The organism is Pseudoalteromonas sp. SA25, assembly GCF_011378705.1.
In the GTDB taxonomy this organism is placed as follows: domain Bacteria; phylum Pseudomonadota; class Gammaproteobacteria; order Enterobacterales; family Alteromonadaceae; genus Pseudoalteromonas; species Pseudoalteromonas arctica.
The window spans coordinates 57672-106648 of sequence record NZ_WTKV01000018.1 but is presented as its reverse complement, the minus strand read 5'-3'; the positions used below and the strand labels follow the sequence as shown (position 1 = coordinate 106648).

General features: G+C 39.3%; 42 protein-coding genes (1 of these 42 only partly in view). 24 read left to right on the top strand and 18 right to left on the bottom strand.

All coding sequences use genetic code 11. The annotated features are described in order from the left end of the window. Positions 1-94 precede the first annotated feature (94 nt). On the top strand, positions 95-1420 hold the full coding sequence (locus GQR45_RS15065; protein ID WP_165725782.1) for an IS4 family transposase: 1326 nt from the start codon (positions 95-97) through the stop codon (positions 1418-1420). 60 nt (positions 1421-1480) lie between these two features. Here the strand turns inward: GQR45_RS15065 and GQR45_RS15060 are convergent, their stop codons facing one another. Both GQR45_RS15060 and GQR45_RS15055 read right to left on the bottom strand, forming a co-directional pair. After that, positions 1481-4063, bottom strand: coding sequence for a TonB-dependent receptor (locus GQR45_RS15060; RefSeq protein WP_165726371.1), 2583 nt, complete (start codon positions 4061-4063; stop codon positions 1481-1483). A 669-nt stretch (positions 4064-4732) separates the two neighbouring features. Further along, positions 4733-5047 carry a DUF962 domain-containing protein gene (locus GQR45_RS15055; RefSeq protein ID WP_002959779.1) on the bottom strand — a complete coding sequence of 105 codons (315 nt, stop codon included), beginning with the start codon at positions 5045-5047 and terminating at the stop codon, positions 4733-4735. A gap of 164 nt (positions 5048-5211) precedes the next feature. Here GQR45_RS15055 and GQR45_RS15050 point away from each other — a divergent pair, with 164 nt between their 5' ends. Then, entirely contained in the window at positions 5212-7368 is a 2157-nt protein-coding gene (locus GQR45_RS15050; protein WP_165726370.1) for a prolyl oligopeptidase family serine peptidase, read from the top strand. Positions 7369-7468: 100 nt separating this feature from the next. Here the strand turns inward: GQR45_RS15050 and GQR45_RS15045 are convergent, their stop codons facing one another. Beyond that, positions 7469-8761 (bottom strand): anti-phage deoxyguanosine triphosphatase, encoded by a 1293-nt coding sequence (locus GQR45_RS15045; RefSeq protein ID WP_165726369.1) that lies wholly within the window; start codon positions 8759-8761, stop codon positions 7469-7471. A 247-nt stretch (positions 8762-9008) separates the two neighbouring features. Here GQR45_RS15045 and GQR45_RS15040 point away from each other — a divergent pair, with 247 nt between their 5' ends. Both GQR45_RS15040 and GQR45_RS15035 read left to right on the top strand, forming a co-directional pair. After that, positions 9009-9815, top strand: coding sequence for a glucosaminidase domain-containing protein (locus tag GQR45_RS15040; RefSeq protein WP_024593475.1), 807 nt, complete (start codon positions 9009-9011; stop codon positions 9813-9815). Continuing rightward, positions 9808-10476: a DUF2987 domain-containing protein gene (locus GQR45_RS15035; protein WP_007585308.1), complete on the top strand. Its 669-nt coding sequence runs from the start codon at positions 9808-9810 to the stop codon at positions 10474-10476. Before GQR45_RS15040 ends, GQR45_RS15035 begins: the two co-directional genes overlap by 8 nt. Positions 10477-10548: 72 nt before the next feature. Here GQR45_RS15035 and GQR45_RS15030 read toward each other — a convergent pair whose 3' ends face one another. The 3 genes from GQR45_RS15030 to GQR45_RS15020 all read right to left on the bottom strand — a co-directional run bounded on the left by GQR45_RS15030 (position 10549) and on the right by GQR45_RS15020 (position 14313). Beyond that, positions 10549-11553, bottom strand: coding sequence for a LacI family DNA-binding transcriptional regulator (locus GQR45_RS15030; protein WP_165726368.1), 1005 nt, complete (start codon positions 11551-11553; stop codon positions 10549-10551). A gap of 62 nt (positions 11554-11615) precedes the next feature. Continuing rightward, the gene (locus GQR45_RS15025; RefSeq protein WP_165726367.1) at positions 11616-12938 is read right to left on the bottom strand and encodes an MFS transporter; all 1323 of its coding nucleotides are present in this window, start codon (positions 12936-12938) and stop codon (positions 11616-11618) included. Between the two features lie 46 nt (positions 12939-12984). Beyond that, positions 12985-14313, bottom strand: a complete 1329-nt coding sequence (locus GQR45_RS15020) for a GH1 family beta-glucosidase (RefSeq protein ID WP_165726366.1) — start codon at positions 14311-14313, stop codon at positions 12985-12987. Positions 14314-14571: 258 nt separating this feature from the next. Between GQR45_RS15020 and GQR45_RS15015 the strand changes: the two genes are divergently transcribed. Both GQR45_RS15015 and GQR45_RS15010 read left to right on the top strand, forming a co-directional pair. Then, a complete protein-coding gene (locus GQR45_RS15015) occupies positions 14572-15846 on the top strand; it encodes a sugar MFS transporter (protein WP_010552530.1) in 1275 nt (424 codons plus the stop codon). Further along, the gene (locus GQR45_RS15010; RefSeq protein ID WP_165726365.1) at positions 15846-18398 is read left to right on the top strand and encodes a glycoside hydrolase family 3 N-terminal domain-containing protein; all 2553 of its coding nucleotides are present in this window, start codon (positions 15846-15848) and stop codon (positions 18396-18398) included. The genes GQR45_RS15015 and GQR45_RS15010 overlap by 1 nt, the downstream gene beginning before the upstream one ends. Positions 18399-18587: 189 nt before the next feature. Here GQR45_RS15010 and GQR45_RS15005 read toward each other — a convergent pair whose 3' ends face one another. Beyond that, positions 18588-19541, bottom strand: a complete 954-nt coding sequence (locus GQR45_RS15005) for a GGDEF domain-containing protein (protein WP_206008664.1) — start codon at positions 19539-19541, stop codon at positions 18588-18590. Positions 19542-19895: 354 nt separating this feature from the next. Continuing rightward, a complete protein-coding gene (locus GQR45_RS15000; RefSeq protein WP_165726363.1) occupies positions 19896-20786 on the bottom strand; it encodes a TIGR01777 family oxidoreductase in 891 nt (296 codons plus the stop codon). A 170-nt stretch (positions 20787-20956) separates the two neighbouring features. Between GQR45_RS15000 and GQR45_RS14995 the strand changes: the two genes are divergently transcribed. Beyond that, positions 20957-21994 (top strand): AI-2E family transporter, encoded by a 1038-nt coding sequence (locus GQR45_RS14995; protein ID WP_007585280.1) that lies wholly within the window; start codon positions 20957-20959, stop codon positions 21992-21994. A 69-nt stretch (positions 21995-22063) separates the two neighbouring features. Here GQR45_RS14995 and GQR45_RS14990 read toward each other — a convergent pair whose 3' ends face one another. From GQR45_RS14990 to GQR45_RS14965, 6 genes are all read right to left on the bottom strand, one after another. Continuing rightward, a complete protein-coding gene (locus GQR45_RS14990) occupies positions 22064-23143 on the bottom strand; it encodes an FAD-dependent oxidoreductase (RefSeq protein ID WP_165726362.1) in 1080 nt (359 codons plus the stop codon). A gap of 286 nt (positions 23144-23429) precedes the next feature. Then, the gene (locus GQR45_RS14985; protein ID WP_007585278.1) at positions 23430-23840 is read right to left on the bottom strand and encodes a hypothetical protein; all 411 of its coding nucleotides are present in this window, start codon (positions 23838-23840) and stop codon (positions 23430-23432) included. Continuing rightward, the gene (locus tag GQR45_RS14980; RefSeq protein ID WP_007585276.1) at positions 23827-25164 is read right to left on the bottom strand and encodes an ATP-binding protein; all 1338 of its coding nucleotides are present in this window, start codon (positions 25162-25164) and stop codon (positions 23827-23829) included. Before GQR45_RS14980 ends, GQR45_RS14985 begins: the two co-directional genes overlap by 14 nt. Further along, entirely contained in the window at positions 25158-25832 is a 675-nt protein-coding gene (locus tag GQR45_RS14975; protein ID WP_007375447.1) for a response regulator transcription factor, read from the bottom strand. Before GQR45_RS14975 ends, GQR45_RS14980 begins: the two co-directional genes overlap by 7 nt. 3 nt (positions 25833-25835) lie before the next feature. After that, complete coding sequence (locus GQR45_RS14970; protein WP_002959808.1) at positions 25836-26093, bottom strand: PepSY domain-containing protein; 258 nt, start codon at positions 26091-26093, stop codon at positions 25836-25838. Between the two features lie 162 nt (positions 26094-26255). Further along, positions 26256-26558, bottom strand: coding sequence for a YciI family protein (locus GQR45_RS14965; protein WP_010552536.1), 303 nt, complete (start codon positions 26556-26558; stop codon positions 26256-26258). Between the two features lie 189 nt (positions 26559-26747). Here GQR45_RS14965 and GQR45_RS14960 point away from each other — a divergent pair, with 189 nt between their 5' ends. Further along, entirely contained in the window at positions 26748-28172 is a 1425-nt protein-coding gene (locus tag GQR45_RS14960) for a sodium-dependent transporter (RefSeq protein WP_010552537.1), read from the top strand. A gap of 97 nt (positions 28173-28269) precedes the next feature. Further along, a complete protein-coding gene (locus tag GQR45_RS14955; RefSeq protein ID WP_165726361.1) occupies positions 28270-28722 on the top strand; it encodes a DUF1311 domain-containing protein in 453 nt (150 codons plus the stop codon). Between the two features lie 54 nt (positions 28723-28776). On the opposite strand, the gene glp is transcribed toward GQR45_RS14955, so the two are convergent. Continuing rightward, a complete protein-coding gene (gene glp, locus GQR45_RS14950; RefSeq protein WP_165726360.1) occupies positions 28777-29994 on the bottom strand; it encodes a gephyrin-like molybdotransferase Glp in 1218 nt (405 codons plus the stop codon). Between the two features lie 45 nt (positions 29995-30039). Here glp and modA point away from each other — a divergent pair, with 45 nt between their 5' ends. The 3 genes from modA to GQR45_RS14935 are packed head-to-tail and all read left to right on the top strand — an operon-like array spanning position 30040 to position 32486. Further along, positions 30040-30792: a molybdate ABC transporter substrate-binding protein gene (gene modA, locus GQR45_RS14945; protein ID WP_206008662.1), complete on the top strand. Its 753-nt coding sequence runs from the start codon at positions 30040-30042 to the stop codon at positions 30790-30792. Beyond that, entirely contained in the window at positions 30779-31456 is a 678-nt protein-coding gene (modB, locus tag GQR45_RS14940) for a molybdate ABC transporter permease subunit (protein ID WP_002959821.1), read from the top strand. The genes modA and modB overlap by 14 nt, the downstream gene beginning before the upstream one ends. A gap of 1 nt (position 31457) precedes the next feature. Continuing rightward, positions 31458-32486, top strand: a complete 1029-nt coding sequence (locus GQR45_RS14935; RefSeq protein ID WP_165726359.1) for an ATP-binding cassette domain-containing protein — start codon at positions 31458-31460, stop codon at positions 32484-32486. On the opposite strand, the gene moeB is transcribed toward GQR45_RS14935, so the two are convergent. Further along, entirely contained in the window at positions 32487-33245 is a 759-nt protein-coding gene (gene moeB / locus GQR45_RS14930) for a molybdopterin-synthase adenylyltransferase MoeB (RefSeq protein ID WP_165726358.1), read from the bottom strand. It abuts the gene before it with no gap. A gap of 289 nt (positions 33246-33534) precedes the next feature. Here moeB and GQR45_RS14925 point away from each other — a divergent pair, with 289 nt between their 5' ends. From GQR45_RS14925 to GQR45_RS14870, 12 genes are all read left to right on the top strand, one after another. Further along, positions 33535-35004, top strand: coding sequence for a NarK family nitrate/nitrite MFS transporter (locus GQR45_RS14925; protein WP_007585259.1), 1470 nt, complete (start codon positions 33535-33537; stop codon positions 35002-35004). A 13-nt stretch (positions 35005-35017) separates the two neighbouring features. After that, positions 35018-36760: a bifunctional protein-serine/threonine kinase/phosphatase gene (locus GQR45_RS14920; protein WP_165726357.1), complete on the top strand. Its 1743-nt coding sequence runs from the start codon at positions 35018-35020 to the stop codon at positions 36758-36760. A 9-nt stretch (positions 36761-36769) separates the two neighbouring features. After that, positions 36770-37963, top strand: a complete 1194-nt coding sequence (locus GQR45_RS14915) for an alginate export family protein (RefSeq protein ID WP_165726356.1) — start codon at positions 36770-36772, stop codon at positions 37961-37963. A gap of 227 nt (positions 37964-38190) precedes the next feature. Beyond that, the gene (locus GQR45_RS14910) at positions 38191-39714 is read left to right on the top strand and encodes an FAD-dependent oxidoreductase (protein WP_165726355.1); all 1524 of its coding nucleotides are present in this window, start codon (positions 38191-38193) and stop codon (positions 39712-39714) included. 26 nt (positions 39715-39740) lie between these two features. Continuing rightward, positions 39741-42437, top strand: coding sequence for a nitrate reductase (locus tag GQR45_RS14905; protein ID WP_165726354.1), 2697 nt, complete (start codon positions 39741-39743; stop codon positions 42435-42437). A gap of 16 nt (positions 42438-42453) precedes the next feature. Continuing rightward, entirely contained in the window at positions 42454-43425 is a 972-nt protein-coding gene (gene moaA / locus GQR45_RS14900; RefSeq protein ID WP_024590923.1) for a GTP 3',8-cyclase MoaA, read from the top strand. Position 43426: 1 nt separating this feature from the next. Further along, the gene (locus GQR45_RS14895) at positions 43427-44107 is read left to right on the top strand and encodes a molybdenum cofactor guanylyltransferase (RefSeq protein WP_165726353.1); all 681 of its coding nucleotides are present in this window, start codon (positions 43427-43429) and stop codon (positions 44105-44107) included. Next, positions 44104-44643 (top strand): molybdenum cofactor biosynthesis protein B, encoded by a 540-nt coding sequence (gene moaB / locus GQR45_RS14890; RefSeq protein WP_007585240.1) that lies wholly within the window; start codon positions 44104-44106, stop codon positions 44641-44643. Before GQR45_RS14895 ends, moaB begins: the two co-directional genes overlap by 4 nt. Position 44644: 1 nt before the next feature. Beyond that, a complete protein-coding gene (gene moaC / locus GQR45_RS14885; protein WP_024590925.1) occupies positions 44645-45115 on the top strand; it encodes a cyclic pyranopterin monophosphate synthase MoaC in 471 nt (156 codons plus the stop codon). Then, positions 45093-45392 (top strand): MoaD/ThiS family protein, encoded by a 300-nt coding sequence (locus GQR45_RS14880; protein ID WP_165726352.1) that lies wholly within the window; start codon positions 45093-45095, stop codon positions 45390-45392. Before moaC ends, GQR45_RS14880 begins: the two co-directional genes overlap by 23 nt. Beyond that, on the top strand, positions 45392-45850 hold the full coding sequence (gene moaE, locus GQR45_RS14875) for a molybdopterin synthase catalytic subunit MoaE (RefSeq protein ID WP_165726351.1): 459 nt from the start codon (positions 45392-45394) through the stop codon (positions 45848-45850). Before GQR45_RS14880 ends, moaE begins: the two co-directional genes overlap by 1 nt. Positions 45851-45988: 138 nt before the next feature. Continuing rightward, the gene (locus tag GQR45_RS14870; protein WP_165726350.1) at positions 45989-47308 is read left to right on the top strand and encodes a hypothetical protein; all 1320 of its coding nucleotides are present in this window, start codon (positions 45989-45991) and stop codon (positions 47306-47308) included. A gap of 143 nt (positions 47309-47451) precedes the next feature. Here the strand turns inward: GQR45_RS14870 and GQR45_RS14865 are convergent, their stop codons facing one another. Then, positions 47452-48621 (bottom strand): putative zinc-binding metallopeptidase, encoded by a 1170-nt coding sequence (locus tag GQR45_RS14865; protein ID WP_165726349.1) that lies wholly within the window; start codon positions 48619-48621, stop codon positions 47452-47454. Positions 48622-48690: 69 nt separating this feature from the next. After that, positions 48691-48977: the 3' end of an SHOCT domain-containing protein gene (locus GQR45_RS14860; RefSeq protein ID WP_165726348.1), read on the bottom strand. It continues 487 nt past the right edge of the window; the window shows 287 of its 774 coding nt (coding positions 488-774); its start codon lies beyond the right edge, outside the window; its stop codon occupies positions 48691-48693.

Genomic DNA, 48977 nt, shown 5'->3' with positions numbered 1-48977 from the left:
TAACACCGATCAGTTAAGGTATTTTTGATCGGTTGACCGATCTTTTGGTTGCTTCACAATACCCTTATCATCTTTTGATTATGAGGGTATTTTTATGCTTAGTCATTGGTTACTTGATACGGATATATTCGCCACTCCTGACTCTTTATCTACATTTCAGAAACATATCCCTCTTGAGTGGATTTCTAATGTGCTCGAACAGACCGATAAAGCAAGTATTCGCAAACGTAAGTTACCTGCTGAGCTTGTCGTCTGGCTTATCATTGCAATGGGTCTTTTTCGCGACCGCTCTATTAGTGACGTTGTTGAGAAGTTAGATTTAACACTCACTGATACCCTGGGCGATACGGTTGCTCCAAGTGCTATTCCTCAAGCGAGACAGCGCCTGAGTAGCGACCCCCTCCAAGCCTTATTTCACCTATGTGCAGCCCATTGGACACAAGAAGAAGATGCTGATGATACGTGGTATGGACTCCGGTTATTTTCTGTCGATGGAACGCAATTTCGTGCACCCGATACACCAGCTCTTGCTGAGCACTTTCACTATATTAAGCACAGTAAAAACCGTCATACAGAATATCCTATTGTACGCCTATGCGCCTTAAGCTCCTTGCGTAGCCGGTTGATACACCACGTTGCCTTCGGGCCCAGTTATCAAGGTGAGGTGAACTACGCAAAGCAGTTATTTGGTCATGTAAGTGATAACAGTCTAACTATTTTTGACCGATGTTATCTCAGCGCTGAGCTACTGATTAATTGGCGTAAGCAACACCCACAGTCGCACTGGATGGTCCCGATTAAAAGCAACACGCAATACACCGTCATTGAATCTTACTCTGAGCATGACTTCAAAGTAGAGATGAGTGTATCTGCGCATGCCAGAAAACAAGACCCTTCGCTTCCTGAGTGCTGGCAGGCCAGACTGGTTCTTTATCCTGAGCCAATGGGGCCTGGAAAAATAAAAGGTCTGCTGTGCTCTTTGGATGATAAACAGGCTTTTGGTGCACAGGCCATTCTTGATGTCTATTTCGAGCGCTGGGAAATTGAAAATAGCTATGGAGAAATAAAACACCAGATGCTTGAGGATAGTATTCTTTTGCGTAGTCAGACTGTGGATGGAGTCAATCAAGAGCTATGGGGTATATTGCTAGCCTACAATTTAATTCGAGTAGAGATAAGTCGAATAGCCAAAGAGGCTAAAGTCTCCCCGCTGAGAATTAGTTTTGTCATGGCTTTGCGGGATATACAGGATGAAATACTCTGGTGTGCCATCGCTTCGCCAGGTTCAATTCCAAAGAAATTAAGGGCAATGCGAGAACGAGTGAAACGTTATATTCTTCCAGAAAAAAGAAAACGGCCCAAAAGTAGGACCGTTCGAATTTCAAAAACTCGGTACACCATTAAGTCAAAGCATGCTTAACTGAATGGTGTTAACCTAATCGGTGGCTTTTGTGTGTTTGGTTACTCTAAGCTGTGCTTATTAGAACTTCATTTCTATTTTACCGTACACGTAGCGTCCGTTAAATCCATACGGTGAGAAGCTAGAGTAAGCAAATAAACGTGAGAAGGTTGTTACATCGTCAACATTTTCACGGGTTGCATCTGGGTAAACATCAAAAATGTTATTAGCCCCTAAGCTCAGCGATACGTTTTCGCTAAGCGAGTAGGCTACATCTAAGTCGGTTATCCATTTAGGCTTTAGCACTTCGTTACGTTCTGGGATATCTGAAGGGTCTTGAGTTTCTCCGTATCGTGTTGTTCTAAGCGTGGTACGAATATCATCGTTAGTCCATGTTGCGCTTAAGTTGTACTTATTACGCGGTGTGCTTACTTCAAAGCGACGTAGTTCAGTGCCTGAGAACAAGTTGTCTTGATCGAACCCAGCACCTTGCAGAGCTGCTGGTGGGTCGATAATATCTGTTACTTCATTTTTACCGTAGTTGTAACCTAGGTTAAAGGCTAAATCGCCGTAACCATCAGTTGCTACATTATATGAGGCAACCACATCAACACCACGGGTTTTGCTGTCAATTGCATTTAAGAAGAAACGACCTTGGTTAGCGCCTGTGCCTTGAAGTAAATCGGCAATAGCATCGCCCGATAAGTTGTTTGATAGCACAATGCGGTCATCAATTAATATTTGGTAGTAATCAACCGATAAGCTGAAATTAAAGTCGGTAGACCATGTAAAACCAACGCCGTAGTTTGTTGCTTCTTCAGCATCAAGACCTGGTGAGCCCAGTGCTTTTGCTACATCGCTGCTTGGTGCGAACGTACCTGTTTCGGTTGGTTCGCCATCAACAAATACAGTGGCCACTGAGGTAAAGTATTGCTGCTGCAAAGAAGGTGCTCTAAAACCAGTAGATACAGAGGCGCGTAATGCTAGGTCTTCAGTTAATGAATAACGAGTTGCAATTTTACCGTTAAGTGTATCGCCAAAGTCTGAGTAATCTTCATAACGGGCGGCAACCGCTAAATTCCAATCGTCGGTTAGGTAGGTTTCAAGGTCTATATATAAGCTCACGTTGTGGCGGCTGTTATCGCCCTCTGATTCGGGTGTAAACCCCGGGAATACTTGTGCCCCCGCTGCGCCAAATGGGCCATCAACTGGGTCGGTTACTGCGCCTCCTGGGCCAAATGTGCCTTGTGCATACGATGCTTCTTCGCCTGCATCTATTTGGTATCCTTCGCGGCGATACTCAGCACCTACAGCTACGTTTATAGAGCTTTCTAAAAAGCTGACGTCTACCTCGCGGCTAAAATCAACGTTTAAAGTAAGTTGATCGTAGGTAAGTGTTCCTGCATCAAAGCTTGTTTGGCTAGTAGGGCCATATGAGGTATTTAAGCTATTTATAACACCAAACTCAAATGCATCTTGACCATATACGGCCGATACATCGTAATTCCATTCACTTACAAAACCTTTAGCGCCAAGTGCCAGTGAAAAGTCATCTATATCTGAGGTAATAACAGGTAAAAAGCCATCAGGGTAAACTTCTTCTATATTACGGCTATCGCTTGCACGGCGATAAAACCCGCCGCCTTCGCCTTCACGTTTGCTGTAAGAGCCAAACGAATATAAATCAACTTCGTTTGTTAACTGGTAACCTGCGTTATAAAACATTGAAAAATCTTCAACATCGCCATTACCAAAGTTATGGTTATATCGATTTACGGTAAGTTCACGTGGGTCTAGCGCACCGTCTACTGAACCGTCATCTATGCGTGCGTAGTTTTCACGGTTATCGTAGTCTGAGCGGTTAGTTGAATGGCGGTCGCGGTATTCTGTTGAGATGTTTAAAAAGCCATTATCGCCAAGCTCAAAACCCATATTACCTTGCAGCGTTAGTGTTTGGCCGTCTGTTAAAGAGCGATCGCCCCCTTCGGTAAAGGCTAAATTACCATCACTGCCTTCAGAAACTGATTTTAGCTGTGGTACACCGTCCATTTCGGTTACGTTAGCACCATATATAGCCGCAACTGAACCACCGCTGCTGGCACTTTTAAGTACAATATTAATAACACCAGCTATAGCATCAGAGCCATATTGCGCTGCTGCACCATCGCGTAATACTTCAATACGGGCAATAGCATTTGCAGGTATCGCATTTAAGTCAACCGATGATGAGCCACGACCCGTTGAGCCATTTAAGTTAAGTAATGCGTTGCTGTGGCGGCGCTTACCATTAACAAGTACTAATGTGTGATCGGGTGCCAAGCCACGAAGCTGAGCGGGGCGTACATGGTCGCTGCCATCAGTAAGTGATGCTTGTGGGAAGTTAAAGCTGGGTAATAAACTGCTAAGTAGGGCATTCGTTTCAGTAAAGCCTGAGTTTTTAAGTGCATCTGCACCAATTATATCGATGGGTACTGCGCTGTCTTCTACTGTACGGCCTAATCGGCGAGAGCCAATTACGCTTATTTGTTCGATGTTTTCTTCTGCTTTAGTGTCTTGCTCTGCAGCATTTACTGAGAGCGAACCAAGTAGTGCAGCAGACGCGCTCATTGCGAGTAATATTTGTGGTACCGATTGCTGTAATTTAAATAACGGTTTTCTATTCATGCTGTATTTCCCCATACCCATTGAATTATTTTAGTTTTGTACAAAAAGATTAATACCAACCCGCAATAATACTTAATCATTTTTAGGGGCTAAACGTGCCGTTACCTGCGTTAAAAAATTCTCATTTAGAGCAACTAAATAGCGAATTTTTTGCCTAGCTATCAACACGTTTTTCCATCCTCAAAATAGATCACTTAATTAAGCGGATTGGTATAAACTTTTTTGTTACCTTGAACATATACTTAATTAACAAAGTCAGTCAATTGAATAACATTCAATTAATTTAAGGGTTTTTATAATTACATTTGGTTGTTTTTTATAATGATCATTGTTTTAGTTATATAGCGAAGGTAATTGCTAAGTAATTGATGGATAATGAATTATATTTAAAAGTTAAATTTAACGTTTAATTAACTGGTAAGATGAGATGGATGGTTTAAATTAATTATGGGTAGGGAACCATTTTTATTGGGCTGGCAATAAATAGCTGTTGATCTATAAATATTTTTAAAAATGTAAAATAAAAGTACACCCATTAAATGTTAACTAAATTAACATTTAATGGGTGTACCATAAATTATGTACTACTTATTAGAACCTATACTTTAAAGCATGAAGCAATTTTGTTTTTATAAGTAATTGGTATAAAAAATAGTGCTAAAAATAGTGTTAAAATTTAATTTTTCCAACAAGCATATCTTTAAACATTACCCAATCTCCCCATAAACTGTAAAAAGGGTGTTTAAAAGTAGCAGGGCGGTTTTTTTCAAAAAAGAAATGTCCGACCCACGCAAATCCATATCCAATAACAGGTAATAGCCATAATAAACTGTAGTGTTGTTTTAATAATGCTATTGCGATTACAGCAAGAACAAGGGTGCTTCCTATAAAATGTAAGCGGCGGCAAGTAACATTGCGATGCTCTTTTAAATAATAAGGGTAGAAGGCTTTAAAGCTTTTAAACGTGGGGTTTGTACTTTGCATAGTGTGCTCTTTTATTGTTTTTTATTTTAATGAGGGTCGTGCTATTAAAGCGTAAGTTTACATTTGTTTACAGCGATAAATGGCGCTTAACGCATCTAAATAGACAAAAGGGCTAAAAGTTAATAACTTAGGCGCACTATTAATAAATAAGAATGGAACTCAGGATGTTTAAACACACTCTAGCATGTGCTGTAATTGTAGCGCTTAGCGGCTGTTCAGAGCCAACTAATACGGTAACTCAAGAAGAAGTAAAAGCACCAATGAAGCAAATTAACGCAGTTATATACCCAGAAACAAAAAAAGGCGATATCGTAGACACCTACTTTGAAGAAGCCGTTAGCGACCCATATCGTTGGCTTGAAGATGATATGAGCGACGAGACTGCCGATTGGGTTAAAACGCAAAACAATTTAACGTTTTCTTATTTAGAACAAATCCCTTATCGCGATAAGTTAAAGCAGCGCCTTGAAAAACTAATGAATTACGAAAAAATAGGCGCTCCTTTTACTGAAGGCGATTACACCTATTTTTATAAAAACGATGGCCTGCAAAATCAATATGTTTTGTACCGCAGTAAAGATGGCGGCGACGTTGAAGTATTTTTAGATCCAAACAAGTTTAGTGAAGATGGTACGACGTCTATGTCGGGTTTATCGTTTTCAAAAGATGGGTCATTGCTCGCATATCAAATATCTGAAGGTGGCAGCGATTGGCGTAAAATTATAGTTATTGATGCACATACTAAAGAGCAAGTTGAAGAAGCGCTTGTTGACGTTAAATTTAGTGGCATTGATTGGTTAGGCAACGAAGGTTTTTATTATTCAAGTTACGAAAAACCTAAAGGGAGTGAACTTTCGGCTAAAACAGATCAGCATAAAGCGTATTACCATAAGCTAGGTACTGCACAGTCTGCTGATAGTGTTGTATTTGGTGAAACTGATGAGCAAAAACATCGCTATGTAGGCGCTGATGTAACCCATGACGGCCATTACTTACTTATTTCGGCAAGTACGTCTACTTCGGGCAATAAGCTGTTTATAAAAGATCTAACAAAAGAAAACAGTGAGTTTGTAACGGTTGTTGGAAATACTGATTCAGATACATCAGTCATTGATAACGAAGGCAGCAAGCTGTTTTTAGTTACTAATTTAAATGCGCCAAACAAAAAAGTAGTGACGGTTGATGCAAGTAATCCAAGCCCAGAAAATTGGGTTGATTTAATTCCAGAAACCAAAAACGTACTAAACCTTACAAAAGGTGGCGATACCTTTTTTGCTAACTACATGGTTGATGCGATTTCGCAGGTAAAACAGTACAACAAAAAAGGCGAGCTAATTCGCGAAATTACATTACCAGGCGTGGGTACTGCACGTGGTTTTGGCGGTAAAAAAGATCAAACAACGCTTTATTATTCGTTCACTAACTACAAAACACCAGGTACTACTTATACGTTTGATGTAACTACGGGTGAATCGGGTGTTTATCGTAAGTCGGCTATTGATTTTAATAGTGATGATTACACGTCTGAGCAAGTGTTTTACACCTCAAAAGACGGTACTAAAATACCGATGGTAATTACCTATAAAACAGGCATTAAGCTTGATGGTTCAAACCCTACTATTTTATACGGTTACGGTGGTTTTAATATTAGTTTAACGCCAAGCTTTAGCCCCGTTAATGCAGTATGGCTTGAGCAAGGTGGTGTATACGCCGTTGCTAATATTCGCGGTGGTGGTGAGTACGGTAAAGACTGGCACAATGCCGGCACTAAATTGCAAAAGCAAAATGTGTTTGACGACTTTATTGCGGCTGCTGAGTATTTAAAAGATAAAAAGTACACGTCTAAAAAGCGTTTAGCACTTCGCGGTGGATCTAATGGTGGTTTGTTAGTTGGCGCAGTAATGACTCAGCGCCCAGACTTATTTCAAGTTGCTCTACCTGCTGTAGGTGTACTTGATATGCTGCGCTACCATACATTTACTGCGGGCGCTGGTTGGGCATACGACTACGGTACCAGTGAGCAAAGCAAAGAAATGTTTGAATACATAAAAGGGTATTCACCACTTCATAATGTAAAAGCAGGTGTTGAGTATCCAGCCACTATGATTACAACTGGCGATCATGATGACCGCGTTGTCCCTTCGCATTCGTTTAAGTTTGCTGCTGAGCTTCAAGCAAAGCAAACAGGTAATAACCCAACGCTTATCCGCATAGAAACAAATGCGGGGCATGGTGCAGGTACACCAACCAGTAAAACAATTGAGCAGTATGCTGATATATTTGGTTTTACGCTATATAACATGGGCGTAGAGTCGTTATAAAAGCGCTTTAACAAAATAGCTAACTTTAATAGCTGAGCAAAAGGCCGAGTAAATTTAATTTACTCGGCCTTTTTAATGTTTGTTAGTAGTTAGCAGTTAGCTATTGCATAGGTGAAAACAATCGTTGATACGTTTTATAAGCGTACTCGTCGGTCATTCCGCTTAAGTAATCGCAAATTATACGCATACCTTGGTTTTGTTTTTCGGCTTCTATGTATTGTGCTTGTGTTGTTTCGGGTAATAAACGCAGCGGATCGCTAGCAAACGCGGTAAATAACTCTATTAGTAAGTTTTGACCTTTAAACTCTATTTGCTGCATTTCGGGGTCGCGTATTAAACGTTGAAACACAAAATGCTTAAGTATTTGCAATACACTGTCGTATTGGGCATCTAATTTAGCGGTGTACTTTAAAATAGGGCATTCAAAGTCATCGTTTTGAATATCTAAATGTATATGAATAATAAAGGTATTAACCAGCTCACCTATGGCATCTTTTCGCTCATAATCATTTTTTGAAAACAAGCGCTGGGTCAGCGATTCAAGCATGGCGTTTAGCCAGTCAAAGTTTAGTGCTTTTAAATGAGGTAGGGCATGAGTTTGCCAATCGTCTAACGTAAGTACATGGGTTGCAATGGCATCTTCTAAGTCGTGTACGGCGTATGCTATATCGTCGGCATGTTCCATTATGGCGCTATCGAGCGATTTATACGTTGTTTTAGCGCGGTACTTATCAATAGCGCCATGGTTACCCAGCAACGTTTTATCGTTTTGACTCAGTGGCTCTACTATCCAATTGAATATGGCTGCATCGTCGTTGTACAACCCTTTGGCAGGTCGCCAATCATCTGCTTTTATAAATGCACGACCGGTTGTATCGTCGGGAATGGTATGCCAAAGCGTATTAATAAACGCGGGGTATTTTATAAAACCTAATAAAGTACGACGAGTTAGGTTCATACCGTGCCCATTACTGTAGGGCTCAAGTTTTGCAACTATGCGCAGTGTTTGTGCGTTACCTTCAAAACCACCGTGATCGCGCATCATGTAATTTAGCGCTATTTCACCACCATGACCAAAAGGCGGATGGCCAATATCGTGCGCCAAACACAGTGTTTCTAGCAGTCCGGTTGATGGAAAGTGCGTAAAGTCGCTATGTTGCGCTTTTAAGTGGCGCAATATGCCAGTACCAATTTGCGATACTTCTAAAGAGTGGGTAAGGCGAGTGCGGTAAAAGTCGTTTAGGCCAATGCCCATAATTTGGGTTTTAGCTTGCAAACGCCTAAATGCAGCTGCATGAATAATACGCGAACGATCGACCTGCCACGGCGAGCGATTATCGTTAGGACGATGTTTATATTGCTCTATTATTCGGCTTTGCCATTGTTTATTCATACTGCTTACTCACACATAGTTAATATTATTAAACTTTGCTCAGTATACCCATGGACTTATAAATTGCGAATGAACAAATGCACTACATAGGCTCTGTTTTATCTAAAATTCAAATACACTGCTGAAAATTCAATCGTAAAAGGTCATCAAACCCCAGTTATTCGCGTTTATAAAGTGGCTTAGGTATAATGCGCCTTCGTATGCTTGTGTATTAACCATGCATAACTAAGTTTGATAGAGAGAATACATGTTAAAAACGATTTTTAAGCTTTTACTAACCGTGTTTTTTGTATGGGCGCTTGCATATCCGTTTATACAAAATGATGATGTTGATTTAGACGAGCAAACGTCAGAACAACCAAAAAAAGTGAAGAAAAAAGAAAAACCATTACATAATGTAAAACTGCCAAAGTTTTCAGAATTTAGTGATGTTAAAGAAAAAAAACATGCATTTTTTAGCTTTATTCGTCCGCATGTTGAAGCCGAAAATAAAAAAATATTACAGCAACGCGCTAAGCTCGAAATAGCACGCATGATGTTACAAAACGAATTACCTTTAGAAAAAAAGCAAAACAAAGATATTGCTAAAATTTTAAAGTCGTATGACTTACCAACCACGGTTGATACGCTAATACTTACGCAAGCATTGCGCCGTGTTGATATAATTCCTAAAGAATTAGCGCTTATGCAAGCTGCAAACGAATCTGCATGGGGCACATCACGTTTTGCACGTATTGGCCTTAACTTTTTTGGTCAGTGGTGTTACACAAAAGGTTGTGGCATGGTGCCAAAACGCCGTAATACAGGGGCTGCGCACGAAGTTGCTGCGTTTAAATCAGTAAGAGCTGCTATAAACTCTTATTTTAAAAACATAAATACGCATCCTGCTTATAAAGATTTGCGCGCAATACGTGAAAACTTACGTCTTGAGCAAAAACCAATTTTAGCGACTGAACTTACACAAGGTTTAATGTCTTACTCTGAGCGCGGTGAAGCGTATATAGAAGAGTTAAACACGATGATTAGCCAAAATAGAGCCTACTTTGATGAATAAATACATTTTTAATTGTACCAACGCTATTGTGTTAGTACTGCTGAGCATTAGTGCGTTTAATGTAAATGCGAGAGAATTTGTGATGTCGTATGACGGTTTTTACGACCGCTTAAAAATTGTTAACAAAGGCGATTTTCAATATGCGCGAGTTAACTTTTACATTAGTGATATTGGTACTAATGAAACATGTGCGATTAAAAGCGGTACTATTTTAACCGAAAGAAACGAGTATCCACTTAACTTTACCGATAAAGCACAATTACTATTGCCGTTCGATAAGCAGCTTGATACCGATAAAGCGGTCATTGTAGTAGAGCCGCTCAATCCTGTACACGATTGCCAATTAAAGCTACAAATAGAAGCAAACGAACTTGAAGGTTTAGCGTTTTCAAAGCAGTCGTTATATACCATTAACGAAGAACTTGATGAGCTATTAACTGATTTGTCGGGCTTTTTTGTAAGTAAATTAATGTGGTTTTTATTACCAGAACAAAAGGGCGTAGCAGTTACATTTAAAAGCCCAATGCAATTTGATGATGAAAATATAACGTGTGAAAAGTCAGTGTGTTATTTTGCAGTTGAAGATAGCTGGGAAGATGATAGCGCAGTGCTTGGCGATATATCGAACGTTATTAAAGTAACGCCTTGGATTGTTAAGTAGCTCACATACAAAAAGCGGTATTTAGCCGCTTTTTTTGTACCAAAATCAGTACTCGTTTTTAGTCTTTTGTTTTTATTTAATAAGTGGCGCTGATGAATCGCGCTGCATTAAAGTAGGTTCAAAAAAACGATTTATAACGAGGTTTTTATTTTGATATACGTCTTTAAGCACTAATTTAGCTGCCATTTCGCCCATTTTCCCGACCGGATTATCTATGGTCGTGAGTGTAGGGTATAGGTAGTTTGCAAAAATAACGTTATCAAATCCAACAATCGATAAATCAATTGGTAAGTTATAACCGTGCTCTCGTGCATACTTCATGGCACCGGAGGCCATTTCGTCATTGGCGCATACCAGTGCAGTAAAGCTAAGTTTTTCATCAATAAAATGTTTTAAGCCTTTACTACCGCCAGTTTCGTTAAAGTCGCCAATATAAAAAAGCGTAGGATCAAATTTAACACCAGCCTCTGTAAGCGCTTGTTTGTGACCTTCTAAGCGGTTAAAAGCATCGGCTTTAAACTGCGGGCCTGCAATATACGCTATTTGTGTATGGCCTTGATTTAATATCGATTTAGTAGCTAGGTAACCACCTAATTGATTATCTAGACTGATACAGTTGTCTTTTAGTTGCTCTACGTAACGGCTCATTAAATAAACGGGTGTAGAGCCTTGGCTTAGTTTTATTAGGTAGTCGTCTGAGACGGCTTCTACGTGCAAAATAATGGCATCGCAGCGTCTGCTAATTAAAAACTCAATGCCTTCTTGTTCTTTGTCTTCTTCACTGTGTCCGGTGGTAATAATAACGTGTTTACCCGCAGCACGAAGCTCTGACTCAATACCTGCCATCATTTGGGCAAAGAAAGGACCATGTAACTCAGACACTAAAATACCGACACTGTTAGTACAGTTAGAGGCTAAAGATTGCGCTATTGAATTAGGCTTGTAGCCAAGCTGCGCCATAGCATCAAGCACTTTTTGTTTAGTTTTATCGCTTACACGGGTATTTTTGTTCATCACGCGAGAAACGGTGGCTAACGATACGCCCGCAAGCTCTGAGACTTGATAAATTGTTGCCATGTTATTTGTTCACTCGCTTATCCTTAACTACTTCGGCTAAATAATACCTTAGAGTATATATCTTAACTAGCTGTTAGTTTAGATTGAATATTTTCAACAACCTGATTAGTCAGTGTATATTTTTTCATTATGTAGGCAACAAATAATGAGCCAAAAGCAGGTAGTACAGTAAATGACAGTAAAATACCGTGTTGGGTATCAAGAGTTTGTACTGCATCGGCCTGATAACTGTAAAAAGATAACAACCAGCCTGCAATTGCGCCGCCTACAGCCACGCCCATTTTAATAAAAAATATAACGCCTGAATAAACCAAACCCGTAATGCGTACACCTGTTTTTTCATGCCCGTAATCTATGGTGTCGGCCATTTTTGCCCACAACAACGGGGTTGCCATATCTAAAAAGAATTTCCATAAAATAAAGGCAGTAAATGCGAGTACTAATTGATCTTTACTAATAAAGTAACTAAAACCACAAATAGCGGCGGCAATAACTTGTAAGCTTATGTAGGCCTTTATTTTACAAAAGCGCTTTGCAAGTGGTTGAGCTAAAGCACAACCTACCATGCTGGCTGCAACACCTAGCGTCATAAATAAAGTGATTAAATCGTCTCGACCTAAATAGTATTTTACGTAGTAAACAGCAAGCGTAAGCCTTAATACTTGCCCGGTAAGTAAAAAGAATGCAGCTAAGCAAAGTGTTCGCCATTGATCGTTTTTAATTAATGCTTTAACACTTTGGACAAAAGGAATATTTTGCTCTTTAGGTTGTTGTATACGCTCTTTTGTACCTAAAAAACAAAGTAAAAACAGTACAAGGCCTAAAATACTCATTGCTGTCATTGTGTATTGATAGCCCTTGGCAGCATCGCCTTGGCCAAAGTACTCAACCATTGGCATAGTACAACCCGCTACTATTACGCCGCCTAGCATACCAAATACAAACCGGTAAGACTGAATAGTCACGCGCTCTTTTGCGTCGCTTGTAAGTACGCCACCTAAAGCACAATACGGAATATTAATAGCGGTGTAGACAACCATAAGCAGAGTGTAAGTAGTAAAGGCATAAATTATTTTATCGGTGCCTTCTAAATCGGGCGTAGTGAACGCTAAAATACTAATAATGGCAAAAGGGAGGGCAAGCCAAAGTAAGTAGGGGCGAAAGTGCCCCCAGCGCGTATGTGTTTTGTCAGCAAGGTTGCCCATTAATGGGTCGGTTACGGCATCAAAAATACGCACTGCTAAAAACATAGTACCTACAACAGCAGGCGATAAACCCACTACGTCTGTGTAGTACAGCATTAAAAACATCATAACTGTTTGAAAAATAATATTACTGGCGGTGTCGCCTAAGCCATACGCTATTTTTTCTTTTACACTGACCATGATTGTTTATCCCGCTTTATACTTGTTTTTAGTTGTGGGTATACTCTTATCTTTTAGAGATGAGTTCTTTATAAGCTAAGCCACTATTTTTAATGGTGCGTTGCTGCGTCTTATAATCTACATACACAATACCAAAACGTTTTAAATAACCTTCTGCCCACTCAAAGTTATCCATTAAGCTCCAAGCAAAGTAGCCATCTATAACAACGCCTTGTTCAATCGCATTATGAACCGCATTTAAGTGATCATTATAGTAATTTAAACGATCTAAGTCGTTAACTTCACCATTATTATATGTATCGGGCATGGCTGCGCCATTTTCGGTTATATAAATAGGCGGTAGGGTGTATGTTTTATTAAGCGATACGAGCAAATCGGTGAACGATTGCGGATAAATTTCCCATCCCATATCAGTCAACGGACCTGTAGGTGCAATGGGTTCATAAATGTCAGTAGGATGCGCTTTATAAATTTGGCGGGTATAAAAGTTAATGCCTAAGTAATCAATTGGCTGAGAAATTAATTCCATATCACCAGGGTGTATGTCTGGTAAATGATCGCTTGGTAATTGGTTTATTATATCGGGGTATTTACCATCCATTATTGGTTTCATGTACCACTGATTTAAGTAGTCATCAGCGTATTTGGCACTGTCTATGTCTTGTTGATTATCGGTAAGTGGATATGTGGGTGTAAAGTTAAGCACAATGCCGTTTTGAGTATTAGGCGATGTTTTATTTAGCACGTTCATGGCCAGACCATGAGCGAGTAATAAGTGATGAGCTGCTTTTTTACCATACTGCTTGCCGACTAGGCCTGGGGCATGTATGCCAATTTCGTAACCCAAAAACGCGCTGCAAAAGGGTTCGTTTAATGTAGCGTACGAATACACTCTAGTTCCAAATGCGTTAGTAATTAGTTCTACGTATTGCTCAAATGCATAAGCTGTTTTTCTGTTGAGCCAGCCGCCTTCATCTTCAAGGTGTTGCGGTAAATCCCAGTGGTACAAAGTAACAAAGGCTTTTATATTTTTTCGTTTTAGCTCATCTAAAATATCAGTATAAAACTTAACGCCTACGGGATTTAACTTTCCGTCTTGAGTCATCACGCGAGGCCATGAAATAGAAAGCCTGTATGCATCAACACCTAGAGACTCTATTAAATCTATGTCTTGTTGCCAATTGTTGTAATGATCGCAGGCAATATGACCATGTGAATTGTCAGCAATTTTACCTGCAGTACTACAAAAGGTATCCCAAATACACGGTAAGCGATGCTCATATCCGCCCTCTATCTGAAATGATGCTGTAGCTACACCATAAATAAAGTCTTTTGTTAATAGAGGTGAATTAAATGGTAATGATATTTTTGTCATTGGTTACAAACCTTTTTGAGAACTCAATTGCACGCTTAGCGCTTATTTTTACTGACTTTCAGCGGGTACAAAACATTATTAAAAATAAAAGTTGTTGAAATATGTAACATGTTCGTATTTAATTAGCCGTGAAAGCGCTTACATTTTTAGATTAATGTTAATTAATCTTCAGGTCAACTCTTAAATACTGCGCCTTAGCGGGGGTTGTATTAATTACTTACTGAAGATCAATTTATAATAATAAATTGCGGAGAGTACATGGCTAGTTCAGCACCACTGACATCACACACACAGTCGCAAAACCACCAAGATAAAAACTATGGTTTTGCACTTACATCTTTAACTTCACTGTTTTTTATGTGGGGTTTTATTACCTGCTTAAATGATATTTTGATTCCGCATTTAAAAGCGGTTTTCGATTTAACGTATGTACAAGCAATGCTTGTGCAGTTTTGCTTTTTTGGCGCTTACTTTTTAATGTCACTCCCTAGTGGACACATTGTTAAAAAGCTTGGTTATAAAAAAGGAATCGTGGTTGGGCTTTTAATTGCGGCAGTAGGGTGTGTCTTATTTTACCCAGCAGCGTCTTTACATAGTTATCCTGTATTTTTATTCGCTTTATTTGTACTTGCCAGTGGCATAACGTTATTACAAGTATCTGCAAATCCTTATGTAAGTTTGTTGGGTTCAGCAAAAACAGCGTCGTCTCGTTTAACGCTTACTCAAGCTTTTAACGCGTTAGGTACTACGGTTGCACCATCATTTGGTGCTCTGTTAATTCTGGACTCAGCGTCAGATGCCTTTTTAACACCGGCACAAAATGCAGAATCAGTACAGCTTCCTTACCTCCTTTTAGCTGCAATGCTTATTTTACTAGCCGGTATTTTTGCTTGGCTTAAATTACCAGACATTATGAGCGAGCAAAAAGAAGCGGCTAAAAACTCAGAAAAAATTGAAGGCAGTGCATGGCAATACCGTCACCTAACATTAGGTGCTGTGGGTATATTTATGTATGTTGGCGCAGAAGTGGCAATTGGTAGCTTTTTAGTAAGCTTTTTAGCGCAAGAACATATTGCAGGACTAAAAGAGCATGCTGCAGCTCATTACATCACTTATTATTTTGGTGGTGCTATGGTTGGGCGTTTTATTGGTGCTGCTGTAATGCAAAAATTACCCGCTGGTAAAGTACTTGGCTTTAACGCGACCATGGCTATTATCTTAGTCGTTATTGCCATGAGCACGTCAGGTCAATTAGCAATGTGGTCAATACTATTGGTTGGTTTATTCAATTCTATTATGTTCCCCACTATTTTTAGTTTAGCGTTAAATGGACTTGGTAAGCATACCGCTCAAGGCTCTGGTATTTTGTGTTTGGCGATTGTAGGTGGTGCAATAGTGCCACTTTTACAAGGTGCACTTGCTGATAGTGTGGGTGTTCAACTTTCGTATGTTTTACCTATTTTATGTTACATATTTATCGTGTTCTATGGTTTAAGCGGTAGCAAACCAGTTCAAGCGCAGGAGACTCTATAATGAAAACCTCTTTTACACTTAATAAAATAGCCTTAGCAACATTAATTGCATCAGTAGGTACTTTATCGGCTTGTTCAAACGACGCAGTGACATCGGTTGAAAGTAATGAAACGTTATCTAAAACAGCGCAAATTTGGCCAAAACTTAATATTGCTGTTAAAAAAGATGCCGATATTGAAGCTAAAATAGTTAACTATTTAAAAGCCATGACACTTGAGCAAAAGGTTGCTCAAATGATTCAGCCAGAAATTCGTGATATTACCGTTGAGGACATGCGTAAATATGGCTTTGGTTCATATCTTAATGGCGGTGGTGCATTCCCTAATGGCGACAAACACGCAACACCAATGGACTGGGTAGCCTTAGCAGAGAGCTTTTATCAAGCTTCTGTCGATGACTCAGTTGATGGCAGTAGTATCCCAACTATGTGGGGCACCGATGCAGTACATGGCCATAATAATGTAATTGGTGCCACGTTATTTCCGCACAACATTGGTTTAGGCGCGGCGAATAATCCTGATTTAATCGAGCAAATAGCATCGATTACTGCAGTAGAAGTAATGGCTACGGGTATTGATTGGGTATTTGCACCCACAGTTGCCGTAGTGCGCGACGATCGCTGGGGAAGAACCTACGAAGGTTACTCAGAAGATCCAAAAATTGTTCACGATTACTCAGCAGCGATTGTAAATGGATTGCAAGGTAAAGCCGATGGCGACTTTTTGAGTGATAAGCGTGTTATTAGCACGGTTAAGCACTTTATCGGCGATGGCGGCACCGTTGATGGGGATGATCAGGGAAATAATATAGATAGCGAACAGTCGCTATTTGATATTCATGCCCAAGGTTATGTAGGTGGTTTGTCTGCGGGTAGCCAATCGGTTATGGCGTCTTTTAATAGCTGGAATGGCGTTAAAAATCACGGCAATAAATACTTACTTACAGATGTATTAAAAACACGTATGGGTTTTGATGGCTTTGTAGTGGGTGATTGGAATGGTCATGGGCAAATTAAAGGCTGTACTAACGAAAGCTGTGCACAAGCCGTTAATGCAGGCCTTGATATATTTATGGTGCCAACAGGTGCCTGGAAGCCACTTTATAACAATACAATTGCGCAAGTTAAGTCAGGCGAAATTAGTATGTCGCGTATTGATGATGCAGTGAGCAGAATATTACGCGTAAAACTTCGCGCTGGTTTATTTGATAAACCAAGTCCGGCTAAGCGTCTTTACTCGGGTAAAACAGAACTTATTGGCGCGCAAGAGCATCGCGAAGTCGCACGTCAAGCTGTGCGCGAATCGCTTGTATTACTTAAAAATAAAAATAACCTATTACCTATCGAAGCTAATCAACGCGTACTTGTTGCAGGTGATGGTGCTGATAATATAGGTAAACAGTCGGGTGGTTGGAGTATTACGTGGCAGGGGACTAATAATAAAAATGCTGATTTCCCTGGAGCAACGTCAATTTACAAAGGGCTTGAAGAACAAATATCTGCAGCAGGTGGAAGTGTTACTTTAAGTGCTGATGGTACGTTTGATCAACGTCCTGATGTTGCCATTGTTGTATTTGGTGAAGAACCTTACGCAGAAGGGCACGGCGATAAAGATAACCTTGAGTTTGAGCGCGGAAATAAAAAGTCATTAGCACTTTTAAGCTCGCTAAAAGAGCAAGGTATCCCTGTTGTATCGGTGTTTATATCAGGTCGACCTATGTGGGTTAACAGCGAACTTAACGCATCTGACGCGTTTGTAGCTGCATGGTTGCCAGGTACAGAAGGCGCAGGTATTGCTGATGTTTTATTAAAAGCGGCAGACGGCACCATTCAAAATAACTTTAAAGGTAAATTATCGTTTTCTTGGCCTAAATCAGCGGTACAAACTGCAGTTAATAAAGGCGATGAAAATTACGACCCATTACTCCCTTATGGTTTTGGTTTAACGTACGGCGATAAAAACGTATTAGCTGACGACCTTGATGAAGACTCTAAACTTGATAACTCAGGGCTTACGAGTATGGATATACTTGTTGGTGCACCTGTAGCACCATGGCGCTTATTGTTAAAATCGGGCAATGAGCTTTTAGATGTATCGAGTAGTACTCATGAATTTGGTGCAATTAAATACCGAACTGAGGACAAAATAGTACAAGAAGACGCGCGCCAATTTAACTTTAGCGGTGCAGAAAAAGCCAGTGCTGAAATAGTAACAAGCTTTGCAGAAGATACCATTGCTTACGTTGAAGCCGATAGTGTGATTAGCTTTGATATTAAATTAAACGAAGCACTAACGAGCGATATAGCACTTGCTATGACTTGCTCGGGTGAATGTGGTGCAAGCATTGATTTAGCAAACGTAGTGGATAAAACCATTGAGAATAAATGGCAGTCAGTATCAATCGATTTAGGTTGTTTTGCTGATAAGGGTGTTAATTTTGCAAACCTAACAAGCCCATTTAGCTTACGCAGCAATGGTAAAGCGTCAATTTCTGTGGCTAATATTCAGTTTGTGCCAAATAAGGCAGGCGAAGCTACACTGTCTTGTAAGTAGTTTATTAACTCTATTGTGTGTATACCAAAGCCCTTCGAATGAAGGGCTTTTTTTATGTAGAGGATTAATACTAACCTGCATAAATACTTGAGCTAATTGATATAACTAAATAGGAGCAAGTCGCTATAAATACAAAGAGTTACCACGTTTTTATAGGAGGAACCTTTTTTATAATAGCTTGTAAAATAATTAGCACTGCATTAAGAGGTTTTTTTCGTCAAAGCTAACTACTTTATCTCTGCCGGTTTCTTTAGCAAGATAAAGGCGTTTATCAGCCAATGACAGTAAGTCTTTTACACTCATTTTACCATTTACAGAGTGACTCACTCCCGCGCTCACAGATAGTTTTATATGCGCGTTTTGATAATAAAACGGATGCTTAGAAATATTTTCACGTAAGTGCTCTGCATATTCTTTAGCTGCTCGTAGGGAATAGTCTGGTAGTAATATTGCAAATTCTTCACCGCCTATTCTGGCGCAAATACCTTCATCAATAAATTGCTCTTTTATGTGCTGAGCAATCCATTTAATTGCTTGATCGCCCGTGTCGTGGCCGTACTTATCGTTTACATGCTTAAAAAAGTCGATATCTAGAATAATTATAGATACATTTATATCATTGTTATTAGGTTGTTTAAGGACTGCTTTGGCGTTATTAAAGAAACCTCTGCGATTAAATAACTGTGTAAGAGAGTCGGTATTGGCAAGGTTCGATAGCGTGTATTCACTATTGGAAAATAACAAAAATGGCAGTATAAGAGCACTCAGTGTGGCTAATAGTAAATGACTAATAAGCACAATTTGCAAAGGGGTTGCTACATCTTGAATACTCGAACTAAGTACCGGTATTGATAGAAATATAGCATTTAAAAACATAACTCCACTGTGCACTAAAAAGCAGGTAATTAACGCCTTTTTCTGGGCTTTAGCAACAAAGCTCATGCTTTTGATTAAATACGCTGTGTAAACAAATAATCCGGCAATTACTAAACTCGTTAGCATTTTTGCTGCACCGAAAGGATAAATTGCCAATAACAATAAGCTAGAAAAACCAAATATGCAGTAAAGAGGCATTAAGCTAATATTTTGTACGTTTTTGTATTTATATAGTCCAACAATAATTAAAAGTGGGCTAGTAATCATTGAAACACTAGCTAAATAGTGGGTTATTAAAGGAAGATCTATGAATAAGCGCAAACATGCCAGTATTTCGGCTAATGCAAATGTGGCACAGGCTAAACCAAATAATAAAAAAGATGTTTGTTTTTTATATTTATAAATTGAGAGAAAAAATAAGCTTATGAACAAGTTAAGGATAAAAGAGAAGAAGATCACAGTAGGCAAATGAAACATGATTTATTCTCTTTATTATAAAATGATGAAATATATATTTAACTAACTGTTGTAATTATTATGTATTAATAAGAAAAGGTCAATTCAGTTAAAAGGATTGCTTTTTCAATTTTTATATTTTACCTCAAGAATTATTAACGCCCGCTAAACCAAACTCTCTAAAGCTGATTTAATATCAGGATGATGAAAGCGATAATTATGAACGAGTGCCTTTTTAGGGACTACAAATTGTCCCGTTGTTAGTAAGTCTGACATTTCACCCATTAATAGTTTAAGTACTGCAGTGGGCATAGTGATAAATGCAGGTCGCGATAACGCCTCGCCTAAGCTTTTACCAAATTGAGCATTGTTTACAGGATTTGGCGCAGTTGCGTTAACAGGGCCAGATATTTCTGGATGCTTAATAATAAAAAGTATTAGCTGAATCATATCGTCGATGTGTATCCACGACATTCCTTGCTCGCCATTACCAATTGGGCCGCCTAAACACAATTTAAAAGCGGGTAGCATTTTACTTAATGCTCCACCTTTTTTAGCTAAAACAATACCCGTGCGCAAAAGGCACACTCTGGTGTGTTCTGATTGCGCGAGTAGCGCTGCGTTTTCCCAGTCTTTACAAAGCTGGTGGCTAAATTCATCATGTGGGTTTTCAAAAGTTTCATCAATAGGGTTACTATTTTGTCGACCATAAAATCCAACGGCGCTTCCAGATATATAAGTATGCGGGGCAGTGCTACAAGCTTTAATAGCTTCACTAATTTGTTGTGTAACACCAATACGGCTGTCGCGTATTATTTGCTTTTGTTTGTCGCTCCAGCGTTTATTTACAATAGGTTCGCCAGCTAGATTAATAACAATATCAACAGTGTTAAAATCTACTGCATTGACATTGCTTACGGCTTTAACTTTATGGCCCAATAATACGTTTGCTTTAGTTGGATTTCGGCTAAGCACAGTAACAGTATTATGATGAAGTAAAAAAGGGCATAAGTGCTTACCAATTAATCCCGTCGCGCCAGTAACAAATATATGCATTATTAATCCTTACAATAAAATAGTAGCAAGTGATTAAAAAACATACTCGCTAGCAAACAGCTTTGCAAATTTATACGTAAAACAGGCTTTTATGATCACTTCGTAATTATTTCATTTAATTACCTTTTGCCTTACACTAAAGCCATATCATTAATAAAAGGATTAATAAATTGGCAAGTTTAACTGGAGTAAATAAAAGCTTAATAGTTTTTGCTTCCTTAGTGGTCGTACTCGCGGGGATAAAAGCGGCAAGTGTAATTATTATTCCGTTTATTTTGGCGGCGTTTATTGCCATTATTTGTAATCCGCTTATCAAGTTTTTTGCGCGCTACCGAATTCCTAAAGGCATTGCTGTTATGTTGGTAGTGCTTATTATAGTTGGCTTAGGTGTAAGCCTTGGCGGGCTTGTAGGGCAATCAATAAACGATTTTTCGCAGCAACTTCCTGAGTATAAAACACAACTCAAAGAAGAATTTGTATGGCTTGTAGATTTAGCATCTCAATACAACATACTGATTAATAAAGAACAGTTAATCAATATGTTCGACCCAGGTAAAATGGTTGATGTAGCCACTAATATGCTCACCGGTTTAGGTGGCGTAATGGCAAACATGTTTTTAATTATTTTAACCGTTGTTTTTATGTTGTTTGAAGGGCCAATGCTGAGCAAAAAAATACACATGGCACTTGAAGATCCCGATAGCAAAATGAAGCAAATTGACCGCTTTTTAGAGTCTATTAATTCATATCTGGCAATTAAAACGCTAGTAAGTTTAGGTACGGGTATTATTGCTGCGTTTTACTTATGGATTTTAGACGTTGACTACTTTGTGTTGTGGGGGGTATTGGCATTTATGTTCAATTACATTCCTAATATTGGGTCAATTATTGCGGCTGTACCGGCTGTATTACTTGCGCTTATTACTCAAGGTCCGTTAATTGCGGGATTGGTTGCTGCAGGTTATTTAACAATAAATACGGTAATGGGCAATATTGTAGAGCCTAAGTTTTTGGGCAAAGGGCTGGGTCTTTCAACGCTAGTGGTATTTTTATCATTAATATTTTGGGGCTGGTTATTAGGTACTGTGGGTATGCTTTTATCTGTGCCATTAACTATGATTGTAAAAATAGGCTTAGAAGCCAGTGCTGAAGGTAAGTGGGTTGCCACTCTACTAGGCAGTGGCGAAGACGTTGCTAAAAATAACTAACATTTATAACCATCAAGGGCTGTAAAATTAAAGCCCTTGATGGTTAAGTTATCAGTAAATACAGGGCTATTAATTAACAAACAATTTAATAGCGTCATCCACCGCGTTTATTGCGCCTTCTAAATATCCAGCTTCTTGTTTTGCAAACTCACTCGCTACAAAATGAATGTTCAAGTTATTTAATTGCTCATCTAAGCATGAAAAATCAAATTCTGGGTGCTGCGAAGGCTGAGTTTGATCGTCTCTATTAGCTACAAACTTATCGTCTGCCCAGTCTTTAATAAAATACCCCGTTGCCTTTTCAGCATCTTTACCATAAAAGTAGCTAAGCTGCTGGGCACAGGCTTGAATTAATTGCTCTTTAGTTACTTGGTTTCTTGATAAGTAGGGCACACCTATAAAGCCAAATAATGCGGCGTAATTGCCATCTTCAGCACTGGCATCGTGAATTTCGACCATTGGGCCTACGCGACTAAAGCATTGTCCTGATAAGTTTTTATCACGCCAAAATGCATGTTCAAAAGTAGCTATAAATTTGGCTTGTCCTGCCATCCATGTAGGTACACTACTAAGGCGGTTTATGAGCGTTGGAGTAGCCCATAGTTCAGGTGTTAAGTGTGTTGTAACCATACGAGCAGGAATTGCTGAAATTAGTTTTTCAGTAGTAAGGTGCTTTATGTTACCTAAGTGATTAACCGTAATTTGCCAGTTATTATCACCTTTTTTAAGCTCAGTGACATTGTGTTCTAATAACACTGAATCAGGATTAAGTTGCTCGTATAAGGCTGTTATTAAAGTATTCATGCCGTGCTTAAGCCTAAATAACTGCATATCTCCAGCACCTGCAATTTGTTGAGGCTGCTTGGAGTTAGGTGCTTGATATAACACATCACCTTTGTTGTATTGCTCAAATATACTTAAGTGGAGTGACTTTACTAAAGCTTGGATTTTTGGTTGGTGGGGAAATATCCACGTAGGACCCAAATCAAAATTAACATCGTTATTTATTGGTGATTGCGCAGCAAAAATTCGGCCGCCTAATTGCGATTTAGCTTCCAGTAATAAGTACTCAATATTAAGCAGTTGTAATTTATACGCACTGTATAAGCCGGCCAGTCCGCCACCTATAATTATTACTGGTTTAGTCATTTATTTACCCATTAGCCATTTAGCAATCTACTAGTAGGTAGTTTGTTTTGATATGAATAAATTGTCAAGTAGGCTAAAGGGAACGAGTAGTGAAACGTAATACCAATCTGCTTATATACGAGGTCTATTTAACGTTAAGAAAATTACGCTAGAACTAGGCAAAAATTTTTGTATCTAGTTGTTCTAAATAAAAAATTTTTAAAGACGTTATAGTGCAATTTAATTCGTTAAATTGATCAAAGATTTATGCAGGTTGGTATAACTAGTTTAGTGTGCTTAAGTTACGTTAAAATGGGTGTTTTAGTGATTCTGTAAATTGATTTATAAGCTCTATTTCACAGAGTTTATAGCTAATGGCTGCTGTTGTCGCATTAGGAAGTTTTATTAAGTAACGCCATTGGCAGGCGCTCTCAAGGTACTTTTCGTTATTTTTAATGCTGCGCATAAATAACGGCAGTACTTGCGTATTACCTGTGCTTTCTTGTGATTTAGTTAGCTCATATTTGCGCTTTTGTATCCAACTGCCTTGTGCTTGCTTTGCTTTATCAATCTGGCTATCTAGGCATTGAATATACCGCTTAGCTTCATCGGTTGTTGCTTTAGCGGCTAAAGTACATGCCTCATCTGCAAAGCTGTACTGGCTTGTAGTTAATAGCACAATGGCAGTTAGTTTTAATAAATAGTTACTTTTTGTCATTGTAATTAAACTCTAAGATAAATTGAGCGCCGGCTAAGTTATCAGCATCGGTAATGGTAAGCGTCCCGTTATACGACTTAACTAAATCAGATACAATCGCCATGCCTACGCCGTGTCCGCTTTCGTATGTATCGAGGCGAGTACCACGTGTAAGTAAAGATTCACGTTTATCCTCTGGCACACCAGGGCCATCATCGCTAATTCCAATACACAGAGTTTTACTTTGGATTACTTGTATTTCTACTTGCGAGCGACACGCTTTACAGGCGTTATCAATCAAGTTACCGAGTAATTCCATTAAATCTGTTTGGTCACCTAAAAAGTAATCTTTTTCGGTTACGGTGCAGGTAAAAATAATATCTTTATCACGGTATACTTTTGCCATAGCACTGAGTATTGAATCGAGTACTGGCTTAATAGGTGTTTGCTTTTTCCACGTGTCTGATGCACCGGTTGCAGCACGCTTTAATTGGTGCTCGATCATCACATTAATTCGGTCGAGTTGTTCTTGTGCATCGGCATCGTTTGCCAATGGACTTGATTTAAGTACTGCAAGCGGTGTTTTAAGAGCATGAGCAAGGTCGCTTAATGAGGCTCTGTAGCGCTCTTTTTGGCGCTGTTGCGACTCAAGTAGCAAGTTTAGGTCTGCTTTTATTGTTTGCAGCTCTACAGGGTAGAGGCCTTTAATTTCTTGAATATCACCCGATTCAATCGCTTTTATTTCTTTATCGAGTCGTTGGAGTGGGCGAGCGCTCCAAATGAAACCAATCGCCATTAGGCCTGCAATTGCAATCCCCATGATAAACATCCAATCTACAAGGGTTTGCTTAAAGCCATCCATTATACGAAGTAGAGCGTCGTTACGTTTGACTAATATAAAGCGAGCTTGTTCTGATTGATCTATGTTGTTTAAAATTACAGTCAGGCTAAGTTGCCAGTACGCGGTATTATTATACTCCACGCGCCTGAAGTCGGCGGCACCGGCTTTGGTCTCTATTTGCTCTGGTACATAGTTTAAATTTACAGCCGATTCTGAGTTCCAAACAGGGTCATCATCGCGGTAAATCATTGCGTAGGTATCTGAATTTAATCTGTTTAACTCAGGCGCTAAAATAGTGCTGGGCATAATAATACCATGCTCAGTAAAGTCGACTTCAGATATTAGCGAGTAGAGCTGTGCCTCGAGGGTTTTTTCTGTCGCATCAACCAGTGAAGCATAATACGCTTTGCCAATTGAATAAAATAAGATAGGGAGTGCGACTAATAAAACAAAGACAAGGATAAATCCTTGCCTTATTTTTAACGATATTTGCGGTATTACCACTGGCTTTTAAGCCTGTAACCACGCCCACGTAGTGTTTCTACTGGGTTTAGTACGCCTTCTGGATCAAGCTTTTTACGCAAACGTAGTACAAATACTTCAATTACATTTGAATCAAGGTCGAAATCTTGGTCGTAAATATGCTCAGTAAGTTCTGATTTAGAAATTACTTTTTGCGGATTTACCATTAAGTATTCAAGTACTTTATATTCGTAAGCTGTAAGGCTAAGTTCTTTATCATCAACCCATACTTGTTGTGAACGTGTATGAATTTTAATTGGACCCGCAGTCATTTCTGGATTTGCTTTACCAGCACTGCGACGAATTAATGCATTACAACGTGCAATAAGTTCTTCAACATGAAATGGTTTTGTAAGGTAGTCATCAGCACCTGCATCTAAACCTTCTACTTTATCCTGCCAGCGATCGCGCGCTGTTAAGATTAAAATAGGGATAGTAATGCCTTGTGCTCGTGCTTTATTGATTAGCTCAATACCGTCTATTTTAGGTAAACCTAAATCAACTACGGCCATATCAAGCGGGTATTCTGTAATGTGGAAAAGACCTGCTTCACCATCGTGACATAAATCCACGCTGTAACGTTCTTTTTCTAAAGCATTACGTAGGTTATCTGCTAAATGTAAATCGTCTTCAATAACTAAAATTCGCATTTGTTAATCCTTTTTCACTTCGCCGGTTTTTTTATTTATATGTAAATCAACGACGTGGCCGTCAGATTTGAGTATTCGTACGGTATAAAAATCTGTTTTTTCGGTAATTTTTAAGGTCTTACCGCCTATTGTTTTCTTTGCAAGTATTACGGCTTTCTTTTTGTCCACCTCAGCATGAGATGCTTGGGTGGCCGTCGCTGCTTGAGCAAAGTTAGCTAAGCTAACACAAGCAATAAAACCGAGGCTTAATAATACGCGCATAATGGAAAACTCCTAGACCAGACCCACTTAGTTTAATTAACTAAGTTACTAAAATTCAAGTAAAAACGCTAAATTCGCTTTTATCCCAGTAATTTTAATTAAAATCTTGTGAACAAACCCTGAATTACAGTGCAACACACGCTCTTAGGGTTTAATACACTTTTAAGCAGGGAACACTTTTTTGAAAGGTTTAACAATTGTATTTTCATAGATGCCAGCGGCAACGTAAGGGTCAGCTGCTGCCCACTCTCGAGCTGCTTCTATTGATTCAAACTCAGCAACAACTAATGAACCGGTAAAACCTGCTTCTTGAGGATCTTCACTATCGACTGCCGGAAACGGACCCGCAGTTAATAAACGGTTTTGTGAATCAAGCTCACTAAGGCGTGCTAAATGTGCCGGGCGTGCTGCTTTTCTAAGCTCTAAGCTGTTTTCAACGTCTGTTGAGTGAATCATGTACAACATAAGGAATCTCATAAAAATTGTTAAATTTGATTAACGCAATACTACCACAGCGTTGAAAATTGGTGAATTAAAAGCGTATTTACACAGGTTTACACTTCGATTTTATTTTTAAGCTGTAATTGCTTGAAAATATCTGTGTAACACTGGTAGAGTCGCTGAAATATACAAAATAATAAAAAGGTTTTATGCATGAGCGAAAATAGAGAACGATTTAGTTCCCGTCTCGGATTCATAATGGCAGCGGCAGGTTCGGCTGTTGGTATTGGTAATTTAGTTGGTTTTCCGGTTTCTGCTACCAAAAATGGTGGTGGCGCATTCTTATTAATTTACGCTTTATTTGTCGTGTTCATTTGTTTACCAGTCATGATGGCTGAAATGGCAATGGGTCGTAACGCTCAAAAAGATCCACTTGGTTCGTACAAACTATTATCTAATAACGATAAAAAATGGAAGCTAGCAGGTTTTTTAGCGGTGCTTACACCATTTATGATAGCTGTGTTTTATATGGTAATTACAGTTTGGATTTTTGGTTACTTAACGCAAACAGGCCTCGGTAATTTAGATTTACTTGCAGATCCTGGCCACTTTGGTGTTTTTATTAATAGTTACACTGTGTTTGGCTATATGGCCGTTGTGGTTATTATTGTTAACTTAATTTTGTTAGGTGGTGTTAAACAAGGCATAGAAAAAGCCGCTAAATTTTTAATGCCAGCCTTACTTTTCATGCTACTTGCTTTAGTTACTTATGTATTAACGCTTGATAACGCAATGGCCGGTGTTAAATACTACATTATTCCTGATTTTTCTAAGATGAGTGCAAGTGTACTTAATGGCGCATTAAGCCAAGCGTTTTTCTCGCTATCGCTGGGTATGGGTATATTAATGACTTACGCGTCGTATATTTCTAAAAAGGATGACATTGTAAGTAGCGCGAAAATGGTCGCTATTACAGACTCACTCGTTGCGTTTGTAGCGGGCCTAATGGTGTTGCCCGCTATATTTAGCTTTGATCCAAACACAGACCCATCAGCACTTTCTGACTCGTCTGTATCAATGATTTTTGTATACCTACCTAAAATATTATTAGCACTGCAAAATGATATTGGTTATGTAGGTGCGTCTATTGTTGCGTTCTCATTCTTTTTATTAGTATTTTTTGCAGCGATTACTTCACTTGTTTCAATAGTAGAAGTACCGACAGCAACACTAAGTGACCGTAAAGGTATTAGCCGTAAAAAAGCATTGGGCATCCTTACACTTTCAACCGGTGTACTTACTATTTTATGTACAATGTCGTTTGGTATGATTGACAGCCTTACTTCGTTCACCAGTTATGGCGGCGTTAATAAGAGCTTTTTTGATATTATTGTTGATGTATTTTACGACACAATTTTACCGCTTAATGGCTTAATGGTGTGTTTGTTTGTAATGTACCGCTGGAAAAAAGCACGCTTAACACAAGAGCTAAGCTTAGGTTCGCCTAATTATGCGGGAAGCTTGATGGAAAAGTACGTTAACTTTTCACTTTCAACGTTTATTCCTGTCATTCTAGCTGTGATATTTATAAATACAGTGGCGACTAAGTTTTTTGATTTAAAAATATTTGGTTTTTAAATAGACCTCTTTAAAAGCTTATTGAATAATAAAATGCCGCTCAGCTAAGCTTAGCGGCATTTTTTATAGGCGTTTTTAATTATTAAAGAGATTTAAAATGAATAAAATTATTATTGGGTTTGCTTTTGCTATTTCATCATTTGGCGCATTTGCACAAAGCGCTGATGGTTGGCCAGAAGGCGGTGCAATGCACACGGGCAATACTTATAATTTAGAGGGCAATAGATACAAAACTAAAATCAGTAAAATGATGGATGAAATCTACCCACAACTAAATGACGATTACCAAGTAGATGCAGTTAAAGCACAAATAAAAGCATGGGAGCAGTATATAGATGCTACATGTAACGTTGTTGGCATAGCAACGGGTGCTGGTGGTTCTTGGCCCTCAACGTATAGTGTTAAATGCGAAAGAAGCCTAAGTTATGATAGATACTTTGCGACTAAAAATGCGCTAAAGTGTGTTAATAGATTAAGCAAAGAAGAGTTTGTAGGACATAGCGAAAAGTTAAATTGTTTAATTCAAACATTAAATATAAAAATATTTTAAGGTTTGCAGCAGCGCTACAGCTAAATTATACAGTTAGCTGTAGCATTTTAGGCTTTATAGCAACTCAATACTTACTGTTGCGCCTTTTTCGATATTGCCGCTTTGTGCTGGCACTACAATTAAGCAGTTAGCTTTACTAAGCGACGAAAGTACACCCGAGCCCTGTTTATTAAACGGGGCAACCACCAAGTCACCTTGCTCGTTAGTTGTTGCAGTACCTCGCTGAAAGTCAGCTCTGCCAGGGCGCTTTTTAATAACGGATGTAGTAACAGCGTTAAAACGCATTTTAGGGTTTACTTCACCAAGACCCGACAGCTTTTGCAGTGCCGGCTCTACTAACTGATTAAACGTAACAGCAGCCGACACAGGGTTACCTGGCAAGCCAAAAAAGTAACTGTTACTTAGTTTACCAAAGGCAAAAGGTTTGCCTGGTTTCATGGCTATTTTCCAAAAGTGAATTTCGCCAATTTCGTTGAGCACTTCTTTAGTAAAGTCGGCTTCACCAACCGATACACCGCCTGAGCTTATTACGGCATCGGCAAGTTCGTTCGCTTTTAAAAATGCATTAGTGATGAGTTCTTTGTCATCAGGAATAATTCCTAAATCAATCACGTCTATATTTTTTTGTTGCAGCGCACTAATAATAACAGCGCGGTTGCTTTCAAAAATAGCGCCTTGCTTAAGCGGCTGACCAGGTTCTATTAGCTCATCGCCTGTAGAAAGTACGGCTATTTTTAAGTTTCTTACTACGTCTATATTGGCAATTCCCAAAGATGCAAGTAGCCCCACATCAACGGCTTTTAATTTATCGCCTGCTTTTAAAATAACATCGTCGATTGCAATATCTTCGCCAGCAAAACGCACGTTTTCATTTAGCTCAGGTTGCGCAGTAAATGTAATTTTGTCGCCATCAACCGAGGCGTTTTCTTGCATTACAACGCCATTAGCGCCAGGTGCAATGGCGGCGCCGGTCATTATTCTTACGCATTGCCCTGGGGTAAGCGTTTCTTCAAAAACTTGCCCTGCAAACACGCTACCTACTTGTGTATAGGTTAAGCTTTTATCTGAAATACATAGCGCATAGCCATCCATTGCAGAGTTGTTATGAGCTGGTACGTTTATAGTTGATTTAACATCGCTTGCTAAAACGCGATCAACGCTTTGCATTATAGTGATGGTTTCAACGTCTTTAACTGGCGTTATTGAGCCAAGTATATTTTGTATTGCAGTTTCAATTGGCAATAAACCGGGTGCATTGCAAACATCGTTCATATATATTGCTTACTTAAATCATTTTATTTTGAAACAATACTTATAATGTCAAAGCTTTACAATACATGGTTGGGTTATTTTTTGCTTATCGCATGCATGCTTTCGTGCAGCGTAAACGCAAAAGAAACGCTGCAAGTAGCCGTAGCGAGTAATTTTAAAACTGTATTGCAAACCCTACTAAAAAAATCCCCATTACCTAATGTTGACGTGAAAATATCAGCAGCTTCTAGCGGTGTTTTATATTCGCAAATAGTGCATGGCGCGCCATTTGATGTGTTTTTATCGGCTGACGATTTTCGACCGCAATCACTTATTAAAGAAGGTTATGCCGAGCAAAGTAGCTTAATCACTTACGCGTTAGGCGAACTTGCTTTGTGGCAACCCAAAGCTGAAAAAGTAAATGATAAAGTAGCCATTGCTAATCCGCGTTTTTCACCATACGGGCGTGCCTCAGAGCACTACGCTAATAACCATTTTGAAAAGCCAGTAAATTATGTGTACGGTAATAACATTACGCATGCTTTTCAGTTTGTTGAAAGTGGTAATGTAGGAGTAGGGCTGGTGGCTGTTTCATCGCTAAAGGCGGCTTACAGTAACACGCAAGATCAAAAATATTTAGATTACACTGTGCTGCCTACCAATCAATATCCCGATATAATTCAACAAGGCGTTATTATTAGCTCGACTAAAAAGCGTGCTAGCGCTAAGCAACTCATGCAATTTTTAATGACGCAGGCTACGCAGCAGCAGTTAATTGAATTAGGTTACAGAATAAAGGACAACAATGCTTCAAAGTGATTTAACCGCGCTGTGGTTAACTATAAAACTTGCCTTTATAACCGCAGTGCTCCTTCTTGTTTTTTGCATTCCACTGGCTTACAAGCTCGCTGGCTATAACGGTAAATTTAAACCATTTTTAGAGGCATTAATTGCAATGCCTTTAGTGCTGCCGCCTACGTTATTAGGGTTTTACTTACTTGTTTTGTTTTCGCCTGATCACGCTTTTGGGCAGTTTTGGTTTTGGCTAACGGGTACTCAGCTTGCGTTTAGTTTTCAGGGCGTGGTTATTGGCTCGCTTTTTTATTCGCTGCCTTTTGTAATGCAGCCTCTTGTGGCTGGGTTTAAGCATATTAATCAAACCTATAACGAAGCTGCCATTGCGCTTGGGTTAAGCCCGTTTAAACGCTTTGTGCATTTAATTATTCCGCTTTTAAAACCCAGTATTGGTAGCGCATTTGCTTTAGGCTTTGCGCATACATTGGGTGAGTTTGGTTTGGTATTAATGATTGGCGGTAATATTCAGGGGCAAACACAGGTGGTGTCTATTGCGCTTTATGACCATGTTGAATCGTTAAATTATACGGCGGCGCATCAGCTTTCACTTATTTTACTGGCTATTTCGTTTGCCTGTTTAGTGCTGTTATTTAAGTTTAATAAAAGCATTGTAGGGGTTAAGCAATAACATGATTAAGTTAAGCCTTTTTAAAGCACTCAATAATTTTGATTTAGATATAAACCTTGAACTTGAGTCGTTTAATGTACTCGGTGTTTACGGGCCTTCTGGCTCGGGTAAGTCAACATTGCTGCGTTGTATTAGCGGTTTAGAGCCGGCAAAAAATGTTTATGTAAACAATCAGCCAGTGCATGAGCTGCCAAGCGATAAACGCGGTATAACGCTTCAGTTGCAATCGTGCCCGTTGTTTCCTCATTTAGATGTGGCAGGTAATTTAGCGTTTACACAAAAACACTGCGGGAATAAACAAACCAGCTTAACGCTAGAATACGTTGTTAAAGCGCTTAAATTACAAGACTTACTAAACCGTGACGTACAAAGCTTATCGGGCGGCGAACGCCAACGTGTAGTATTTGCGCGCACTTTGCTTGCCGGTCAAAAATTTATAATGCTTGATGAGCCTTTTAGTGCGCTTGATTGGTCATTGCGTTTTAAAACGCTCACTAAACTTAGCGAGTTTGCAGTTAAGTTTAATATTAAATTTATAATAGTAAGTCACTCATTAAAAGAGCTGCTATTTTGCTGCGATACCCTTATTCAGCTTGATAAAGGTAAGGTGATAAACCAAGGTGCAAGTGCACACGTTGCAAAAGCTATTTATGCAAACGATAGACAAACACCGCTGAGCTTAATTAATTACAATGTGGTTAAATTTGATGAAGACTACGGGCTATATCAACTGCAATTACAGCAAAGTGAGCAGCCGCTTTTTGTGCTTCCTGCACTTGTAGATAGCAGTAATAAGCTAATTATAGAAAGTGAGCAAATGTCGTTTAGTGCGTTAAAGCCTGAGCAAACAACGCACAGTAATGTTTTAAAGTCGGTATTAACTCAGGCTGAGCTTATTAATAATAAGTGGCAGCTAACGCTTAATGTAGATGGGCAAACATTGTATTGCTTGGCATCAAGACGAGTGTGGGACAAAAACGACTTTAAAGTGGGCGATGTGCTTTATACAACAATCAGTAATCTAGAATAACTAAATGCTGCACACCGCACATTGACTGTTTTTAGCTATTTTAAAACGATTAAACTCCATGCTTAAACCATCCACCAGCAATAAGTGCTCGCTTAAACCACTTGGCAAACCAGCAAGCATTTTTAGCGCTTCAGTAGCCTGAATGCTGCCTATTAACCCCACAATAGGAGAAAGCACACCAGATTCAGAGCAACTTTGTGTTTGTTCACTAAAAAATTGCGATAAACAACCATAACAGTGGCTGTTTTCATCCATAGTAAAACACGCGACTTGTCCTTCCATACGTATTGCAGAGCCTGACACTAGCGGAACTTTAGCGTTAAAACAGGCGCTATTAAGTGCATTACGCGTTGCTAGGTTATCTGAGCAATCAATCACTATATCAATGTTATTAAATAATTGGTCTGTGGAGGTACTTGCATCAAAAAATGCCTCAATGGTGTTTATGTCTATTTCACTATTAAGCGCGTTAAGCTGTTTTTTAGCAGCACTGCATTTTGAGCTACCAATATCACTTTCTTTATACAGTATTTGCCTTTGCAGGTTGGTCACGTCTATTTCATCGTTATCGACTAAAGTAAGCGTCCCAACGCCAGATGCCGCTAAGTATTGACCTACCGCACACCCAAGCCCACCCACACCAATAATTAAAGCATGCGATTGCCATAGCTGCTCTTGTCCGTCTATATCAAGCTGCGGCAGCATAATGTGCCGAGAATAGCGCAGTTGCTGCTGGTAAGTTAGCGGTGTTTTTTGCATTTTCAAACTTCTCAACCTTTTTTTGAACAATACCAAGTTGTTAAATCCAAGAGCAAGTAGTAACGCTTTTTATTTGCACTCTAACAACCCAGAGCCCTTCACTCATATAGTGCAACTATAACGTATAAAAACAACTGTTGCATGTAACCACATGAAATTTATGGCTTTTAATTAGTGGCTCAGTAATTGCTATATCGGGTTAACTTAAATTTAACAAACATTGGGCTGCTACTCATATAAAAGGGTGGGGCATTAATAAAACAATAATACGTTTACGAGGAAAATAAACATGCAACCGAGTTCTGGGTTTAACCTAATATCGTTTAGCGGAAAAATGAAAGTATTGCATCTGAGTTGGATGGTCTTTTTTGTGTCATTTTTTGTATGGTTTAACCATGCTCCTTTATTAGGTGCCATAGCGGGTTCACTTGGGATCACCATGGCACAAGTTAAAACATTACTAATTTTAAATGTAGCGTTAACTATTCCAGCGCGTGTTGTGGTGGGTATGCTAACCGATAAATTTGGTCCCCGTATTGTTTATGCGGCACTACTTATTAGCTGTAGTATCCCATGTTTTATGTTTGCTATGGCAACCACATTTGAGCAAGCCGCAATAGCGCGTTTTGCTTTAGGCTTTATTGGTGCTGGCTTTGTTGTGGGCATTCGAATGGTGAGTGAATGGTTTCCTGCTAATGAGTTGGGTATAGCGGAAGGTATTTATGGCGGTTGGGGTAACTTTGGTTCAGCAGCAGCGGCTATGTTATTGCCAATTATTGCACTAATGTTTGGCGGCGAAGATGGCTGGCGTTATGCAGTAGGTTTAACCGGTGTATTAAGCGTTATATTTGGTGTTATTTGGTACTTAAATGTAACCGATACGCCAAAAGGCGGTACATACTTTAAACCTAAAAAAGTAGGCGCAATGGAAGTTACCAGTAAAGGCGACTTTGTATTACTGCTTATTATGAAAATTCCTATGTACGGCGCATTAGCATTACTTACTTGGAAGCTTTCGCCAACCGGTGCTAACCTAATTTCGGCTAATTTTGTACTTGCTGTGTATGCTTTTTTAGTCCTACTTTATATTTACGAAGTGTATAAAACCTTTGACGTAAATGGTCATATTTTTAAAGAGCCTGTACCCGAGTCGCATCGTTATGAGTTTAAGCAAGTAGCTGTTTTAAATATTTTATATTTTACAACTTTTGGTTCTGAGCTTGCGGTTGTCTCTATGTTACCGCTGTTTTTTATGGATGTGTTTGCGCTTGATATGGTGTACGCGGGTATTTTAGCCTCTGCTTACGCATTTATGAACTTAGCATCTCGCCCTGGTGGCGGTTGGATTTCAGATAAATTAGGTCGTCGTATAACACTTATTGTACTTACGATGGGTCTTGCTGTTGGTTATTTTGTAATGGGCTTGGTTGATGCATCGTGGCCTTTATGGCTTGCTGTAGTAGCTGCTATGGCATGTTCGTTTTTTGTGCAAGCCGGTGAAGGTGCTGTATTTGCTGCAGTACCACTAATTAAGCGTCGTTTAACTGGGCAAATAGCTGGAATGACAGGTGCTTACGGTAATGTTGGTGCAGTTGTGTACTTAACGGCATTGTCACTTGTTGATTATCAAACCTTCTTTTTCATTATTGCGGGTAGTGCATTACTTGGCTTAGGCGCACTGTTTTTTATGAAAGAACCAGACGGACACATTACCGAAGTAAATGAAGACGGCACCGTTGAACTTATTTCAGTGACTTAAGGCATTATTGACCATGTTTGATGAAACACTCCACGCTAAAGCGCTAAAAAATGAACTCAATGTTTCATTTGGTGGGCACAGCGCTAAAGGGTTAAAAGCAGAAAACCAAGATGCGTTTGCAGCTCTTAATACCAAAGCGCAAGAAAAAGAGTCTAAAGGCGTTATTGCCTGCTTAGCCGATGGGTGTTCATCAGCAAAAAATGCTAAACAAGCGTCTCAACTTTCGGTTACTCATTTTATAAATGAGTATTTAAATACCCCCGAAAGTTGGGCGGTTAAAAAGTCAGTGTCGAAGGTGTTAGCAAGTTTAAATCAGTGGCTTTATTCGCAATCAGTTAATTACAATCACTTAGGTCAGCGCCAAGCCGATTGGATGACGACTTTTACAGCACTTATTTTAAAGTCGGCAACGGGTTATATATTTCACTTAGGTGATACGCGTATTACTCGCTTGCGAGGAAATAAAATAGAGGCAATAACACGGGATCACAAAGTAAACGATACCCTAACGCGTGCACTTGGCGCACAACTTCATCAAGAAATAGATGTATACGAAGTTGACCTAAAAGCAGACGATATTTATATATTAACCTGCGATGGCGTACACGATGTGCTCCCAAGTAGTGATATAGCTAAATTAATTAACGAGCACACTAATTTAGAAAATGCAGCTAAAGCAATTACCGAACTTGCATTAGCGCGAGGCAGTGACGACAACGTAAGTTGCTTACTGGTAAAAGTAGAAAATATTGCCGAGCAAAAGTTAGATGAACTTTATCATTCGCTAACACGACGAAAAATTCCACCTGCGCTTAATGTTGGACAAAAAATTGATGACTACACGGTTATCCGTAAATTGCATGCCAGTAGTCGCTCGCATATTTATTTAGTGCAACAAGCGCCCGATATACCGCCAGTGGTTTTAAAAGCACCTTCGGTTAATTTTGAAGACGATGTGCACTACCTTCAAGGCTTTATAAGAGAAGGCTGGGTAGGGCAACGCATAAACCATTTAAATGTGATGAAAGTACTGAGTACGCAATCGCAAAGTCGTTTTTTGTATCATATTTGTGAGTACATGGACGGACAAACACTCAGTGATTGGAAGCACGACGTGCCGCACCCAGAAATAACCCAAGTGCGCAGTATTATTGAACAAATAGTACATGCACTAAGGGCGTTTCAACGACTCGATATGGTACATCGCGATTTAAAACTCGATAATGTAATGATAGATGCGCACGGAAAAGTAACGCTAATAGATTACGGCACAGTAAGTGTTGCGGCTATGGACGAGTCGGTTAAGCAAATTGCGGATGATTGCCCGCAAGGCACTGCCGACTACACCGCACCCGAAACACTTATTACTATGCACGCCGATTTTAAAAGTGATTTGTTTTCACTTGGCGTTATTGCATACGAGTTATTGTGCTCAAAATTGCCTTATAAACCATTGCCACTTAACCACGTAGCGCCAAAAGATTACAGCCATTGGCACTACACAAGTATTCGTAAATACAGAGCCGATATTCCGTTTTGGTTAGATCAAGCCCTTATGAAGGCGCTTGCCCCTAAACCAGAGCTCAGATACCAAGCTTTTTCTGAGTTTATAAACGATATCAACAAACCTAATCCTTATTTAGAAAGTACCGCTAATAAAAGTTCAATAATGAAACGCGATCCAGTTATGGTGTGGAAATGTATTTCGCTGTGTTTATTTATTGCTTTGGTATGTGTATTAATAATTAAAACTTAGAGAACCAAAATGCTTAACTATAAGAACAACTTACCTATTATTTTTATACTGGGTTGCTTCACTGCGCCTTCAATAAGCCAAGCTTCGCAAACTGATCTTGATTTTAGACTGCGTTTTGAAAGCGTTGATCAAGAAAATGCTCTAAAAGATGCAAGCGGCTTAACACTTAGAACCCGCTTAACGCATCAAACAGATGAGGTTAATGGTTTTTCAGCCCTTATTGAAGTAGAAGATACTCGCAGCCTATTGGGCGTAGATGATTACAACAATACGGTGGGGGAAAATACTAATTACTCTGTTATTGCAGACCCAGAAAGCACTGAGATAGACCAAGGTTTTGTTAAATATGCCCGCGATGGTCTATCGCTAAAAGTAGGGCGCCAAGTAATAGCCCTTGATGGGCAGCGTTTTGTTGGGCACGTAGGTTGGCGCCAAGACAGGCAAACCTTTGATGCAGCAACCATTAATTACGCATTTAATAACATAGATTTACAGTACAGTTATTTAAATAAGCGTAACCGCATATTTGCTGACGATAAAGACATTAAATCGTCCGATCATCTAATTAATGCAAGCTTTAAAACAGACTTCGGCAAAGTGGTTTTATACAGTTACTTATTAAGTGACGATGCACTACAAGACGACAGTTTAGACACTTATGGCGTTTCTTTTAACGGTAATAAAACCCTAAACGACATAAAGTTTTATTACAAAGCGGAGTATGCAACGCAGTCTGCCTCAACAAGCGTGAGTGATTTTGATGCCGATTACTATGCACTTGAAGGCGCTGTTGATTTAAATGGTTTGGGCAATAAGACAGTAACATTAAAAGTCGGCATAGAGTCACTTGGCTCTGACAATGGCGATTACGGGTTTGCAACACCACTTGCCACGTTACATAAATTTAATGGTTGGGCAGATACGTTTTTAAATACACCCGCACAAGGCTTGGACGACACTTACATAAGTTTAAATGGTAAAGCGTTTGACGGAAAATGGCTGGTGGCTTATCACAGTTTTGATGCTAATGAGCAATCAAATGGGGTTGACGATTTGGGTACTGAACTAAACGTACAATACGTTAAACCTATTAATAAACAATACGCAGTGGGTGTTAAATATGCTGATTACTCAGCGGGCGATACTGCAGCTAATAAAGTCGATACTCAAAAATTGTGGGTATGGATGAGCGCTAAATTTTAATCCTCTTTATCTTCTAATATCCTCTTGTAATTTATAGCGACACAAGATGGTGCAGTTGCACCATCTTGTGGGGCTTTATACTTTTCACCCCTGCACCAATATAGGCAACTTGCTGATTTTAAATGCTTATATATTTGGCTTACATATTGCTATAACAATCCTATAACAAATCATTCGATTTCAATTTTAGTCAATTACTAAAGTAGATATCATTTTAAGGTGAGTAAATGCTAAGCAAGCAGCGTGTTGTAGTGGTAGGAAACGGAATGGTGGGGCACCATTTTGTGCAGCAGCTGGTTTCTCAAAATCAAGCTGATGAGCAATTTGAAATTACCGTATTGAGCGGTGAAGACCGTTTAGCGTATGACCGCGTGCAACTATCCTCTTTTTTTAAAGGCAAAACCGCAGACGACCTCGCACTTACATGCAATAAAACCTATGACGATTGGCAAGTACGCTTTCATACTCATTCTAAAGTGGTTGACATAAATCGTGATGCGCAAACTGTAACGACCGCTAAAGGGGAGTTGTTTGAATACGACAAGCTTGTGCTTGCTACAGGTTCATTTCCATTTGTACCGCCTATACCGGGTAAAGATCGTGAGCATTGCCTTGTTTATCGAACCATTAACGATTTACACGCAATAAAAAACTCAGCCCACGGTAGTAAAGTAGGCGTGGTAATTGGTGGCGGTTTACTGGGTCTTGAGGCTGCAAACGCATTAAAGCAATTGGGTTTACAGACTCACGTAATAGAATTTGCACCGCAACTTATGGGTGTACAAGTTGATGCGGGGGGCGGTCGGTTACTAAAAAACAAAATTACAGATTTGGGCGTTACTGTGCATACATCGGTAGCAACCGAGGAAATAGTAGAAGGTGAAAGTTGCCGTTACAAAATGTGTTTTAAAGGTGGTAAAACCCTTGAAACCGACATGATTGTATTTTCGGCGGGTATTCGTCCTTATGATAATTTAGCCCGCGAGTTTAATTTAGAGTTAGGTGAGCGCGGCGGTATTGTAATTAATAACCACTGTCAAACGAGCGATAAAAACATATACGCAATTGGTGAATGTGCACTGTGGAATAATTTTATTTTTGGCTTAGTGGCACCCGGTTACGCTATGGCTAAAATAGCAGTTGGGCATATTTTACAACAGACCCAGCAAGGTACTTTGCAAAGTAATGGCTTAGACAATAAAGCCGATGAATTTAGCGGTGCCGATATGAGCACTAAGCTTAAATTAATGGGTGTTGAAGTGGGCTCTATTGGCGATGCGCTTGCACGCAGCGAAGGCGCAATAAGCTATTATTTTGAGGATCAACCCAATGGCATTTATAAAAAAGTAGTTACTAATTCACAAAGTAATAAGCTGATTGGCGCAGTACTTGTTGGCGATACCAGCGATTACGATAATTTACTGCAATATCATTTAAACGACATTGAACTTACCACTGCGCCCGAAGCGCTCATTCTGCCCCTTGCTGGCGACATAGCAGAGCTAAGCGCCGACGACTTGCCTGATGACGCCATTATTTGCGCTTGTCATAAAGTAACTAAACACACCATTGAACAAACAGTCGCTAAAGGCTTTATAGACCTAGCAAGTGTGCAGCAAAGCACCAAAGCCAGTACCGGCTGTGGAGGTTGTGAAAAGCTCGTTCAAAACGTAATAAACAGCGCACTCGCTAAAGCAAGTAACACTATTAACGTAGTTACTCTTAATGAGCCTGTTAAACAGCCCGCATAAATTAAAGCACACTAAAAGAGAGCAGTATGGCAACCGTAAACACGTCACCAACTATAAATAAAACGAGTTTAAAACAAACAACATGTGCTTACTGTGGTGTAGGGTGTGGTGTTGATATTTCACTTTTTAATAATGTGCCAACCAAGCTTGAAGGCATGCGAGAGCATCCCGCAAACTTTGGTCGTTTATGTGTAAAAGGCACGCATTTGCTCGACACAACAGGCAGTGATAATCGCTTAACGTCGCCGCTTATTAATAATCAAGCTGTTACGTGGGATGAAGCCACCGACCACGTTGCCAATAAATTTAACGACATAATACAAAAGCACGGACCCGATGCTGTGGCATTTTATGTATCGGGGCAGTTACTCACTGAAGATTACTACATCGCGAATAAATTAATGAAAGGCTACATAGGCTCAGGCAATATTGATACAAATTCGCGCCTGTGTATGTCGTCTGCTGTGGCAGGTTACAAACGCGCTTTTGGTGAAGACGTAGTGCCGTGTACCTACGAGGATTTAGAGCAAACTGAGCTGCTTATTTTAATTGGTTCTAATGCCGCATGGACTCATCCGGTTTTGTATCAGCGAATGGAGCGTGCAAAGCAACTTAACCCAAATATGAAAGTGGTGGTTATTGACCCACGAAAAACCGACACCGCTGAGCTTGCCGACACATTTTTAAATATAAAACCAGGCAGTGACGCTGCGCTTTATAACGGTTTGCTTAATTATTTAAATGAGCATAACCACCTCGATACGCAATTTATTGCTCAGCACACAAACGGCTTTGAAAGCGCACTGCAAGAGGCAACAAAATGGAGCTGTGAGGCAGTTAGCGACTTTTGCGATATGGCAATTGAGCAAGTAACTGAGTTTTACGCGCTATTTGCTAACAGCCCAAGTGCGATTAGCTTTTATTCAATGGGCATAAATCAGTCAAGCTCGGGTGTAGATAAATGCAACGCCATTATTAATGCGCATTTAGCCTCAGGTAAATTACTTAAACCAGGTAGCGGTCCGTTTTCTATTACTGGGCAACCCAATGCGATGGGTGGGCGCGAAGTAGGTGGTTTGGCTAATCAGTTAGCGGCACATTTAGATATTGAAAACGCAGCGCATCAATCACTTGTACAACGTTTTTGGCTCTCGCCAACTATTGCTAAAAAAGCAGGCAGCAATGCTATCGATATGTTTGATGAAATAGCCGCAGGCAAAATAAAGGCAGTGTGGATAATGGCAACAAACCCAATGGTAAGTTTGCCTAATAACGCCGCTATTAAAAAGGCATTAGAGACCTGCGAGCTGGTGGTTGTATCTGACTGTATTGCAAAAAGTGATACGTTAAAATTTGCCGATGTTGTTTTTCCATCAACCGGATGGGGCGAAAAAAACGGCACAGTAACTAACTCAGAGCGAAGAATATCAAGGCAGCGCCCTTTAGTAGCGCCTTATTCGGGAGCTAAAAACGATTGGCAAATTATGTGCGAAGTCGCTAAAAAAATGGGCTTTGAAGGATTTGACTTTACAGATCCAAGTGGCATTTTTGAAGAATGGGCACAATTAACCGACTTTGAAAATAACGGCAGCCGATTATTAAATCTCTCTAGTTTAGTTGGGCTCACACAAAATCAGTATGATAATTTAAAACCCATTATGTGGCCTGTTGTTAAAAACGAGCCTTATAAAAATGGTCAGGTTTTTACAAATAACCAATTTAGCACCGCTGATAAAAAAGCGCGTTTTATACCTATAACGCCGCAATTACCGGTGCAAAAAACATCAAATGATTATCCGTTTGTAATGAACTCAGGGCGTATACGCGACCAATGGCATACCATGAGCCGCACGGGTAAAAGCACTGCGCTTTCATCGCATATTACACGCCCGTATATTGAAATTAATCCGCTTGATGCCAGTAAATTAGCAATTAAACAAAACGATTTAATAAGTGCAATTGCCCAAACTGGGCAGGTTACCGCGCATGCAAAAGTAACCGATTCGGTGCGAAAAGGTGAATGCTTTATGCCTATTCATTGGAATAAGCAATTTGCGTCATCAGCAACAGTAAGTGGGTTGTATCAATCGGTAGTTGACCCTCTATCTGGTCAGGCTGAGTGCAAACACGGTGCTGTTAATATAGTTAAAGCACCCTTTGTGCAATATATGCAGCTGTTTGCTAAAAACGAACTTGTTATAAACAGTGATTTTTGGCTCAAAGTTAATGCAAGTAATTGCTTTAATTACCAATTGGCGCTTAATGAGCCACAAAGTGATTTACTGTATTACTGCCAAACCTTAACTGGTTTACAAGGGCAGTGGTCGGCTATGAATACGGCAAAAGCCATGCATGTGCAGTGTATTCAAAACGATCAATTAGCGTTTGTTGGTGTTATTTCTAATGAACAAAAAGAAATATCACTTGAGTGGATAAACCATTTGTTTGCAGAGCCATTACTGACTTTTACACAGTTACAGTCTTTGCTTTATGCAACCCCCGATGAAGAATTTACCCAAGGTGTGCAAGTGTGTAGCTGCTTTAAAGTAAGAGAGCAGCCAATTATAAACGCCATTAAAAACGGTGCAAACACAGTCGAGCAATTGGGGTCTGAACTTAAATGTGGAACGAATTGCGGTTCGTGTAAAACACAATTAAGCCAATTAATAAAACAACATTACAAAGCAGGTTCTAGCAGCATTGATGTTGCGGTTGTAATGTAAAGAAAAAAGGAAGCATATGCTTAATGATCAATTTGGTCGGCAGTTTAACTATTTGCGTCTCTCAATAACCGATGTATGTAATTTTAGTTGTAGTTATTGTTTACCAAACGGGTATCAGTGCGATACGCCGCGTAATTTTTTAAATAAAAACGAAATTAGCACGCTTGTAAATGCGTTTGCAGAACTAGGTACCAAAAAAGTGCGTATTACAGGTGGCGAACCATGCTTACGAAACGACGTAACCGATATTATAAAGCTCTGTAAAAATACGCCAGGCATAGAAAAAGTAGCTATTACTACCAACGGGTTTAATTTATTAAATAAAATTGATGAATTTGCAGAAGCAGGGCTTGATGCGCTTAATGTCAGCATTGATAGTTTAAATCCGAGTATGTTTAAACTCATAACAGGGCACGATAAACTTACCCTTATTTTAAAAGGGATTGAGCGCGCGGTAGAGCTGGGCATAAAAGACATAAAAATAAATGCAGTGCTTGCCAAGCAGTTTAATAAAAACCAATTGAAGGATTTTTTAGCGTGGGTAAAACACCACAAAGTTACGGTTCGCTTTATAGAATTAATGGAAACAGGTGACGGCGCAACCTTTTTTGAAGAAAACCACTTAAGTGGGCAAACGGTTAAAGCCCAATTACTCGACCAAGGTTGGTTACAAGTCGTTAGGGGGAAACTAAACGGACCCGCTGAGGAATTTTGTCATCCTGATTACGATGGTCGTATTGGTTTAATAATGCCGTACAGTAAAGATTTTTGTAAAAGCTGTAATCGCTTAAGGGTGTCGGCGCTGGGTAAATTACACTTATGCTTGTTTGCCGAGCAAGGTATAGATTTACGCGAACTACTAAACGAGGACGATACTGCAGCGACCGTAAAGGCAATTCGAGCCGCTATGGGCAATAAAGAAATAAGCCATGAGCTAGATAAACGCTTAACAGGTGCGACAACTCACTTAGCTATGTTGGGCGGCTAATATGGAAGTAAAAGCTAATCGAGATTTTACAGGTGTTGTGCTTGCTGGTGGTAAGTCATCAAGAATGGGCACAGACAAAGCCGATTTAGTTTTAAAAAATAAAACGCTATTGCACAATGCGTGTGATTTATTAAAAGACGCAGGCGCTAAAAACATACTGATAAGCCGCAACGTTACAAATCCAATCAAATCATTGAACCATTATTCACCGAGCGATTATCCCTCAGAAAAGTACGTTAAAGATATATACCCAAACAGTGGGCCCCTTGGCGGAATTTACTCAACATTAATAGCCACTGAGCACGATTTACTTATTACTGCGGTAGATATGCCTCTACTTACGAGTAGTTTGTTAAGCACAATAGTGCTGGCTTCTCAGACAAATAACGTACAAAGTGTGAGCAATCAATTAAATCAGTCACAAATACATGCTTGGCACTTTGAAAATGAACCGCTACCGCTGTATATTCGTAATACAAGCAGTGTAAAAAATCATTTAAAACACATACTCACAAACGCAAACAGTCATAAATCAATAAAACAGTTTACCCAAAGCATTGGTGTGCAAACGCTTTTATGTAATAAAGCGCATGCATTAATAAACACCAATACACCGGCGCAATTTAAAGCTGTAAATGAGCATTTTGACCTAAGCATTAACCAATTGAGAAAAACATTATGAGCCACACAAGCGATACACAAATACCTTTAAACATTGCCGTACTTACCGTAAGCGACACGCGCGATGCGATTACCGATACTTCTGGTCATTACTTAATTAAAGCGCTAACTGAGGCGGGTCATCACTTAGCGGATAAAGAAATTGTAAAAGATGATGTTTACCAAATGCGCGCTATTGCATCGCAGTGGATAGCCGACGACACCATTCACGCTATTTTAGTGACTGGTGGTACAGGATTTACCGAACGTGATTCAACACCTGAGGCATTTGCGCCGCTGTTTGATAAAAGCGTAGACGGCTTTGGTGAGCTATTTAGACATATATCGTACGGTGAAATTGGTAACTCAACTATTCAATCTCGTGCACTTGCGGGACTTGCTAACAACACCGTTATTTTTTGTATGCCAGGCTCTACAGGCGCATGTAAAACAGCGTGGACAGGTATCATAAAAGATCAACTTAACTCAATGCATAAACCGTGTAACTTTGTACCGCATATTACCATTGGTAAAAAGTGTGAATCGCGTGAGCAATAGTATGTTAAGCCACGTTGACGAAAACGGCCAAGCTAATATGGTTGATGTATCGCTCAAAGACATAACCCTGCGCGATGCCTCAGCTGAAGCATTTATTAGCATGAGCAAGCTTGCCTTTGAACAAGTAATGCTTAATCAAAACAAAAAGGGCGATGTGTTAGGCGTGGCACGTATTGCGGGTATTCAAGGCGCTAAAAAGTGCGCCGATTTAATTCCGCTTTGTCATCCGCTTGCACTTACTAAAGTAGCTGTTGATTTTGAACTTGATGAAGCAAACAGCCAAATTAAAATAACCAGCTACTGCAAACTTGCCGGTAAAACTGGCGTAGAAATGGAAGCGCTAACGGCGGTATCTGTTGCTGCGCTTACTTTGTTTGATATGTGTAAAGCAGCCGACCCACTAATGGAAATTAGCGGCATGCGCGTTACTCAAAAAGCTGGGGGCAAAAATGGCAGTTGGCAGCGAGATTAATCCAAACGATGCTATATCTAGCGCCCAAAAAGTAGAGATATTATTTTTTGGGCAACTAAAAGAGCGCTTGAAGTGCAGTAAATTAAGCCTTGAGATTACGCAGCCGCTTACTATTTCAGAACTTAAATTAAGATTAGTTAGCCAATACCCGCACTGGCAACCGTGGCTTGAGGAGCGTGAGCTACTTGCAGCGCTTAACCAAACTATGTCATCAAGTGATGAAATAGTAAAAGCGGGGGATGAGCTTGCCTTTTTCCCGCCGGTTACAGGTGGCTAATGAGCATACATATTCAAGTACAAACCGATGATTTTAATGTAGGTGACGAGCACAATACGCTTTGTAGTAATAATAAAAGCGATGGCGCTGTTGTCACCTTTACAGGATTGGTAAGAGAGTTCAGCAGTGGCGATAACGTTATTGCACTTGAGCTTGAGCACTACCCTGGTATGACCGAGCAACTTCTTCAATCTATTGCAGAGCAAGCACAAACTCGCTGGCAACTGGCGAGAATATGCATTATTCATCGCGTTGGTTACTTAGCACTTGGCGAGCAAATTGTATTTGTAGGCGTAACTTGCCGCCATCGCCAAGCCGCGTTCGAAGGCGCACAATTTATAATGGATTTCTTAAAAAACCATGCCACGTTTTGGAAAAAAGAGCACTTTAAAGACTCATCAAACTGGGTTGAGTTTAAACAAAGTGACAAAAAGGCGATGGGCAAGTGGGAAGAGTGATACAGATATTTAATTATTTACGTTCAGTAAAGGCTTTATAGCTCGATAATAAATAACTTATGTAACTCTCAGTTTGCGTTTTTCGTGTTATAAATCAGCAATATTAGATTGTTAGCTCGACCCAAGTCTGGAAGACATATGCGCACATCAAAAATGTTATATTTTACAATATTATTACTTGTTCTACTTTCAGCTTTTCTTGCTGTATGGGTATATGATTTAAAAGAAGGTAAAGATTTACTAAGCTTTACCATATCAACAGTAAGCTTTTGTATAGCCGTATTAGCTTTATTTATTACTGTTAGAACATATACATCAATTGATAGTGTAAATAATATTAGCAAAATGGAAGGTAACATTTTAGATAATGAAAATTACGTAACCTCACTTCCAGAGTTGATTAACCAGTTTAAGTCCCAAGATGAAAATACACTAGAGAAAGAAATTTTTGACTCTATTGAGCATAAACTAAAAAAAGAGTCAGAAACCGCCGTTCTTTTTGCCGATACCCTGCAATATATAATTGACCTAATTGTTTTATTTCCAGCTGTTTTTAATGCATCAGAAACTAACAAAGTGCTTTATAAAAAGCGTATGGATACAATTTTGTCAGAAGTTGATAGGCGCTGTGAAATATTGCACTCGGTGAGTAAAGGTAATTCAATTCAAATAACGGAAACAATAAAGCTATTTAAAGCTGTTGTGTCTTACCAAAGTTTTGTAGCTGATGATAATTTTAATATTCATGCAGACTTACTTCATGTGAGAGGTCCAATTCTTCGTAATCCAGTTACAAAAACCATTTACCATAATTACCTAGGTTTGTATTACAACAAAAAAGGCATGCATTTATTACGAGAGTCGCTAAATATGAACTCTGTAGATATTTTGTCGATTGATGGTTTAGAGCTGGCTCAAAAAAACATTAATACCATAGAGCCATCAATACTTGAAGAAGTAAGTATGTATCTTAAATCTGCCGCTGAGCAGTTTGATAAAGCACTTAGAGTATCTAGCGAAGATGTTATGTGGCCTGGTTTTATTAATTACAATAAAGCTCGAACGGTGTATTTTTTAGCTTTACTATCAAGTACAGAGCTTAATTGGTTAGATATTCTCGACGAAGCAATAGATTCTCGCAGCAGGTTAAATCGACTAATTGACGAAATTTTAATGATAGACAGATCAAAATCAGCCAATATTGTTAGCACACATTTAAGAGAGTTTTTTCTGTATCAAGAAGAGTTAGCACGTACAGTAAAATTGAATATTTTACTGTCGAATAATCTAACCAGACAAAATAATGCACCTATTATATATAAAGGGATTAATATCTCTGATATATCAAACGAAAAACTAACTGACTTATTTGTTTCAATACAAAAGTTTTCTACAGTTAGTATTTACCAAGAAAAAATCATAAGTCGACTTAAGAATAACCTCGCTGTGACAAACTAACAAAGCTTCAGCGAGAAAGTAGGGGATATTCTATTTTTACGGCTTTTTTCTCATCATAAAAAAGCCACCTACCTATGCATGAAAAGTCATAGCAAGAATAAATGGCTCTTTATTAAAATGTTTTTTGGACTGAGCTTATTTTATTACACTTTTCCAATGCTCACATCAGGCATTAAATTGAGCCTGTTATGGATAGCATGATGGATGAAAGATAACTTAGTTCGCACCGCTTGAGTAAGTACAAATGGGTAGGCATCGGCAAGTCCCATGCTGCGATTTAGTGAATTTAGAATGATCGAAAATTCCATCCAAGTATCTAAAATAGCATCAATCGATGTTTGTGAATTAAAGTAATAAGCACTTTGTGGCAATCGAAGCTCGTCTGCTTCATCTAATTCAAACTCATTACCCGTTGTTGAGCCTGTAATTGAAAAGTTTTTGGCTGTTTCTAAAGTATCGATAATATGCATGTAATGCGCCCATGTTTCTGCCCAGTCTTCATAAGGGTGCATAGTAGCGTATTCACTAATAAAGGTTTCATGCCAGTTAGCTGGCGCACCTTGCTTGTAATGAGTATCGAGCGCTTGCTGGTAATCTAATTCGTCATCACCAAAATATTGCTTACATAAAGTATGTTTTTTTGGTGAATTTGCGATTAGTTGATCAAAATAATAATGACCAAGTTCATGGCGAAAATGACCAAGTAAAGTACGGTAACGCTCACCCATTGCTATTTTAGCTTGAGAGCGTGCTACGTCGTCTGCTTCAGCTAGGTTTATAGTGATATGCCCGCAATCGTGCCCTGTAAATACAACGTCCTGACCTATAATAGGGCTTACAAAGTGATCGCTTACGTTACGGTCTGCTATAAAATCGAAGCTTAATCCGCTTTCAGGTTCTTGAATCGTTGTATTTAAAGGGAGTGATAATGATTTTAATGTATACAAAGCGCGACGTTTTGCTGTCTCCATTTTTTTCCATAATGGAATATGTTCAACAATACTTAAATCGGGCACCGTTTCATTAAAGCGGCACGAAAAACACAGCACTTCGTCTTTATCGGCAACAGGTATAAATGTGTCTAAATTAACCATACCATTGCATACGTGATACTGAGCGTTGTTATCACATTTTTTATAAAAAACTTCAGGCGCTTCTGCTTTGTAAAATAACCCCGATTGCTCATCAATTTCATAGGGTTCAACTTGATCGAAATCGTCATCAATACCCACGGTTCTGCCGCAAGCCAAACAATGGCTGCTTTCAAAAAATAAAATAAGTTGATCTGTGCAATTACATTTAAATGTTTTCATATGTTACCGAATAAAAAAGAGACCGTATAAACCACTTTTACTTAGCGCTATGCTATTGGAGGATAGTGGTTAAATTCTTTTTAAAAGTTCAGACTTTTTAATATTAAATTCATCATCACTCAACGCATTAGAGTCGCGAAGTTGTGCTAACTTTTCAATTATTTGAAGCGTTTCGTCTACCGAGTATTGCCCCACAGTATTATTAGCCGGTGCTTCAACTTGGTTTGGTGTTAACGATGCAAAATTCGGCTGCGTTACTTGCTGCGTAAAGTCTTTTTGTGGTTCTGGAGGCGTTGGCGTTTGCCCGGAAATTAATGGCAGGGTATTTACATTAATTGTCCCCCACTGACTGTTAA

Bases quoted from the DNA above. Each gene is read 5' to 3' on its own strand.
- GQR45_RS15065 (WP_165725782.1), top strand. From the start codon at position 95: ATGCTTAGTCATTGGTTACTTGATACGGATATATTCGCCACTCCTGAC.
- GQR45_RS15060 (WP_165726371.1), bottom strand. From the start codon at position 4,063: ATGAATAGAAAACCGTTATTTAAATTACAGCAATCGGTACCACAAATA.
- GQR45_RS15055 (WP_002959779.1), bottom strand. From the start codon at position 5,047: ATGCAAAGTACAAACCCCACGTTTAAAAGCTTTAAAGCCTTCTACCCT.
- GQR45_RS15050 (WP_165726370.1), top strand. From the start codon at position 5,212: ATGTTTAAACACACTCTAGCATGTGCTGTAATTGTAGCGCTTAGCGGC.
- GQR45_RS15045 (WP_165726369.1), bottom strand. From the start codon at position 8,761: ATGAATAAACAATGGCAAAGCCGAATAATAGAGCAATATAAACATCGT.
- GQR45_RS15040 (WP_024593475.1), top strand. From the start codon at position 9,009: ATGTTAAAAACGATTTTTAAGCTTTTACTAACCGTGTTTTTTGTATGG.
- GQR45_RS15035 (WP_007585308.1), top strand. From the start codon at position 9,808: ATGAATAAATACATTTTTAATTGTACCAACGCTATTGTGTTAGTACTG.
- GQR45_RS15030 (WP_165726368.1), bottom strand. From the start codon at position 11,553: ATGGCAACAATTTATCAAGTCTCAGAGCTTGCGGGCGTATCGTTAGCC.
- GQR45_RS15025 (WP_165726367.1), bottom strand. From the start codon at position 12,938: ATGGTCAGTGTAAAAGAAAAAATAGCGTATGGCTTAGGCGACACCGCC.
- GQR45_RS15020 (WP_165726366.1), bottom strand. From the start codon at position 14,313: ATGACAAAAATATCATTACCATTTAATTCACCTCTATTAACAAAAGAC.
- GQR45_RS15015 (WP_010552530.1), top strand. From the start codon at position 14,572: ATGGCTAGTTCAGCACCACTGACATCACACACACAGTCGCAAAACCAC.
- GQR45_RS15010 (WP_165726365.1), top strand. From the start codon at position 15,846: ATGAAAACCTCTTTTACACTTAATAAAATAGCCTTAGCAACATTAATT.
- GQR45_RS15005 (WP_206008664.1), bottom strand. From the start codon at position 19,541: ATGATTACTAGCCCACTTTTAATTATTGTTGGACTATATAAATACAAA.
- GQR45_RS15000 (WP_165726363.1), bottom strand. From the start codon at position 20,786: ATGCATATATTTGTTACTGGCGCGACGGGATTAATTGGTAAGCACTTA.
- GQR45_RS14990 (WP_165726362.1), bottom strand. From the start codon at position 23,143: ATGACTAAACCAGTAATAATTATAGGTGGCGGACTGGCCGGCTTATAC.
- GQR45_RS14985 (WP_007585278.1), bottom strand. From the start codon at position 23,840: ATGACAAAAAGTAACTATTTATTAAAACTAACTGCCATTGTGCTATTA.
- GQR45_RS14975 (WP_007375447.1), bottom strand. From the start codon at position 25,832: ATGCGAATTTTAGTTATTGAAGACGATTTACATTTAGCAGATAACCTA.
- GQR45_RS14970 (WP_002959808.1), bottom strand. From the start codon at position 26,093: ATGCGCGTATTATTAAGCCTCGGTTTTATTGCTTGTGTTAGCTTAGCT.
- GQR45_RS14965 (WP_010552536.1), bottom strand. From the start codon at position 26,558: ATGTTGTACATGATTCACTCAACAGACGTTGAAAACAGCTTAGAGCTT.
- GQR45_RS14960 (WP_010552537.1), top strand. From the start codon at position 26,748: ATGAGCGAAAATAGAGAACGATTTAGTTCCCGTCTCGGATTCATAATG.
- GQR45_RS14955 (WP_165726361.1), top strand. From the start codon at position 28,270: ATGAATAAAATTATTATTGGGTTTGCTTTTGCTATTTCATCATTTGGC.
- glp (WP_165726360.1), bottom strand. From the start codon at position 29,994: ATGAACGATGTTTGCAATGCACCCGGTTTATTGCCAATTGAAACTGCA.
- modA (WP_206008662.1), top strand. From the start codon at position 30,040: ATGTCAAAGCTTTACAATACATGGTTGGGTTATTTTTTGCTTATCGCA.
- modB (WP_002959821.1), top strand. From the start codon at position 30,779: ATGCTTCAAAGTGATTTAACCGCGCTGTGGTTAACTATAAAACTTGCC.
- GQR45_RS14935 (WP_165726359.1), top strand. From the start codon at position 31,458: ATGATTAAGTTAAGCCTTTTTAAAGCACTCAATAATTTTGATTTAGAT.
- moeB (WP_165726358.1), bottom strand. From the start codon at position 33,245: ATGCAAAAAACACCGCTAACTTACCAGCAGCAACTGCGCTATTCTCGG.
- GQR45_RS14925 (WP_007585259.1), top strand. From the start codon at position 33,535: ATGCAACCGAGTTCTGGGTTTAACCTAATATCGTTTAGCGGAAAAATG.
- GQR45_RS14920 (WP_165726357.1), top strand. From the start codon at position 35,018: ATGTTTGATGAAACACTCCACGCTAAAGCGCTAAAAAATGAACTCAAT.
- GQR45_RS14915 (WP_165726356.1), top strand. From the start codon at position 36,770: ATGCTTAACTATAAGAACAACTTACCTATTATTTTTATACTGGGTTGC.
- GQR45_RS14910 (WP_165726355.1), top strand. From the start codon at position 38,191: ATGCTAAGCAAGCAGCGTGTTGTAGTGGTAGGAAACGGAATGGTGGGG.
- GQR45_RS14905 (WP_165726354.1), top strand. From the start codon at position 39,741: ATGGCAACCGTAAACACGTCACCAACTATAAATAAAACGAGTTTAAAA.
- moaA (WP_024590923.1), top strand. From the start codon at position 42,454: ATGCTTAATGATCAATTTGGTCGGCAGTTTAACTATTTGCGTCTCTCA.
- GQR45_RS14895 (WP_165726353.1), top strand. From the start codon at position 43,427: ATGGAAGTAAAAGCTAATCGAGATTTTACAGGTGTTGTGCTTGCTGGT.
- moaB (WP_007585240.1), top strand. From the start codon at position 44,104: ATGAGCCACACAAGCGATACACAAATACCTTTAAACATTGCCGTACTT.
- moaC (WP_024590925.1), top strand. From the start codon at position 44,645: ATGTTAAGCCACGTTGACGAAAACGGCCAAGCTAATATGGTTGATGTA.
- GQR45_RS14880 (WP_165726352.1), top strand. From the start codon at position 45,093: ATGGCAGTTGGCAGCGAGATTAATCCAAACGATGCTATATCTAGCGCC.
- moaE (WP_165726351.1), top strand. From the start codon at position 45,392: ATGAGCATACATATTCAAGTACAAACCGATGATTTTAATGTAGGTGAC.
- GQR45_RS14870 (WP_165726350.1), top strand. From the start codon at position 45,989: ATGCGCACATCAAAAATGTTATATTTTACAATATTATTACTTGTTCTA.
- GQR45_RS14865 (WP_165726349.1), bottom strand. From the start codon at position 48,621: ATGAAAACATTTAAATGTAATTGCACAGATCAACTTATTTTATTTTTT.